The organism is Undibacterium sp. GrIS 1.2, assembly GCF_040544435.1.
Classification (GTDB): Bacteria; Pseudomonadota; Gammaproteobacteria; order Burkholderiales; family Burkholderiaceae_D; genus Undibacterium.
Genome location: NZ_JBEONP010000003.1, coordinates 115,344 through 165,359 on the forward strand (window position 1 = coordinate 115,344; position 50,016 = coordinate 165,359).

General features: G+C 47.9%; 45 protein-coding genes and 1 pseudogene (1 of these 46 cut by a window edge). 18 read left to right on the forward strand and 28 right to left on the reverse strand.

The window, feature by feature from the left end:
• From creC to AAKU61_RS02275, 4 genes are all read left to right on the forward strand, one after another.
• Positions 1-516, forward strand: partial view of a two-component system sensor histidine kinase CreC gene (gene creC, locus AAKU61_RS02260; RefSeq protein WP_354329289.1) — the end only. 915 nt of this gene lie to the left of the window's left edge; only the last 516 of its 1,431 coding nucleotides appear in the window; its start codon lies beyond the left edge, outside the window; its stop codon occupies positions 514-516.
• 183 nt (positions 517-699) lie between these two features.
• On the forward strand, positions 700-2,091 hold the full coding sequence (gene creD, locus AAKU61_RS02265) for a cell envelope integrity protein CreD (RefSeq protein WP_354329291.1): 1,392 nt from the start codon (positions 700-702) through the stop codon (positions 2,089-2,091).
• Positions 2,092-2,235: 144 nt separating this feature from the next.
• Positions 2,236-2,655, forward strand: coding sequence for a DUF2238 domain-containing protein (locus AAKU61_RS02270; RefSeq protein WP_354329293.1), 420 nt, complete (start codon positions 2,236-2,238; stop codon positions 2,653-2,655).
• A 221-nt stretch (positions 2,656-2,876) separates the two neighbouring features.
• Positions 2,877-3,089 (forward strand): cold-shock protein, encoded by a 213-nt coding sequence (locus tag AAKU61_RS02275; RefSeq protein WP_322120747.1) that lies wholly within the window; start codon positions 2,877-2,879, stop codon positions 3,087-3,089.
• Here the strand turns inward: AAKU61_RS02275 and AAKU61_RS02280 are convergent.
• The 4 genes from AAKU61_RS02280 to AAKU61_RS02295 form a co-directional block, all read right to left on the reverse strand.
• Positions 3,086-3,439, reverse strand: a complete 354-nt coding sequence (locus AAKU61_RS02280) for a hypothetical protein (protein ID WP_354329295.1) — start codon at positions 3,437-3,439, stop codon at positions 3,086-3,088. The two genes, AAKU61_RS02275 and AAKU61_RS02280, sit on opposite strands and share 4 nt — an antisense overlap.
• 336 nt (positions 3,440-3,775) lie before the next feature.
• Positions 3,776-4,729 carry an alpha/beta fold hydrolase gene (locus tag AAKU61_RS02285; protein ID WP_354329297.1) on the reverse strand — a complete coding sequence of 318 codons (954 nt, stop codon included), beginning with the start codon at positions 4,727-4,729 and terminating at the stop codon, positions 3,776-3,778.
• A gap of 113 nt (positions 4,730-4,842) precedes the next feature.
• Positions 4,843-5,406 carry a GNAT family N-acetyltransferase gene (locus AAKU61_RS02290; RefSeq protein ID WP_354329299.1) on the reverse strand — a complete coding sequence of 188 codons (564 nt, stop codon included), beginning with the start codon at positions 5,404-5,406 and terminating at the stop codon, positions 4,843-4,845.
• 130 nt (positions 5,407-5,536) lie between these two features.
• Complete coding sequence (locus AAKU61_RS02295; RefSeq protein WP_354329301.1) at positions 5,537-7,195, reverse strand: long-chain fatty acid--CoA ligase; 1,659 nt, start codon at positions 7,193-7,195, stop codon at positions 5,537-5,539.
• 380 nt (positions 7,196-7,575) lie between these two features.
• Here AAKU61_RS02295 and AAKU61_RS02300 point away from each other — a divergent pair, with 380 nt between their 5' ends.
• A complete protein-coding gene (locus AAKU61_RS02300; protein ID WP_354329303.1) occupies positions 7,576-8,955 on the forward strand; it encodes a hypothetical protein in 1,380 nt (459 codons plus the stop codon).
• A 149-nt stretch (positions 8,956-9,104) separates the two neighbouring features.
• Here the strand turns inward: AAKU61_RS02300 and AAKU61_RS02305 are convergent, their stop codons facing one another.
• Entirely contained in the window at positions 9,105-9,557 is a 453-nt protein-coding gene (locus AAKU61_RS02305) for a DUF2721 domain-containing protein (RefSeq protein WP_354329363.1), read from the reverse strand.
• A 263-nt stretch (positions 9,558-9,820) separates the two neighbouring features.
• Positions 9,821-10,351 (reverse strand): annotated as a pseudogene (locus AAKU61_RS02310) (outer membrane beta-barrel protein); the annotation flags it as partial.
• A gap of 489 nt (positions 10,352-10,840) precedes the next feature.
• Here AAKU61_RS02310 and AAKU61_RS02315 point away from each other — a divergent pair.
• Together AAKU61_RS02315 and ygiD are read left to right on the forward strand one after the other, a co-directional pair.
• Positions 10,841-12,829 carry an acid phosphatase gene (locus tag AAKU61_RS02315; RefSeq protein ID WP_354329305.1) on the forward strand — a complete coding sequence of 663 codons (1,989 nt, stop codon included), beginning with the start codon at positions 10,841-10,843 and terminating at the stop codon, positions 12,827-12,829.
• Positions 12,830-13,041: 212 nt separating this feature from the next.
• Positions 13,042-13,818 carry a 4,5-DOPA-extradiol-dioxygenase gene (gene ygiD / locus AAKU61_RS02320; RefSeq protein ID WP_354329307.1) on the forward strand — a complete coding sequence of 259 codons (777 nt, stop codon included), beginning with the start codon at positions 13,042-13,044 and terminating at the stop codon, positions 13,816-13,818.
• Between the two features lie 374 nt (positions 13,819-14,192).
• Here ygiD and AAKU61_RS02325 read toward each other — a convergent pair whose 3' ends face one another.
• Positions 14,193-15,539, reverse strand: coding sequence for an ATP-binding protein (locus AAKU61_RS02325; protein ID WP_354329309.1), 1,347 nt, complete (start codon positions 15,537-15,539; stop codon positions 14,193-14,195).
• Entirely contained in the window at positions 15,536-16,264 is a 729-nt protein-coding gene (locus AAKU61_RS02330) for a response regulator (RefSeq protein ID WP_354329311.1), read from the reverse strand. The genes AAKU61_RS02325 and AAKU61_RS02330 overlap by 4 nt, the downstream gene beginning before the upstream one ends.
• Positions 16,265-16,573: 309 nt before the next feature.
• On the opposite strand from AAKU61_RS02330, the gene AAKU61_RS02335 reads away from it, so the two are divergent.
• Together AAKU61_RS02335 and AAKU61_RS02340 are read left to right on the forward strand one after the other, a co-directional pair.
• Positions 16,574-16,900, forward strand: coding sequence for a Spy/CpxP family protein refolding chaperone (locus AAKU61_RS02335; RefSeq protein ID WP_354329313.1), 327 nt, complete (start codon positions 16,574-16,576; stop codon positions 16,898-16,900).
• 14 nt (positions 16,901-16,914) lie between these two features.
• Entirely contained in the window at positions 16,915-17,169 is a 255-nt protein-coding gene (locus tag AAKU61_RS02340; protein WP_354329315.1) for a Spy/CpxP family protein refolding chaperone, read from the forward strand.
• Positions 17,170-17,357: 188 nt separating this feature from the next.
• Here AAKU61_RS02340 and AAKU61_RS02345 read toward each other — a convergent pair whose 3' ends face one another.
• Together AAKU61_RS02345 and paeA are read right to left on the reverse strand one after the other, a co-directional pair.
• A complete protein-coding gene (locus AAKU61_RS02345) occupies positions 17,358-18,671 on the reverse strand; it encodes an Hsp70 family protein (protein WP_354329317.1) in 1,314 nt (437 codons plus the stop codon).
• A gap of 200 nt (positions 18,672-18,871) precedes the next feature.
• Positions 18,872-20,179, reverse strand: a complete 1,308-nt coding sequence (gene paeA / locus AAKU61_RS02350) for a polyamine export protein PaeA (RefSeq protein WP_354329319.1) — start codon at positions 20,177-20,179, stop codon at positions 18,872-18,874.
• Positions 20,180-20,268: 89 nt separating this feature from the next.
• Between paeA and AAKU61_RS02355 the strand changes: the two genes are divergently transcribed.
• A complete protein-coding gene (locus AAKU61_RS02355) occupies positions 20,269-21,558 on the forward strand; it encodes a TCR/Tet family MFS transporter (protein ID WP_354329321.1) in 1,290 nt (429 codons plus the stop codon).
• Positions 21,559-21,879: 321 nt separating this feature from the next.
• Positions 21,880-23,055 (forward strand): GGDEF domain-containing protein, encoded by a 1,176-nt coding sequence (locus tag AAKU61_RS02360; RefSeq protein WP_322120762.1) that lies wholly within the window; start codon positions 21,880-21,882, stop codon positions 23,053-23,055.
• 111 nt (positions 23,056-23,166) lie between these two features.
• Here the strand turns inward: AAKU61_RS02360 and AAKU61_RS02365 are convergent, their stop codons facing one another.
• Positions 23,167-24,504, reverse strand: coding sequence for a dicarboxylate/amino acid:cation symporter (locus tag AAKU61_RS02365; RefSeq protein WP_354329365.1), 1,338 nt, complete (start codon positions 24,502-24,504; stop codon positions 23,167-23,169).
• Positions 24,505-24,697: 193 nt separating this feature from the next.
• Positions 24,698-26,224, reverse strand: coding sequence for an aminotransferase-like domain-containing protein (locus AAKU61_RS02370; RefSeq protein ID WP_354329322.1), 1,527 nt, complete (start codon positions 26,222-26,224; stop codon positions 24,698-24,700).
• Positions 26,225-26,410: 186 nt separating this feature from the next.
• Here AAKU61_RS02370 and AAKU61_RS02375 point away from each other — a divergent pair, with 186 nt between their 5' ends.
• A complete protein-coding gene (locus AAKU61_RS02375; protein WP_354329324.1) occupies positions 26,411-26,737 on the forward strand; it encodes a hypothetical protein in 327 nt (108 codons plus the stop codon).
• Positions 26,738-26,858: 121 nt separating this feature from the next.
• A complete protein-coding gene (locus AAKU61_RS02380) occupies positions 26,859-27,128 on the forward strand; it encodes a DUF2164 domain-containing protein (protein WP_322120765.1) in 270 nt (89 codons plus the stop codon).
• Positions 27,129-27,144: 16 nt separating this feature from the next.
• Here AAKU61_RS02380 and AAKU61_RS02385 read toward each other — a convergent pair whose 3' ends face one another.
• From AAKU61_RS02385 to AAKU61_RS02405, 5 genes are all read right to left on the reverse strand, one after another.
• Positions 27,145-28,104 (reverse strand): AraC family transcriptional regulator, encoded by a 960-nt coding sequence (locus tag AAKU61_RS02385; protein ID WP_322120766.1) that lies wholly within the window; start codon positions 28,102-28,104, stop codon positions 27,145-27,147.
• 63 nt (positions 28,105-28,167) lie between these two features.
• Entirely contained in the window at positions 28,168-29,043 is an 876-nt protein-coding gene (locus AAKU61_RS02390) for a hypothetical protein (protein WP_322120767.1), read from the reverse strand.
• A 129-nt stretch (positions 29,044-29,172) separates the two neighbouring features.
• Positions 29,173-29,754 (reverse strand): chromate transporter, encoded by a 582-nt coding sequence (locus tag AAKU61_RS02395; protein WP_354329367.1) that lies wholly within the window; start codon positions 29,752-29,754, stop codon positions 29,173-29,175.
• A gap of 71 nt (positions 29,755-29,825) precedes the next feature.
• Complete coding sequence (locus tag AAKU61_RS02400) at positions 29,826-30,401, reverse strand: chromate transporter (protein WP_354329327.1); 576 nt, start codon at positions 30,399-30,401, stop codon at positions 29,826-29,828.
• Between the two features lie 319 nt (positions 30,402-30,720).
• Positions 30,721-31,245 carry a phage regulatory CII family protein gene (locus tag AAKU61_RS02405; protein ID WP_322120769.1) on the reverse strand — a complete coding sequence of 175 codons (525 nt, stop codon included), beginning with the start codon at positions 31,243-31,245 and terminating at the stop codon, positions 30,721-30,723.
• A gap of 132 nt (positions 31,246-31,377) precedes the next feature.
• Here AAKU61_RS02405 and AAKU61_RS02410 point away from each other — a divergent pair, with 132 nt between their 5' ends.
• The 3 genes from AAKU61_RS02410 to AAKU61_RS02420 all read left to right on the forward strand — a co-directional run bounded on the left by AAKU61_RS02410 (position 31,378) and on the right by AAKU61_RS02420 (position 34,107).
• Positions 31,378-32,334 (forward strand): hypothetical protein, encoded by a 957-nt coding sequence (locus AAKU61_RS02410; protein ID WP_354329329.1) that lies wholly within the window; start codon positions 31,378-31,380, stop codon positions 32,332-32,334.
• A gap of 8 nt (positions 32,335-32,342) precedes the next feature.
• Entirely contained in the window at positions 32,343-33,200 is an 858-nt protein-coding gene (locus AAKU61_RS02415; RefSeq protein ID WP_354329331.1) for a hypothetical protein, read from the forward strand.
• Between the two features lie 127 nt (positions 33,201-33,327).
• On the forward strand, positions 33,328-34,107 hold the full coding sequence (locus tag AAKU61_RS02420; RefSeq protein WP_354329333.1) for a hypothetical protein: 780 nt from the start codon (positions 33,328-33,330) through the stop codon (positions 34,105-34,107).
• A gap of 100 nt (positions 34,108-34,207) precedes the next feature.
• Here AAKU61_RS02420 and AAKU61_RS02425 read toward each other — a convergent pair whose 3' ends face one another.
• The 10 genes from AAKU61_RS02425 to AAKU61_RS02470 form a co-directional block, all read right to left on the reverse strand.
• Positions 34,208-35,122: a DMT family transporter gene (locus AAKU61_RS02425; protein WP_354329335.1), complete on the reverse strand. Its 915-nt coding sequence runs from the start codon at positions 35,120-35,122 to the stop codon at positions 34,208-34,210.
• 183 nt (positions 35,123-35,305) lie between these two features.
• On the reverse strand, positions 35,306-36,112 hold the full coding sequence (locus AAKU61_RS02430; RefSeq protein WP_354329337.1) for a gluzincin family metallopeptidase: 807 nt from the start codon (positions 36,110-36,112) through the stop codon (positions 35,306-35,308).
• 429 nt (positions 36,113-36,541) lie between these two features.
• A complete protein-coding gene (locus tag AAKU61_RS02435; RefSeq protein ID WP_354329339.1) occupies positions 36,542-37,261 on the reverse strand; it encodes a LytR/AlgR family response regulator transcription factor in 720 nt (239 codons plus the stop codon).
• Complete coding sequence (locus tag AAKU61_RS02440) at positions 37,258-38,400, reverse strand: sensor histidine kinase (protein WP_354329340.1); 1,143 nt, start codon at positions 38,398-38,400, stop codon at positions 37,258-37,260. Before AAKU61_RS02440 ends, AAKU61_RS02435 begins: the two co-directional genes overlap by 4 nt.
• Positions 38,397-39,395, reverse strand: a complete 999-nt coding sequence (locus AAKU61_RS02445; RefSeq protein ID WP_354329342.1) for an alpha/beta fold hydrolase — start codon at positions 39,393-39,395, stop codon at positions 38,397-38,399. The genes AAKU61_RS02440 and AAKU61_RS02445 overlap by 4 nt, the downstream gene beginning before the upstream one ends.
• A 70-nt stretch (positions 39,396-39,465) precedes the next feature.
• On the reverse strand, positions 39,466-40,395 hold the full coding sequence (locus tag AAKU61_RS02450; RefSeq protein ID WP_503012568.1) for a methylglyoxal synthase: 930 nt from the start codon (positions 40,393-40,395) through the stop codon (positions 39,466-39,468).
• A gap of 222 nt (positions 40,396-40,617) precedes the next feature.
• Positions 40,618-41,955, reverse strand: a complete 1,338-nt coding sequence (locus tag AAKU61_RS02455) for a bifunctional diguanylate cyclase/phosphodiesterase (protein WP_354329343.1) — start codon at positions 41,953-41,955, stop codon at positions 40,618-40,620.
• Positions 41,956-42,066: 111 nt separating this feature from the next.
• Positions 42,067-43,830 (reverse strand): cyclic di-GMP phosphodiesterase, encoded by a 1,764-nt coding sequence (locus tag AAKU61_RS02460; RefSeq protein WP_354329345.1) that lies wholly within the window; start codon positions 43,828-43,830, stop codon positions 42,067-42,069.
• A 265-nt stretch (positions 43,831-44,095) separates the two neighbouring features.
• Complete coding sequence (locus AAKU61_RS02465) at positions 44,096-46,159, reverse strand: CocE/NonD family hydrolase (RefSeq protein WP_354329347.1); 2,064 nt, start codon at positions 46,157-46,159, stop codon at positions 44,096-44,098.
• A 140-nt stretch (positions 46,160-46,299) separates the two neighbouring features.
• Complete coding sequence (locus tag AAKU61_RS02470) at positions 46,300-46,956, reverse strand: GGDEF domain-containing protein (protein ID WP_354329349.1); 657 nt, start codon at positions 46,954-46,956, stop codon at positions 46,300-46,302.
• A gap of 111 nt (positions 46,957-47,067) precedes the next feature.
• On the opposite strand from AAKU61_RS02470, the gene AAKU61_RS02475 reads away from it, so the two are divergent.
• Positions 47,068-47,739, forward strand: coding sequence for a 1-aminocyclopropane-1-carboxylate deaminase/D-cysteine desulfhydrase (locus AAKU61_RS02475; protein WP_354329350.1), 672 nt, complete (start codon positions 47,068-47,070; stop codon positions 47,737-47,739).
• Between the two features lie 433 nt (positions 47,740-48,172).
• Here the strand turns inward: AAKU61_RS02475 and AAKU61_RS02480 are convergent, their stop codons facing one another.
• Positions 48,173-48,784, reverse strand: coding sequence for a peptidoglycan recognition protein family protein (locus AAKU61_RS02480; RefSeq protein WP_354329352.1), 612 nt, complete (start codon positions 48,782-48,784; stop codon positions 48,173-48,175).
• Between the two features lie 164 nt (positions 48,785-48,948).
• On the opposite strand from AAKU61_RS02480, the gene AAKU61_RS02485 reads away from it, so the two are divergent.
• Positions 48,949-49,869 carry a 1-aminocyclopropane-1-carboxylate deaminase/D-cysteine desulfhydrase gene (locus tag AAKU61_RS02485; protein ID WP_354329354.1) on the forward strand — a complete coding sequence of 307 codons (921 nt, stop codon included), beginning with the start codon at positions 48,949-48,951 and terminating at the stop codon, positions 49,867-49,869.
• The last annotated feature ends 147 nt before the right edge of the window (positions 49,870-50,016 follow it).

The window sequence follows — 50,016 nt, forward strand, 5'->3', positions numbered from 1 at the left end:
CAACTGATCGACAAACTATTAGCCCTGATCAAAATTGAAAAACAGCAGATACTCGATAGTGTCAGCAAGATTGATTTACCCGATCTGATAACACAAGTGCAGGCGGATGCCAGCACCCGTCTTACCGAAAAATTACTGCAATTGCGATTAGATGTGCCCGCGATCACCGTGACGGGCGATGCCCTACTATTGCGCCAGGCTATCGGTAATTTGCTCGATAACGCCATCGCTTTTTCTCCTTCTGGTAGCACTATCATTATTGATGTCAGCCAACAAAAAGAGACGATACAAATCCAAGTAAAAGATCATGGTGCAGGCATACCTGACTACGCTATAGCACGCATTTATGAGCGATTTTATTCATTGGAAAGACCAGATGCAGCCAAGAGTACAGGCTTAGGTTTACCGTTTGTACGCGAGGTTGCCTTATTACATGGCGGGAGCGTGACTGTCAGCAATCGTACTGATGGTGGGGTTTGTGCTTGTTTGAGTTTTCCAGATCAATACTTGCATTAATTTTGTAATAGCAATACATCGCTTTAGATATCACATTAGCTAATTACCGAAAGTCCGCACTTAGGCATTAATTATCTAATTGAATGAAAAGATATAGAGAATTCATTTTTCACTTCACACAAAACGCATCAATAACGCACACAAGTTTTTTACAGTAGCAACTCCCTCAACCCGGAGTCTTCTATGCAAAAAACTTTACTCTTCAAGGCCATCATCATCGGTGTTTTGATGCTCTTGATCGGCGTACCCCTCATGATGATTGAATCGACCATTTCTGAACGGATGCGCTTTCGTGATGAAGCAGTCAGAAGTATTGCAGCCGATTCTGTCGGTGAACAAACCTTATTGGGGCCAGTACTGACATTGCCTTATAGCGAAATATATGAGGAAGAAGAGATTGATGCGACGACTAAAAAAGCGGCGATACGTAAATATTCGTTGGCTCATCAAGTATTTATCTATCCCAACACTCTGAGTATCAAAGGGCTGATCGACACAGATCGTCATTATCGTGGCATTCATAAAGTTCTAATCTACAGCGGACAGCACGCGATTTCTGGCGATTTTGTATTGCCCTTAATGGAGAATCTACCCAAAGATAAACTTGCGTCGCATATCAAAATGGGAACACCATACATCTCACTTGGTTTGAGCGATACACGCGGCTTACATAATTTCCCAAGGTTAAACTGGGGCGGAGCATCTTATGAATTTAAGCAAGAGAGCAAGCTCCGTTCTCTACAAACTGGTTTGCATGCGCCGCTCAATGTGATGGAGCTACAAACACCAGAGACAATCAAATTTAGTCTTGATCTGGCGATTGACGGTATTGAACGTATGAGCTTTGTCCCGATTGCGAAGAATAATCAAATCAGTATTGCGTCTAAATGGCCACATCCTCAATTTGGCGGTCGCTTTTTACCTTCTCCCAAAGATCGCAAGATAGATCAAAACGGATTTTCTGCTACCTGGAATATTTCTGCGCTATCCAGCAGTGCACAACAACAAATGAGTATGCGGGAAACAGGCACGGCGACCGGACAAAATACGGCCTCTGGCGATACAAGCCCTGCGACCATTTTAGATAACTTTAGCGTCGCTTTTATTGAGCCAGTTAATGTGTATTCTCAGGCAGACAGAGCGATCAAATACGGCATGCTGTTTGTGGCGCTGACGTTTGCAGCTTTCTTCTTGTTTGAAATGCTCAAGCAATTACCAATTCATCCGGTGCAATACACCTTGGTCGGTCTGGCACTCACGGTGTTCTTTTTATTGTTGGTGAGCCTGTCGGAGCATATTAGTTTTGTACATTCTTATTTGCTGGCGAGCGGTGCTTGCATCTTACTGATTGGCTTTTATCTGAGCCATGTATTACGTAGCTGGAAGCGCGGCATGGGATTTGGCAGCGGCTTGACCTTACTGTATGGCGTCTTATTTGGCCTACTGCAGTCAGAAAATAATGCGCTAATTATGGGAAGTATTTTACTGTTCAGCGTACTGTCAGCAACCATGGTGATTACTCGTAAAGTTGACTGGTATCAGTTGGGTAAATCGTCAACGCCAGCTCCGAACTGATCTCTTCAAACAGAGAAACTTAAGTAATACGATAACAATAAGTGCAATGATGATGAGGCTTGTAAGACAAATTGAGTCTAGCAAGTCCATCTTTATTGCAGTCCCGTCTAAGGGAGCTTCTAAATCATTTGGAATTTGCGCTCAATGAAAAACTGCTTAGCCAAATCGCTACGTCATGCAGCGTGGGCACCCTTATGTGTTTTTGCCTTTTACATTATTGCTGCAAAAGGTTTTAACGCCTACCTGATTTATCCTTGGCTAGATATACCAACACATTTTTTTGGTGGCATTGCCATCACCTATTTTTATCTGATTGCCACTCGCTATTCTCAAGTGATGATCGGTAATATTCCTGGCCTCATTCAGTGTCTGATGTGCTTAGGGCTCACCGCAACAACTGCTATTTTCTGGGAATTTTTAGAATTCGGATCCGATCTTTTGCTTGGTACCAAGATGAATCTCGGGGTGTCGGATACCTTGTCAGATTTATTTTTTGGTTTGGTGGGTGCTGGCGCGCTGATCGCAACGATCTCATTTTTCGAAGGTGTAAAATCTAAGACGTGATCTTAGATGAAGAGAAAACACTTACCGAAAAATTAAATTAGGTGATTTGGATATAAGCGTGTATATTCCGTACCGTACTTGCATCAAGTTGTTATATTGTTGGTCCCAAACCTGCATGGCTGTTGTTCCTCTAGTCGTTCTGTTTTAATTCCTCCGGTTTCATCTCTTGGTTTCAAGTGCCTATCAGGCAATGTCGCCTATTTACAATTGAAGGAAAAAACATGAGTACTCAAACAGGTATAGTCAAATGGTTCAACGATGCTAAAGGCTTCGGCTTTATCACTCCTGATGCTGGTGGTCCAGATTTATTCGCCCATTTCCAAGACATCCAATCTTCTGGATTTAAGAGTCTGACGGAAAATCAACGCGTTTCTTACGAAGCAGCTGTTGGTCCAAAAGGCGATAAAGCAGGCAATATCCAAATTCTCTCTTAATTGAGTAGATCGACGCTTAAGTATTGGTGAGTTGTCGATTCTGAATTAGCTTTATGTGTTGTGGTTTGATTTTTTCTTAAATACCGGCCGCTGGCACCACGCAGATAGCATGGGTTGGCGGTAAGAGAAAATATCATCAGCAAGACAAAAACTTCACAAGTCAGAAAATCACCATCAGGTTTATTTTTTGACGCATAGATGAATTCTGACCGGCCAGTGGCACCACGCAGATAGCATGGGTTGTTGGGAAATGGTCTAATACATTCGTGTTTATCACCGTAGCGAGAAGATTCACCAGGCATCTGCCAGTATCTTCTGCGGCGAGCATCAACTCTAACCGGCCAGCGCATTGTTTATTCAATGCACTTGGAAAATGGCTTAGTTGATTTGTGAAGAAAAAACATTCGTTCGACTTGAAAACATGTCCATCAGGAGATGTTGGAGCAGTAAAAACGACTCATCCCACCAGGGGCACCGCGCAGATAGCACGGGTTGTTGGTTTAGTCAGTGGCACCACGCAGATAGCATGGGTTATTGATGATGATATTGAGGATAGTGAGTCGCAGCAATGAATGGTAAGCCCGCTTTTGGCGGGCTTTTTGCGTTAACAACGAGGATAACATTAGCGCGATCGTCATCTTTAATAAACGAGATCATCAGCTACTGCAATCTTGCGCTCGGGTCGATTATTTCAAAAAGTCTTTGACTGCTGCAATGGTAATTGCCGGATCTTCTTCTTGTGGCACATGTCCTAATTGCTCAAACATGACCAGCTTGCTAGCGGTAATATCTTGATGGAATCGCTCCGCATTATCTGGTGGAATTAACTTATCTTTGCCGCCCCAAAGTATCAGCGTTGGCAGCTTAATGGTTTTAATTTTATCGGAAGTACGTCCCGCATCCAATTGTATAAAACGCAAACCTAGAGCATGGCGATTACCAGCCCGTAAAGTCATCGCCTCGTACCTATCTACCAACGCTGGCGTGACTTTATCTGGATTGCCATATACATTTTTGACGCTGCTTTCCATCAAATTCCGTGGCAAGGTATGTTGCATCACCCAAGCCATTTCTGGCATGCGCGCGATCTTAAAGCCTATCGGAATCGCCGCCGGTGTGAAGGGATATCCGGCAGCATCTACTAAGATGAGTTTATCAATCCGTGCTGGTGCAGCGACTGCAACTTGCCAGGCAATTTCACCGCCCAGAGAATTACCACCCAATACCACGCGTGACAATTGCAGCTTATCCATCAGGTTCAGAATAAATTGGGTATAAGCAGCATTGCTGTAATCATTTTGTGCATTTGGTCCCGTCAGACCAAAGCCGGGAATATCCATCGTAATGACGCGGTGCTGATCTTTTAATGCAGCAACCCAAGGCTCCCAGGTATGCAAGCTTGATGAGGTGCCATGAATCAGCATAATCGGTACCGGATCAGTCCTAAGTCCCTCATCCCGCAGATGTACCGACAAACCTTTGACATCGATAAATTGGGATGGCGCAGGTGCCCATTGTGTCGTCAACTCGCTTACAGGTTTGTCGGGCGCCCAGGTCAACACGATCATTAGGCAACTTGCGCCAATAACAAACAAGACCAGACATAAAAAGCTGAGAATGACACGTTTGCTGATACTCATATTGAGGTACTTTCTGTGATTTGAATATGACTACTGACCTTCAGTATTTACTCAAGTATTTACTCAAATATTTGCTGAAACAATTTACTGAAATAAGCTGCCTAATTCATTTTTTATACAATCTTTTTATACATACGTGCCAGCGGTGCATGAATACCACCAGGTAAATCTAAGCCAAAACGCTCTGTTACCTCAAAGCCTGAAGCGCGGTATAAAGGTTCACCTGGCATGGTGGACGCTAGTTCTAATGCGGTGAAACCTGCTGCGCGTGCTTGCTCTGTGCAATATCGCATCAGCATGCTGCCAAGGCCGCGACGGGCGGCAGATGGATCAACAAAAAAAGCACGGATGCGTGCCGGATCAATGGCAGGATCAAGCAAATTATCGACGCCTTGTTTGGCTTGATCACCGCCAAACAAGGTATTACGTTTGCTCCATCCGCCGCAGGCCAGTAGCCTCGGCCTTATATCATGCTGATTTATATTCACTACCTCGTCCTCAATGGCAAAATAGGTTTGATCTGCGATCAATTGCGTATCCACGCCGAACACATATTGCAACAAGGCCTGTGCTTGTTCCGGTGTATAAAAAGAGACACTTAAATCAATCGCAGAACGTGCGATCAGTGCCTGCATAGCAGGAATATCGGCATAACTGGCAAGGCGCAATCTAGGCATGATGATCTCGTCGTGGGGACAATGGCATAATTGATTTTAACAATAAAATAGCGGCACAAAATCACCTTACAATAAAAAATGCCGCAATCATTGCGGCGTTTTTTACGTATAAATTAGCTGAGTTCGAAGCTTACTTTGCAGCTTCTTTTTCCTGCAATGCGCGCCACATGACTTTGCCGGTTCCCGACTTTGGCAAGCTATCTACAAATTCGACAAACTTCGGTACTTTATAGGCAGCCATTTTTTCATGCGCCCACGCCATGATGTCTTCACCAGTCACATCCGTGCCCGGTTTTTTGACGACGATCGCTTTAACGGTTTCGCCACGATATGCATCACGCGCAGCAATAATGCAGCATTCTTGAATGGCGGGATGTTGATACATCATCGACTCGACTTCTGCAGGCCAGACTTTAAAACCGCTGGCGTTAATCATGCGTTTTAGACGATCAGTGAAAAAGAAAAATCCTTCATCGTCCATATAACCCAAGTCGCCGCTACGGAAGAAACGTACTCCATCCAGCTCGGCAAACGAATCGGCAGTTTTTTGCGGATCGTTCCAATAGCCTTGGAATACGTGCGGACCGTTAATCCAGATCTCGCCGGTTTCCCCCTGTTTAACTTCTTTCAAAGTGGTTGGGTCAACGATGCGCGAATCGGTGCTGAAATGCGGAATTCCCAGACATTGCTGCTTCATCCGTTGTGGTGGATTGAGGTGCGATGGCGCCATGGTTTCCGACAAGCCATAACCTTCCATATATACCTGACCGGATAATTCCAGCAGCTTTTGCGCAATCGCCGCTGGCATTGCAGCACCACCGCCAGAGACGCGGTTTAACCCGGAGATATCGTATTCCGCCAGACGAGGATTAGATAAAAAATCGATCATCATCGACGGCACTACCGTCCAGTTAGTGACTTTGTAGCGGGTGATTAATTGACCTGCAACATCTTTGTCCCAGCGTGGCAAAATCACCAGACTACCGCCACAAAAAATCATGCTGTTCATGACTGACTGCATACCTGTCACATGGAAAAACGGCAGTACCGCCAGGGCCACATGGTTTGGCAACACGGAGCCTGACCATACCGGACTGGCAGCCGCATTAAACATCACCGAGCGATGGGTGTGAATACAGCCTTTAGGTTTACCGGTTGTACCTGAGGTGTACGGCATACATGCCAGATCGTCAGAGCTAGCCAGATGAGCGCCAGGTTGTTGTTGGGCAGCGACAGCGTCTTTCCACGTCACTACACCCGCTTGCACCGGCACGTCGCGTGGTGCGCGCACAAAATCTGGCACGCTCAAGCTGGTTTCCTTGGTCAGATGATCAGAGTAAGTTGCCACAATAGCGTGCTGCAAACCCGTAGTGCCAACCAGTGGCAACATACGAGAGAAAATTTCTTGTGATGCCAACGCGACTTTTGCACCACTATCCGCAATGTAATGCGATAACTCGTCGGTCATCAGCATAGGATTGACTGGCACCACCATCGCATCGGCGCGCATGATGGCGTAATAGGCAATAATAAATTGTGGCGAATTCTGCATATCCAGCAATACCCGGTCGCCGCGCTGCACGCCACATACTTGCTGCAAATAACCTGCCAGCGCCAAGACTTCCGCATGCAACTCGGCATACGTCAAGACACTGTCATAGAAAATAATTGCTGGCTTATTCGGATAACGCTGCGCCGAGATTTGCAGGTTGGCATAGACGCTGGTCTCTGGTGCCGTTAAAAAATGCGGCAAGCCAGTCGGCCAATGGGCGTAGTGAGTCGTGTTCATACCTTGTCTCCGGTGTGATTGCTAATATGAGGATATGCAAATGGAATAATTATTATTTCATTAGAGTGCCACACCTAATTGATTTTTGCACGGTCGTTCGTAAATTTTTACAGGCAACTCTGTTCATTGCCTTCAGATTGTTAATTTTTGTATAAGCGCGCAAAGAAGTACCAAGCTGTTTTTAATTTGTGACTGCTAAAGTTACAATGAGGTATGCGCTTTGCTTGTATTTGTATGTTTTAGGACTGATCCAAAATCGCCTCAGTTGCGTTGCAACGCCTGTCCTTACTAAAGCATCTCTGCGCTTATTTGTATTTAACAAAGCGATATCAAGCTTACTTTCGAGCGTCCTTTCGAACTTCCTTTTACACGGAGTTAATGTGTCTTCATTTTTTTACCGGTTTTCCCCATTCCTGCTTTGCGCTGTGTTTTGCGCAGTCTTATCGGCGTGCGGTGGTGGTTCTTCCACCACGGCTTCAGGTAGTTCTCCGGTTACGATTAGCGTGGCCGGCCCTGCCAAAGTGATTACTGGTGATCCAATCACGTTTACTGCTCAAACCAATAGCAGTGCAGCTCCTATCAGTGCCATGTCCTGGCGTATCACCCCGCTGACTCTCGGTGCGAGCGCGCTTGCTGCCACTGGCAATACCGATTGTAAAACCGTCACCAAGAGTGCTTCTGGAAACGACTGGACCTGTGTATTACAGATCACGCCACCCGCCAAATTGACCGCTGATTACACGTATCAACTGACGGTAACGGTGGTCGATTCAAAAAATAATACTACCAGTAGCAGCGCAAATTTAGTCGTCGGGCAAGAAGCCTCCGTCACACTCAATCCGGTTGCCACCGTAGGCGGTGCGTCTAATGTGACATCGGGGAGTAAAGCAAGTTTAAGCTGCACAGGTAGCGGCGGCACCTCCAACACTGGCTCATACGCTTATCAATGGGTAGTAAATGACGCGGCAGGGCTCAGCCTCAACATCACCGCCCCGTCCAATGCAACGACAGATTTCACTGCACCCATCGTCACCACTGCCACCGCAGTAACACTGCAATGCCGGGTGACCGATGACAAACAAAAAACTGGAACTGCGTTACAGACCGTCACCATCAATCCCGTGGTCAAGCCAACGATTGTCCCTATTTCATACAGCGGTGGCCTGGTACAAGCTGGTGCGGTAGTGAATTTAGATGGTAGCAAAACAACGCGCTATGATGTCAACGGTAACCAAGTCACCACAGGTACGATTTATTTTTTATGGAAGCAAAAATCTGGTCCGACTGTAACCATTAGTAATCCCAACAGTAGTATTGTCACGATCGCACTACCAAGTGATATTGTGAGCAGAACAGCCTTCTTGTTCACCCTCAACGCATCAAACGCACCAATAGATTCCAATGGCAATTCCAGCGAGCCCGTACAACAAGTAGATGTCGCTTATTTTGTGGATAGTCTGACACCTATTGCATTGACGTCCTATGTACCTACCCAAACAATATCGTCTGGATACAGCGCCGTTCTATCCGTGTCAGCTACCTCAGCAGCATCAGGGCATAACGTGTATTTTAGCTGGACGCAAATATCCGGGCCAAGTGTCGTACTGGCAAGTGCCAACTCCAGCAACGCGGGTTTTATCGCACCGACGGTCACAGCTAAGACAATATTAGTTTTCAGAGTTAGTGCCGGCTATCAACCAATTACCATCGACAACCCTGGCACGGCATCGATTGATTTGATCGTACAAGTAACGCCCTAAAGTTTTTTTACCAATAGCACGTAACGGCAGTTGTTACTGCTGCCGTTACCACTAAAACAGACTATTGTTTTTTTATGGACTACGGATTGAAAACAGTCGCTGTATCTGTACACAACTGAAATAACTGAAGTAAAAAATGTATTTAAAGCTCAGTCCTTCAAGCCATGCTCACGCTGCCTGGTCAGGGTTTTAGTCGCGACAAAAATCTCTCGCAGAAAATAAATAAAACTACCGACTAAAGACAAAATACCACACACAAATAAGACAGCAATCAGTGTATCCAGGCGTAAATCGGTGGCATCGCCTGCGAACAAAGCAGCGATCACCAGACAAACCAGCAGCGCACAAGAAGTGCTGAGAGTGATCGCCCGGTTGATCAGATGCGAGCGCTCATATAACTCGTTGAGCTCCTCGCGCAAACCTGGTTTTTGAGTGACGTTACCCCTTACCTGCAGCAAGTCTTCCAGCACACGGGATCGGTCAATAATCCGCGCCAGACGGTTAGTAAGTACGGTCAGATTAGTACCAACGCCTGTCAGTAAAAAGACCGGGGCAATAGCAAGTTGAATGATATGGCTGACATCGCCTAGTTGCAGATTAATCAAGTTAGCTCCTTAGTTTTTATTGTGCTGGAATTTTAGCAGCCTAAAATGTGCAAAGGAACATATTAAAAATCGCAAAAAGAAAATGCAGGAGACTCTTGCTGATTAAACACCCGGTCAGACGTTTGACAAATAGTTAGCTACCTTTTGTTAAGAACCGATATTCGCAAAATTAAATCCCCCGCGAATCGGGGAGTTTAACCAACTAGGATTCATTAATTGTGAATTTACTTCTTGTGCAATACAAGCAAAAACACACGATATCAAAAGTAGAAATGAACATTTAACGAAAGTAAATTCGCATGGCTGGAGAAAGGTAAAATCCTGTTAAAGTTAGTATACTCAGCGCCAACAGCTGTATTTTCCGTTATTTTATACTCGGCACCAAAGGCAGAAAAAACCCCTGTTGTATGGCATGTTGAACTGTAAACTAGGGTTGTGGCAACATTTGCTTGCATTGGCAAATCAACACTCTTAAAACAACTCGTGCTATTTCTTGACACCCCTAACTTTCCGTAGATGGAAAATAATTCGTTTATCTTTAGCTTAGCTTTGGCGGAGGCGTAGAGTGCTGTGGTTTCACCTTTGTATGGTCCCACTGAAAATCTCCCATCAGCAGAGGCACTAAGTACATTTTTAATGAGAGTGGCGTTGCCTAGCTTGCCATAGCCACCTTCAATAGCGAAGTAAGGGTTAAATTCAACTCCAGCAAAGAAAATTGCTCCTGTCGACTTTTCATTTTTTGTTTCATCTATACCGTAGCCATAGTCAACGCTATAGGATGATTGACCTAAACCAACTCCGACCTAATGATTAGTGTCTTCCGCATTTGCAACCATTGAAATCATGGCACATGGAATGCTCATCAAAGTAAATACTATGTGTTTCATTTAGTCCTTTAATTTTAATAATTTTCTTAAGTTCAGCCATACGCGAAATTAGGTTACTGCTAAGAAGCACTTGCAAGCTGTAAATTTGCTAAACCAAGTTATTTAATGCCACCTAAAAACGTAGCCGTGTATTATCCAACATTATCAAATTATTATCAATGCTTGATATGTTTCGGCGCATCTAAGCTATTCTCGATGCCACATTCGAGTAATGCAAAATGCGGTTTAAATTTGTGTTCTTATCTTTAGCTTTGATCAATATGTGTTTAATAAGAAAAGTAAAATTCTACGCAATCGACAATCTCAAACGCCACCCCCTTAGGTCATCAATAGGTCATAACTACGAATTACCATGACGCGTTTTTAACCTGTCATTTTATTCAAGGCCTTGTCATGCAAAACCCTGATCTTGTTCGTCGCTTCCCACGTCAACTTCCGCTAGTGTTGGCGATTAGTGCGGCGCTTGCGCTGGTTGCTTGTGGTGGTAGCAATAGCGATAGCACTAGCAATTCTGCCCAGCCGGATGTTGCTTTGGTAGTGCCGTCGGCACCTGCTGATTTAGGTTTTGTTGATACTGCGCCGGTAGTAGCTTCGGTGCCGGCGTTTGTTGATAATGCGGCGAGCAATCAGCGTGGTGATGCGCGCTATGCGACCTTGGATACCAATGCGGGTGTGCGCGTGCTGGCAGGTTTTAAAACCATCTGGCAACCGCTGACGGACATTGTGGATGCGGGTGTTTCTGCTCCGGCAGTTGGTAATTTCCCTGCTGTGATTCCCTCGGTCTGGACCGGTCTGCCAAATGATGGCACAGCGGGTGGTACGATTTTGAACAGTGCCGTACACAATGCCAATATCCAATATGTGGTGACGGCGACAACGGCACGCACACCAGCGCAAGAGTTGGCAGCGTATCTGGATGATCGACGTGGCAAGGGTTATAGCGTCAGTGACGGTATGGGGCCGCTGACGACGGCCTGGCGTGCAGCGGCGCAGCAAACGACCAGTATTACTGCAATTGCAGCGGATGCGACAACGGTTTTGTATAACGATACCGGGAATAATATCGGCGTCGGTGGCAGTGCCAATGTCGCATTTGGTAGCGTGGTCGATTTCATCAGTGCGATGAGTAATAATGGCTCTACCGAACCGGCCAAGCGCTTTTATAAATATGCCCGGCCTTACCGCTGGAGCAGTAGCGTCGTCGTTGTGCCCGCATTAGTTCCAGCAAAAAGCAACACGCCGCCGACTGATGGCGGTTTTACCAGTGGTCATTCAGCCGAGGCAACGCGTGATACCGTGGCGATGGCATACGCCGTCCCGGAACGTTTTCAAGAGATTCTGACGCGCGGTCTGGAATTGGGCGAAAACCGGATTCTCGCTGGTATGCACTCGCCGCTGGACGTCATCAGCGGTCGCATGCAAGGCCAGGCAGTGGTCGCTGCCAATTTAGTTGACCCCGCCAACGCGACTAAAAAAGCCGCCGCCGTCACGCAGGCGCATGCCACGTTGATGACGCAAACCAGCACCAGCAGCGATACCTTTAATGCCTTTGCCCATTCTGGTACCGTTGCCACCGATCGCTTTGCCGATTACGCGACGAACAAGACAAATTACCTGCGCCGCATGACTTACAGCTTTTCACCAATTGCTGCAACCACTGCGCCTGCCGTAGTACCAAAAGGTGCAGAGGCTTTGCTGGAAACCCGCTTGCCGTACCTGAGCGATGTGCAACGCCGCGTCGTCTTAAAAACCACTGCGATTGCATCCGGCTACCCTGTGATGGACGATGCAGAAGGTTGGGGGCGCTTGAATTTGTTCGCGGCAGCAGATGGTTATGGCGTATTTACCGGCAATGTGGTGGTTGTGATGGACGCCAGCCAGGGTGGCTTCAGCGCAATGGATAGCTGGCGCAACGATATCTCCGGCGCGGGTAAATTACTCAAGCAAGGCAGCGGCACTTTAAAACTGACAGGCAACAATAGCTGGACTGGCGGCACAGAAGTGAACGCAGGCGTATTAGAAGCGGACTCGGTATCTGCTTTGGGCAAAGGCGATGTGTATGTCAGCGGCGGCACATTTGTGAGCAACGCCACAGGTGCAACTACCGTCTCTGGAAAATATACGCAGTTGGCTAACACCACTCTGGAGCTGGATTTGGGCAGCGGCCAGCAAGGCCGGTTTACCGCCACTGGCGTCATCACTATTGCTGGCGGCACCCTGCGTATTAAATTTCAAAACGGCTATAAACCAGCCGTCGGCGACACGCTGAACATCATCACCGCGGCAAGCTTTAAAGGTAAATTTACCAGCATCGTCGTCGATGGTTTTAGCGCCACACCGATTTATACCGACACGGGTTTGCAGTTACGCTTGGGTGCATAGTTGAGCGTTTAATTGCTTAAGAAAATAGCTGGGTGGCAGGTGCGGGTAGGTGCGATTAGCGGAACGTAATCGCATGATTACTGAGCTACAAAAAGTGAAGTGGTACGCGCCTACTCGATGATCATGCACACCGCCATCAGTCTACCCCGCACACGGACTTGTTCAAAATCCGACATACTCCTAAAAATCAGTCAACACTCAGGAGAATAAGGATGTCCGTAAGCACTCGTATGCCAGCAATTTTTTTCGGCCACGGCAGCCCGATGAATGCATTGGAAGATAATCGTTATACCAAGGAGTGGTACGCGCTTGCTCAGCGTTTTCCGCGTCCTAAGGCCATTTTATCAGTGTCGGCGCATTGGACTACACGTGGCACGGCGGTGACGGCGATGGCTGCGCCGCAGACTATCCATGACTTTGGCGGATTTCCGCAAGCCTTGTTTGATGTGCGTTATCCCGCGCCTGGTGATCCGGCATTGGCTGCGCGGGTTGCGGCTTTATTGGCACCGCTGCCGGTGTTTTTAGATCGGCAATGGGGGCTCGATCATGGCACCTGGTCTGTGTTGATCAAAGCTTATCCCGCTGCCGATATTCCGGTGCTGCAATTGAGTTTGGATGTGACCCAGCCAGCGGCTTTCCATTTTGAACTGGGACGCAAATTAGCTGCCTTGCGTGAACAGGGCGTGATGGTGATCGGTAGCGGCAATGTGGTACATAATCTGCGCCGCATGGACCCGCAGTCGCCCGGTTACGACTGGGCAGTGCGCTTTAATCAAGCGATGAAGCAAGCCATGCTGGACGACGATTTTGATACGGTGGTGAACTACACCGCCTTGGGACAAGACGCCAGTTTGTCGGTACCAACCTCAGAACACTTTTTGCCCTTGTTGTATGTGCTGGGGGCAAAAACGGCAGAAGATCAATTGGAAATTACGACCGAGGGAATGGAGCTGGGCGCGATTAGTATGATGTCGGTGGTAGTGGCTTGATTTAACGAGGAGATCTATATACTCCCCATTATTTTTAGTCAATATGGCTAATTGTCCAGGTTTTATCTGGACAATTAAAATATACCCAGTGGGAGTAATCTTAATTCGTGCTTGTGTTCGGATTGAATTTTGATGATTTTTGCTGAAAGCTTAATTCTTTCGAATGTCATTCCAGCGTGGGTTTAGCTGGAATACCGTGTCGTTATTCTGAGAATGGGGTCGCAACTTGGAGGCCAAGTGGTCGCACCACAAACGTCACGTCACTGGATTCCGGCTAAACCCATGCCGGAATGACGCACTAATGAGTGCTTACGCGGGCTAGTTTAGATGGCTAATTGAGCTGACTACTTAAACCAGACACTTCAGCCAGATCCTTAAGCTGGTTTAGCCGGCAGTGTCAGCTTCACTTCTAATCCACCTTCGCTTAAATTAGCTAACTGCACACTGCCGCCATGTTGCTGGGCGATGTTTTGGGCGATAGTTAAACCTAATCCGGTACCGCCGGTATCGCGTGAACGTGATGTCTCTGTGCGGTAAAACGGCTCAAACACTTTTTGTAATTGATCTGCCGGAATGCCAGCGCCACCATCGCGGATGAAGACGTGCATCAATTTGATGCCGGTATCGCTGCTGGTTTCTAAGGTGACTTTGGCGTGATGACCATATTTGACTGCGTTATCAATCAGGTTGGTCAGACAACGACGCAATGCCTGTGGTCTGGCCATGACGGTGATACCAGATTTGCCGTTGAAACTGACTTCCTGTCCGGCATCGGCGGCATCGGCACAGACACTATCAAGCAGCGAATCCAGATCAAGAGGGCGCAGCGATTCATTGTTGTCCATACTGCGCGCCAGATCCAGACCTTCTTTGACCATAGTTTGCATCGCCGACAAATCACCGATCAGCTTATCGCGCAACTCGGTATCGCCGACTTTTTCCAAACGCAAACGCAAACGTGTCAACGGTGTTTGCAGATCATGGGTAATTGCTGCCAGCATGTGAGTGCGTTGCTGGATGTGTTGGCGTATGCGACCTTGCATAGAGTTAAAAGCTTTGGTCGCTTGCAGGATTTCTGTCGTGCCGACCTCAGGCAAAGCCGGGCGATTAATATCTTTACCAAGATCGGTCGCGGCTTGTGCCAATTGGCGCAATGGTTTTACTGTCATGCGCGATACCAAAAACGCCAGTACCGCGATACTGCTCAAGAATAAAAATAAATAAAAGATGAAGTCAGGACGCAAAGGAGGCAGTGGTCCACGCGGAGGCAGTACCGTCAAACGCAGTGTTGTACTGTCATGCAGCTTGATAATCAACTCTTCACACGTGCCTTTTAACGCGGTTGTTTCTGCCGGAAGACTCAGACATCCCTCCGACTCTGGCGGTAAAGAAAAAACCTGAAATGTCTTACCTAAACGTTCACTCAAGGCCGCGGCATACGCAGAGCGCGGACCTTCATTAGAGACTTCTGCGGGTAGTGTAGTTACCCGCAAACCCAGGCGTGGCGCAGTCGCTAAAAAAGCATCGCGATTGGCTGCTGGCAGCGCATCCATCGCTAGCAGCAATTGCTCGGCGCGCTCTACTGCACGTGAATCACGAAATTGCTCTATGGTTTTTTGACGTTCGCCAAACGCCAGCCACCAGGTCAGCGCAGTAGAACTCACTACACCCAGCAACAGGATGCCAAAAATCCTGCCTGACATCGACTTGATAATGGTCATGCTCCATGCTCCATCGTGACGTTGACCGATAGCACATAGCCGCCGTTGCGTACGGTTTTAATAATTTGTGGCGAGCGTGCGTCTTCCCGCAGTTTTTGCCTCAAGCGGCTGATCTGAATATCGATAGAACGATCAAACGGATCAGCGTCACGGCCATGCGTCATGTTTAACAACTGATCACGATTAAGGATGCGGTTAGGATGATCTAAAAATATATTCAGCATGCGGAATTCTGCGCCGGACAAAGCGATCACCATGCCCTCCGGGCTGACCAGATGGCGCGCCGTCAGATCAAGTGTCCAGTCAGAAAATTTTAAGCGCTGCACTTGCTCGCCATTGCTACCCAATGTCATAGACTGAGTGCGACGCAGCACGCTGCGTATGCGTGCTAACAGTTCGCGTGGCTCAAACGGTTTTGGCAAATAATCATCTGCCCCCATCTCCAGGCCGAGTATACGATCCAGCGGCTCACTTCTGGCCGTCAGCATAATGACGGGCATCATAGATTTAGCACGTAAGTTACGGCACAAGGTCAAGCCATCATCGCCAGGCAGATTTAAATCCAGTACCACCAGATCAACCTGATTGCTATCCAAGGCCGCCCACATTGCATTGCCATCAGCAGCCATTAAAGTGGAGTAACCATGACCATCCAGATAGTCGGCCAACAGGCTACGAATGTCGCGATCGTCATCAACGATCAATATTTTGCTTGGAGTATCCATGGTTCGTATTATGAAGTCCTGACTGCAAAGAAGGCATGTGATTTTGTATCGTCTTGTTATGATAAACCGAGAACGACACAATGCGACACACCCGATCACATTCTCGCCACTGATTGTTACACAGCGATACAAAGCAGATTGCCGCCGACACTTGCCAGTTACATCACTGCGCCAACATAAGCCGCATGTGCAAGTCACATAGGCAAGTCAAATGCACAAATCACATGTGGAATTCACATGTTGAAGTCACAACGAGCGACTTATCAAAAACGTATTCAACTACTTGGTAGTAATCTAAAGAGGAACATCATGGCACCAATAAAAAATCCGATCGCCATCGCGCTTGCCGCTATCAGCATGTGTATTGCCATCGGCGTATCTGCCCAAACATCACCAGCAGCACCAACATCGGCTGCTGTACCACCGCCGCCGCATCAAAAAGCGGGTATGGATCAGGCTAAATGGGCTGAAAAAATGCAAGAGCGTATGGCAAAACATATCGCAGAATTGCATGACAAGCTTAAGATCACTGCAGCCCAGGAGCCTGCCTGGAAAACCTTCATTGAGTCGACGAAACCAAGCATGCCGCCGGGTGCGCAAGCGATGCGACCAGATCATAAAGAAATGGATAAATAAGCACTCCTGCCCGTATGGAAAAAATGCTGGAGAAACTGAAAGAACATGAGGCGATGATGCAAACGCGTCTGACATCACTCAAAACTTTTTATGCGGTCTTGACACCAGAACAGCAAAAAATATTTGATGATAGCCATCGCCAAATGATGCATCGCTGGAGTAAAGGCGGTCATGGAATGCAGCACGGTATGGGTGATATGGGAGGTATGCACCGTCCGCCTATGCCAGACGGCGCGATGCCTGATCATCCACCGATGCCAGCAAAGTAAGATTTATATCGAACGGTTTATGCTCACTATTTTTGTGGAGACTAAAATTAGTTAGTACGTAAAAAAGGCTACGCGGATGCATATCTGCGTAGCCTTTTTTTATTCATATTCTGGAATATTTTATTTTGTTAATTTGCTGCCTTCATACTTAATCATCAATCCGTAACCCTTGTTCATGAATCTAAAATTTAAGCAAAACGGCGCGATGCATCCAAGGCCAAACCAGAGCCAATGCTGCCAAACAAATCTCCCTCGACTTTTTTAGCGCCCGGCACTATCGCTGCGATCCGGTCACGCAGCCCGCGCACACCGCTGGAACCACCGGTAAAAAATACCGTGTCCACATCCGCCGCAGCCACACCCGCATCGGCTAGTACCTGACTGACCGTCGCACCAATTTGCGTCATCAAATGAGAAATCGCTTGTTGAAACCCATGCTGCTCCAGCGTTAATATGCAGGGTGCAGACGAAGGTAATTTTGTGCGTAAGCGTTCCAGCGCTAATTCAATTTTATCGTTATCCGACAGCAGGATTTTAGCTTCCTCTGACTTGATCGCCAGCCAGTGACCATCACGCTCTTCTACCAGATTGAGCAAACGCTCGAACCGTATCCGCAAGTCTGCATCACCGATCTCGCGGTACACGTCTTGCAGTTCACGGCTGACTTTTTGGGTATAGACCAAATTAATCGTGTGCCAAGTTGCCAGATTAAAATAGTAGCCCGACGGAATATCACTATTCCCCAAGCGGCCACCCAAACCGAGTAAAGGCATCACGTAAGCCAGACTCAGGTATTTATCAAAATCGGTACCGCCAATATGCACACCGCCGTTACCTAAAATATCGTCCAGCCGATCAATCCGGCTGCTGCGTTCCGGTGACAAACGTACCAAAGAAAAATCTGAGGTACCGCCACCAATGTCGGCGATTAAAACTAACTCTTCTTTATCAATACGCGACTCGTAATCAAACGCTGCTGCGATCGGTTCGTACTGGAATTGAATGTCCTTAAACCCGGCAGTCCTTGCGATATCTTCCAGCGTGTTTTGTGCGATCCGATCGGCTGCTTTATCATCATCAATAAAATGGACTGGACGTCCCATCACGACCTGACTAAAAGACTGCCCTGCAGATTTTTCGGCACGTCGTTTTAGCTCACCGATAAATTGCGCCAGCAGTTGGCGGAACGGCAAAGCCCGTCCCTGCACTTCGGTCTGACCTTCCATCAGGCTGGTGCCCAACAAGCTTTTCATCGATCGCATCAGGCGACCTTCGTAACCAGACAAGTAGGTAGAAAGTGCAGCGCGACCATAGCTGACTTCGTCTTCATCCGCGTTAAAAAACACGACGGAGGGCAAGGTCACTTTATCGTCTTCTAGCGACAGCAACGAGGGTAAATTTGCTGATGAACTCGGCAGACCAGCGTGTTGAGTCTGACCGGCGCGGTGCCAACCTACGGTTGAATTGGATGTGCCGAAATCGACTCCACAAGCATGCAACATGTAAATCCTGAATAAAAAACGGGGAAATAAATTAAAGCGAATCAATGCAAGCAATCACCACTTTCAAGAGCATTCAACACAGAGATCATCATGAAAAACTAACTAGTTCTATAGCTGCTCACTAGTTGTAAGACTGTCGTTGATGGTACTGCTATCGCGGTTTTCTGAACCTCTTGAGGCTGCTATGGCTGCTAAGGCTGCTATGGCGTGCTGGCATCTTCTTTAATGCGTACTACTAATAACTGGTCGATACGATAATGATCAATATCGACTACCTCAAATTTGTATCCGCTCACCATCACGCTATCGGTCCGTTTGGGGATTTTTTTGAGCATCGTCATCATGAAGCCTGCAATAGTCTCATAGCTACCCTGCTCTGGTAAAGTGTCGATTTGCAGTGCCCGGCAGACATCCTCTATCGTCGTGGCGCCATCAATCAGCCAGGAGTTGGCATCGCGCTGGACGATCTGATCTTCCATAAACGGGTGTACCAGATTACCCATCAAGGTGCTGAGTACATCGTTTAAAGTAATCACGCCAACGACCAGCGCATATTCATTCAAAATCACGGCAAAGTCTTCCCGCGTGCCTTTAAATTGCTCCAGCATGTCCGATAAGGTGAGCGAGTCCGGTACCACCAATGCTGTACGTAACGACAATTCTTGTACTTTAGAAAATGCCTGATTGGTCAGCACACGTTTCAGAATGTCTTTCGATTCAACATAGCCGACTACATGATCAATCTGGCCGTCACAGACCAAAAACTTGGTGTGCGGATGTTCTGCAATTTTCTGGCGTATCACGACATCACTGTCTTGCAAACTGAAATACACAATACTGTCGCGCTGGGTCATGGCGGACGGTACGGTACGACTTTCCAGCTCAAATACATTGCCGATCATATGATGCTCGCGCGCCTGCAATACGCCAGCCTCGGCACCGGCATCAACCATGGCATAAATCTCATCGGAGGTAATCTGATCGTCACGCGTGGTGGAGACATTAAACAGATTAAAAAATAAAATCGACAAGCCATTAAATAACCAGACCAGCGGTTTGAATAAGCGCACGCACCATAACATCGGGACAACGACGGCCATGGCGACAGTTTCTGGCGCGGTCATCGCTAACCGTTTGGGCATTAAATCGGCGAACAAAATAAACAAGGAGGTCACAAAGATAAAGGAGGTTAAAAAACTCGCGGTGTCGACCCAGCTGTTTAATCCAAATACTGAATGAAACACACTGGCAAAATACGGCGTCAAGGCTTGTTCACCCAAAATACCGCCCAAGATAGCGACCGCGTTCAGACCAATTTGTACGACCGTAAAAAAATGCCCCGGATGTCGTTGTAATTCGAGCACACGACCGGCACGTAATTCGCCCTCGCTTTCTAATATCTGCAACTTGACTCTACGCGCCGCCGCGAGAGAAATTTCTGACATAGAAAAAAAAGCACTGATAGCGACCAACAAGACAATGATCAAAAAGTGGTCAAACAAAGCCATATTTACTCCAAAACTGGTTCGATACTGAAATTTCCAGCGACAATCATATACTATTGTTCCTCTGTAAAATCGTTAGAAAGCCCGACTGCATGAGTACCGAATCCACTTCCTCCACCCAATCTACATCACCACAGCAACCGCAGCCGCCAACTTCTGCTGCGCCGTCCTTTTTGCCGACGAATATCCGCTTTGTCCTGATTACGGTATTTTTGGATATTTTAGGTATCGGCCTGATCATTCCGGTGCTGCCGCGACTGGTCGCCAGTTTTACAACGCAACCCGATATGCAAGCCTATTGGTATGGCTTGATCGTGGCGATTTATGGCGTGATGCAGTTTTTTTGCGCCCCGATTATCGGCGCGCTGAGTGATCGTTTTGGTCGTCGCCCGGTGTTACTGATTTGTGTGTTCGGTCTGGGTTTGAATTTTCTCTTGATGACCCTGGCGACTTCTATTTTCTGGTTGCTGTTTGTGCGTGCCTTGGGTGGTGTCACGGCAGGCAATCTGTCGGTTGCCAGCGCTTATATTGCAGATTCTTCTGCCCCGTCGGAACGCAGTAAAGCCTTAGGTAAAATTGGTGCCATGTTTGGACTGGGATTTATTTGCGGGCCAGTACTAGGCGGCGTGTTAGGGGAAGCCAGCATTCACTATCCGTTTTATCTGGCAGCAATCGTCTCGCTGGCGAACGTGGTGTATGGCTACTTCTCTTTGCCAGAATCCTTGTCGCCGGCTAATCGCAAACCTTTTTCTTTAAAATCCGCTAATCCGTTTTCTGGCTTGTCGGGTCTGGCACATTTACGCGGCGTGGGGCCTTTGGTATGGGTGTATGCGCTAACCATGTTTGCTCAGTTTACTTTGCAAACTACCTGGGTGCTTTCGACCGAATTGCGGTTTGGCTGGTCGCCAATGCAAAATGGCTTTTCTTTATTTTGCGTCGGAATTTCCAGCGTGATTATGCAAGGTGTCTTTTTGGGACGCTATATCAAACGGGTCGGTGATGCTAACGCGGTGATGTTTGGACTGACATCGTCCTGCCTGTCGCTGAGTTTGTATGGTTTGGTGACGCAGGGTTGGATGATGTATGTGCTGATTTTGTGTAACGTGCTGGCGTTTGCGACTGGTCCGGCATTGCAAGCGATGTTCTCACGTGCGGTTGATGCGCGTTCGCAAGGCACGGCGATGGGCTCGCTAACCGCGCTGGCCAGCATCATGAGTGTCTGCGCAACGCTGGCCGGTACTTCGCTACTTGGACAGGTCAGCCATCAGGCCAAAGGCAGTATTTTGCTGGGAGCGCCGTTTTTTATGGCGGCAGTGGTACAGGCAATTGCGCTGGTTTTAGCAACACGGTATTTATCTAAATCCAAAGTAGTTTCACCTTAATGTTGAATTAAGCTTAAGGCTTAAGATTTAATATACTCCCCCTCATTTTTATCAATAATGGCTGATTGTCCAATGATTCTCTGGACAATTTAATATACATAATGGGAGTATATTAAATATCACTCTGCTGAAACGTTAGCGTTTACTGCTCCTACAGGTGTGGTATCGCAATTGGTTTTGCGTAAGTTTGAGTAACTTCGGCTAAGTTCTATTGTAATAATGTATTGCTTGATGAATACTTTAAAATAAATTGATGTAGGCAAACCAGGTTAAATATAGACTCGATGTAAACGCAATGTAGACCCACGCAGGCGATATTCCATGATCCAAACTGAAACTCTGGTGTTATGTATTCTGATCCTGCAAACCTTGCTGCTGGTCATGCGGGTGGTTGTCTTTTTCGGTCGCTTCCGTGATGGCATCGCACAATGGACCGTGGCTGGCACGATTGAGGTTGCGATGTGGGTCATTATTATTGCCCTTGGCAAGCTCAGTCCGGCGCTGGTCGGACATATCGCACTTTGTGGTTTCGTCATTGGCATCAGCTGCCTTTTGCTTAGCTTGTGTAAATTTTTTTCCGCGCCTGATAATCCCACTCTGACTTACGCCCCAGTAGCAATCGCGCTGGTGGCTGTCGCGCTAGGTTATTACGAAGCTGATCTGGCATCGCTATTACTAAACCTCATGCTGGCGGTGCAATCAGCACGCTGCGTGCTCATCATCTTGAGCAACCCGCAGGAAGGTATTCACCGTTCTTGTTATCTGTTGATGCTCGGCTTTGCGATATTTTCGTTGACGGCTATCGGACGTGCCGGCCGCATCTGGATACCTGATGGTGCCGCTGGCGATAGCCTCAGACAAGCGTCGGTCATGCTGAGTCTGATGTCGGCTTTTATCACCGGTATCTTGATTAATATTGGTCTCTTGCTGTTGCATCAGGATCGTGCCTGGCACGAACATCGCCGTCTAGCAATGTCTGATCCTCTCACGGGCTTACTAAACCGACGTGCGCTTGAACTAGCCGCCGAGCGCGAAGTTGACCGCGCCCGGCGTCAGAAATCGCCGCTCTTTGTCGCCATGTTAGACATCGATTATTTTAAAAAATTGAATGACACTCTCGGGCATCAGCAAGGCGATCAGGCGTTGAAATTATTTGCCCAAGTAGTCCAGAGTCAGATCCGCAAAACCGATGTGCTTGCGCGCTATGGCGGCGAGGAATTTTGCCTGATCTTGCCAGCCGGTAGCGAAGACAGCACGCTAAAAATCCTGCAACGAGTCCGTGATGAGCTGGAATCCACACCGCTAGAACCGTATAACGCCGTGTTGCGATTTAGTGCCGGTGTCAGCGTCTGGTACCCCGGAGAATCGAATATCGATCTGGCAATTGCGCGCTCTGACGCGGCGCTGTATCAGGCTAAACAACAGGGACGTAATCAAACTGCTGTGGCACTATCGGCATTAAATATTGCGTCGACTTTCAAGACCGCCACGATGTAAAACAGACGTAGCTGCCGTGAATAAAAAAGGGATGAGCAAACGTCGCTCATCCCTTTTTATCTTAATACGCTGATCGTTGCCAGCAAGCTGGCAAACATGAGAATCAGGTTTTTAGCGACCGGTCGTCATATGCAAATTCACAGGCTTGCTGTTATGCTCTTCAACATCGTTATAAGTATCAACATCATCGCTCATATCGTTGTTTAAACGCTTTTGCATTTTGACGTTGTCGACATCATTACCCCATTTTGCAACTACGATCGTTGCCACGCCGTTGCCGACCAGATTAGTTAATGCGCGGGCTTCTGACATAAAGCGATCAATACCCAAAATCAGCGCCAGACCTTCGACCGGAATCGTGCCTGTCGATGACAGCGTTGCCGCCAGGACGATAAATCCACTGCCAGTGATGCCCGCAGCACCTTTAGAGGCGACTAACAAAAATATCAGCAGAGATATCTGGTGACCGATGGTCAGCGGCGTGTTGGTCGCCTGCGCAATAAAGACCGCGGCCATTGTCAGATAAATCGCCGTACCGTCCAGATTAAATGAGTAACCGGTAGGGATCACCAGGCCGACTACGGATTTTTTAACGCCGAGTTTTTCTAACTTAGCAATCATGCCAGGCAAAGCGGATTCTGATGAAGAAGTGCCGAGTACGATCAGCAATTCTTCTTTGATGTACTTCACAAATTTCCAGATACTAAATCCGTGGAAATAAGCGACGGTACCTAACACGCCAAAGATAAAGATTAGGCAAGTGATATAGAACGATGCCATCAGATAACCCAGCGACAGCAATGAGCCGACACCGTATTTACCGATGGTGAATGCCATTGCACCGAAAGCGCCGATTGGTGCTGCCTTCATGATGTAACCAACAATCACGAACAAGACATGGGAAGTCTTTTCGACCATATCAAACACCAGAGTACCGCGACCGCCAAAGCGATGCAAAGCAAAACCAAACAGTACCGCAACGACTAAAATTTGCAGAATATCGCCCTTGGCGAAGGCATCAAAAATCGTGCTCGGGATCATCGCCATCAGGTATTCAACGATGCCTTGTAACTTACCTGGGCCGGCATAGGCCAAGGCTTCTTTGGCGTTGAGCTTGCTCAGATCGACGTTCATACCTGCGCCCGGCTGCAAGACGTTGACGACGACTAAGCCGATGATCAATGCGAGCGTACTGACGACTTCAAAATACAACAAGGCCATGCCGCCGGTCTTGCCGACTTTTTTCATGTCTTCCATGCCAGCGATACCAACGACCACGGTGCAGAAAATAATCGGTGCAATCATCATTTTGATGAGCTTGATAAAACCATCGCCAAGTGGCTTCATGGCAGCGCCGGATTCCGGGTAGTAATGACCTAGTAAAACACCGAGAATAATCGCGGTGATCACTTGAAAATAGAGTGACCGGTAGAGCGGTGGCTTCTTCATCTGCTGTCTCCAATAATTGTTATAGTAAGTCGATGGCGTGGATGATTTTGCCATGACAATGATGAGGATTTTTATCCTTACTCATAACATTATCAAAAATCGCAGAGGGCGTGGCAATTGTGGGTTTCCACAAAATTGCAAGATGAACAAGTATTTACATCTTTGAGGTTGATTACTTAACGACAAATCGCCTCTAAGCGGCAGCATGTTGCTGCTGGCGATCCTTACTCTGCTGTCGCTGTGCCAGCGTCGTGATGATTTGCCCTAGCTGGCGCAGCGCATTATCTAATTCCTGCGTGAAATGCATGCCGCAATTTAAGCGTAAAAAATGGTTGAAACGATTTGAGTTGGAATACAACAAACCAGGCGAAACCAATATCCCTTGTTCCAATGCCGCCTCAAATACCGCCTGTGACGACAGTTGATGCGGCATTTCTACCCAAACAGAGATACCGCCATCCGGTACCGTCAGGCGCGTGCCTTCAGGAAAGTACGCAGCAATAGCTTCTGCGGTACGCTCGCGTTGCTGACTCAGAATTTGACGCAAACGGCGTAAGTGGCGGTCATAGGCGCTGGAGTTAATAAACTCCGCCAATACAATTTGCGACCATTCTTCGTTGTAACGGGTATGAGCATATTTCAGCATGCTAACCCGCGCATGCCAGCGTCCTGCCACCATCCAGCCCACCCGCAAACCCGGTGCCAGAATTTTATGCAGGGATGCACAATAAATGACGTTGCCGGTTTTATCCCAATGCTTGGCGCTGGTCGGTGCAGCGTCAGCATTGACCAAGGCACTGTAAGAATCATCTTCAATCAGCGGGATTTGCTGCTCTTCGCATAAGGCGACCAACCGCTGTTTATGACTGTCCGGCATGATGCTACCTAAAGGATTTTGCAAATGCGGCACCACCACCACGGCCTTGATATTGTCGTAAGTTTGCATTGCCAGTTCTAGCGCTTCAATCGAGATACCAGTCTGCGGACTGGTTGGAATCTCCAGCGCCTTCATACCCAGACTCTCCAACACTTGCAGCAGACCGTAAAACGTGGGCGACTCCACCGCAATGATGTCACCCGCCTGTGCCACAGCTCGTAGCGCTAGATTTAAGGCCTCGATGCAGCCCAACGTTACCACTACATCATCCGGCTTGATACTCATGCCTATGCCTAGCGCACGCTTCGCCAAAGCCGCTTTCAGTTCTTTGTTGCCGCCGGGTGAGATCGCCTTGGTCAATAATTGTGGACGATGGCGTAGCAAACGTATCGCCAGATTTTTTAACTCTTCTTGCGGATATAAGTCAGGTGCACCTGTCGCTCTGGCAAGATTGATTTTAATTGGCCGCTGACCTTGCGAGATGATGGCAGATACACGCTCGTGGATGCCGACAAACTGTGCCGGATCGATGGGCGCATTGATTGCAGGTTCTGTCGCTGGCACCAGATTAATACGTCTTGGCTGCCGTACAAAGTAACCAGAACGCGGGCGCGCCTCCAGCCAACCTTCCGTTTCTAGCTGACGACACATTTGCAAGGCCGTCGACAAGCTGACCGTATGTAATTGCATCAGCTTACGTACCGATGGCATACGGTCGCCGATGGCCAGGGTGCCCGCCTTGATCGCCGATAAATAATGCGCTGCCAATCGCCGGTATAAAGGCAATGGTAAGTCGTCGCCCTGATCCGATGTGTGTGTTTGAAATGTGCTGTGTTTTTGCATACAACGATGATCCTCTCAGCCATGCAGACTGAACAGATACAGTTAGTGTAAATAGATACAATAACAGATACCAAAAACCTGGCTTGTACCGATGCAGTCTGTACTTTCTTGTGTCTGTTATGTGTGCTTGCTGTGGCCTATCCTGATGTTACTCACCCGATCAGAATTGATAGATAAGGAAACACCATGCATATCACCACCTTACAGTCCAAACAGACTCACCAGGTTTATGTCGCAGCTGGTACGTTGCTACATTTAAGTCTTGGTCAGATCGCCATTCAAACTGCCCCATCAGGCATAGACGCTTACGCATATTCAACACAAATCAGTCTGCCGGAAGGCCGCGTATATACCGTAGAGCGCAGCGGCTGGATACAAATCCATGCACAACAACGTAGTGAGATTTTGATGCAACTGCCGGAGCCCAACATAGCCGTCAGGTTCTGGCGAACATTAAGAGCAATTGCAATCCGCCGCATACAAAATAGCACCGGCGGGCATCGTCTGAATTGATTATTCAGAAGTAAAAATTTTAAATGTTGTGTTGAATTGAAGGTGCAAATCAAGCTTGATCGAATTAAAATTTGGATTGAATCATTTCAGTTCAATTCGTTTCAATTTATCACGCCATTACATGACCATCAAACTCAAAACAGAAGTACAAGAACGCCTGATCGGCTCCATCCGTCGCTATGCCTCAGAGAATTTGGAAGAAGACATGGGCGATCTCAAAGCCAAACTATTTCTGGATTTTTGTCTGCAAGAAATCGGCCCCAGTATCTACAATCAGGCGATTGCCGATGCCCAAAATTACCTGCAAGAAAAGACGACCGAGATGGATGGCACTTGCTATGAAGCTGAGTTTAGTTACTGGACTAAATCAGCCGGACGCGGTCGCTCCTAGTGTCTTCCAGCAGACCTTATAACGGTCGCACCGGGATGCATAACTCGCAATCAAATACGCCAGTGACTTCATCGAAACTGGAGCCAACCGGATAGTATTCAAAACAGGGGCGGTCATCACACTGTAGCCCGCTGGAGGGCAACCAGCCTCTGAATAACGTTATCCATACGTCGCTGATCTCGTCAACAGTACCGACAAATTTGCTCACCGCATAACGACCACCTGGTAAGGTCGTCAACATGGCGTGTCCTGTAGCGACATAGTCTGCCCCTACCTCCACTCCGGCGTCATAACGGCATTTGTCTGCCGGAGTAACGCTAGGGTCGTCAAGCCCGATGCCATAAATAGGTTGAGGGCCAAGATTTTGTGCAAGTAACCAGGGGTAAAAACTGGTTCTCCAAAACTCACTGACGGCGATACCGTAAGGTCCGATTTTGCGTAAATAGGCAATCTTTGCCGCTGGTAGTTCAACTAATTTGACGTCCATGTGGTTCTCCTTTGTTGATAGTTTGGAGATACCATCTTGGTCGAATTGATGTTGCAAGGCCTGATCAGGATTGCGGTCGACCTGACTCAAATTGCGGTTCTGGTTTTTTATACTGGCTAATTCGGTAGCCCATCGTTGAGTAGTGTCACGTTGCCATGCGCTGGGTGAGCAAGAAAATTGTAGTTTGAAGGCGCGGGCAAAGGCTTCGCCTGAGCTAAAACCGATGGATAAAGCCACGCTTAAGATAGACAAGCGCGGCTGAGAAGCCAGCTTTACGGCAGCAGACTCTAGACGCCGGCGGCGCAAATAATCGCCCAAGGTCTCGCCCATCCAGGCGGAAAAAATACGGTGAAAGTGAAATGGTGAAAAATGCGCGACTTCAGCCAACGTATTCAGGTCCAACGGCGCATCAAGGTGTGCATCAATATAATTGAGCACCTTGTTCATGCGCTTAGAATATTCTGCGAGGCTGGTTTGTGGCGATGACATGGGTGACTGTCACATTCAAAATAAAATAAAAATGCTCGTCAATTTGTAGGCCGCAACGAGTAACTAGCGGTTATCCTCGAAAAACTCTTTCATCATAAAGTTCTCTAACTCCGCCGTATCTTGTGGACGTGCAGAGAGATTGACGATCCGTCCTAAGCGACGTGATTCCCAGCTGAAATCGCCCTGGTATTCTTCGCGGATCAGCACGATCATGCGACGAATGATGGCTATGTTGATATCGCCGCCCAATCCTGCATCGACCTCGATGGTTTTTTTGAAGCTGTTTTGTCTGCTTGGCTTCCATCCGCGGAAGGTGAACGTCGCCATGCGTACACTTTTATGCGTGATCTCGAATACGCCGCTGGTGCCTTCACGTCCGTTCGCCCGTTGCATGCTGCGCCGGACATTGGCTTCGGCAACTTCTTGCGGACTCATGCCTTTATTGCCTTGCTTGACGGCATCGGCATTTTCTTGCGCGGCGGCTTCTTCTGTCGCACGACGACGCTCACGAGCCGCGTTGAGCATGCTCATCATATCTTGTTGCGGGGCGGCGTCTGGCGGCGGTGTTACCGGGTTGGGTGTTGGCGTATCCGCAGCAACTACGGGTGTTTCTTTGGGCTGCGTGATGGCCTTATTGGGGCGATTAGGTTGCGCCTGCTTTGGTTTAGGCGGGGCTTTTTTCGGGACTTTTTGCTTTTCGCCCTCAGCCATTTTGGCTACGGTGGCTTTATCCAGTATCAAATTGATGGCGGCGGGTGTTTCTGTCTCGCCTTGCTTCTGAATAACGGTCTTATGCGTGAGAATAAAATAAAGCAACAGGGCGTGAATCAAGAGTGCCAGCAGGATTGCTAAGCCATTTCTTGGACGAAAGCGAATATGCAAATCAATTTCGCCCGGTACCGCCAATTCATCTTGATTGTGCTCTAAGTAAAACTTCATTTATAGATAAGGCCAGACTGTAAAAACGAAAAATTCTGAATCGGCAAGGATAACCGAAAGGTGACTAAACACTTGTAACAAATTTTGTTTCTGAATTGTGTCAAAAGCGACTTTAGAAACTTGAAGCATTTACAAATATCCAAACCAGCCCAAACCAGCACCGATCGCTAATAACCAAAGCAAATGTAATCTGGTGCGCCATACCACTAAGGCGCAAACGGCTGTCATGATCCAAAGTGGCCAGGCAGGGTGGGCTAATGCGGAAGAAGATGACGACGAGCTTGATCCGCTCGCCATAATCCAGCCTGTTGCCAGCAATAATCCGATTACGATAGGCGCTAAGCCTAGCTTAAACGCCCGTACCGCTCGCAAATTACGGTTTTTGTGCCCCCAACGGGCCGCGTTGTACGTCAGCGTTGCGCTAGGCAACATGATTCCCAGCATGGTAATCAAGGTACCGAGCGGGGCATACCAGCCGTTGCCGGTATTCATCCCGATATTCCAGCCCATTAAGGCAATAAACAGTACATTGGGGCCAGGCGCGGCTTGGGCAAGCGCCACCGAGGAATTAAATTGCGCTTCGCTCAACCAGTGATTTTGAATCACCAGATAACGATGCATTTCAGGCAAGGTAGAAATCGCGCCGCCGACCGACAACAATGACAACATCAGATAATGCAACAGCAAATGCAACCAATCGCTAGCTTGCATGGTGATGCCGTTAAGGTGATTAGCGACATCAGCACCAGCAACACCAGCAACAACGGTGGTCAATACAGCACTCATTTGCCGAGCTTTCTATACGCGGTGACGCAGGCAATCGAGCCTAGTCCAAGCAAAATATAAGCAAGTGGCAGGTGCAATAAGGCAATGCCAACAAAACATAAGACACAAAGTGCACCGCATAAGCGCAAACCCAGTGGATTACTTTTTAGCGCTGGCAGCAAGCGTAAGGCGGAGGCAATAATCAGACCTGCCGTGACCGCACTCATACCGCGCAAGGCACCCGCAACACCGGGGTGGTCTGCGATCCGGGCGTACACCAGTGCGAGTAGCAAAATGATGATTAAAGGTACGGTCAGCATGCCTGCCAATGCTGCCAGTGCACCTGGCAGACCAAAAGAACGGCTGCCGATCATCAAGGACAAATTAACCACATTAAGGCCCGGCATAATCTGCGCTACGGCCCAGTCTTCAATATATTCTTCCCGCGTCAGCCAGCGCTTACGTTCGACCAACTCCATCTGCACGATGGCTTGTACGCCCCCAAAACCTTGCAGCGCCAACCAGGTGAAGGAAAAGAAAAGATCCGCAACAGAGCGGGGTTGCGGGCGAGGTTCGATCTGGTCTGTGCTCATAAAATACGATCAAGGGTCGATTGTGATGGAAGTCTTCGACGCGGGTTTCTGACAAGAGTTTTCTAGGCAAAAAAGAATATACTCCCCTATTTTTCTCAATAAATATGCCAATTGTCCAGACTTTAATTGGACACCTAAAAAGTACTGGTGGGGAGTACAGTCATTGGCTGAAGTGGCAATCAGAACCGCGTTTTCAACTACCAAGGGCAAAGAATGATGCTTAATTTGTCCGGTGTGGTTGCGCATTATCCCCGCCAACACGGGTTCGATAGCGCAAACAGTGAAACGTTCCTTCGCATTTAATTTAAAAAATCACGCATTATTTTTTAATCAATTCGCGCTTTTCGCTGTTCAGTTTATCCTCGCGCCGGTGATGCGCCCGCAATCTGGCGCGCCATTCGCCCAACGCTGTTAGCGCCCCCTGGAATTCACGCTCTATCAAATCCGCTTCATCATTGGTAATCACACCATCCAACAGTGCTGCGGATACTGCCTCGGCAACGCCGCCGACCTGGCTCATGACGCGACACACGGTTTGCGACAAATCATCGTCGCTGATGTGATCTGGCTCCGGCACGATAAACGCTGCCATCCCATGCCGCCCCAACAACGCATGCAGCGGCAGTAGCGCATCTTTTACGCCGGCCTCGCGGCACAACTCCACAATTTGCGACAACTCCTCAAACGACGGGTAATGCGACTCGATGCCAGGTGCCAGCTTGTTACGCAACACATTTACCGATACCTGCATGCGAGCCGCCAACGCATCTAAGCCACCGGGATAAGCGCGCGCCACTTTATACAGGGCGTCGTGCTGATTCATATTCGAGTATTTGCGCGTCATGGTGATTTTCCCTTTTTATTACCGATGCGTTTTGTATTTTTGATCACTATGCTTCCGTTCACAAGATCAGCGCGCATAAAAATGACGTGCAGATTGTACAGAGATGTTACTCACTTCACTACGGATCGGCACATGAAGTCAATCGCAAAAAGAATTATCCATAACTTAGTTGTCGGGATTACGACAGTTGCCTTGTGTATGCCGATGTTGGACATAGCCAGCGCCAGTACATCCGGATCGTCAGGCGCACGATCCTCCGGCGGTTCCTCACGTAGTTTTAAATCTGGATTTTCTTCCCAGCGCAACAGCAATAGCAATAGCAATAGCGCGAATAACAACATCGGCAACACCAGTAAAACCAACACGGGCTTTGGTAGCTTTTCGTCCTCATCATCGTCTAGCAACGCTCCAGCGAATGCGGCGAATGCAGCAACGACAAACACTACCGTCAACAACAATGCGGGCAAATCCAACTCTGCGCTGAATCGCGATCTGGACACCAGCCGCTCGCAAAACACTGCGTTAAAAAATTTGGATGCACGGACTGCACCATCCGCTACGCCAAATACGAGCAATCAACCTGGCAGTGTCAGCGTGACCGGCAAGCCGTTGGGTGCTTCGTCCAATGCGTTTGGCAACACTGCTCAAGGTTCGACCGCGCAAGGTTCAACCGCAGCACCAGCTTATGGTCAGCCTATGCAGCAAGCACCATCGACCATCATTGTGCAACGAGAAAGTAGCGGCATGAGCGGCGCATTCTGGGGCTTTATGCTAGGTCAATCGATGAGCCATCACAGTTATGGCGGCGGCTATGGAGGGAATTACGGATCTGGTTATGACAATCGGCCTCGTGATGTTGGCAATGCTGGCGATGCTAGCAGCGCCACAAACCCAGCGACAACGGTGTCAAGCGTTGATAAAGCTCAAGAATCAGAATCCTGGTTTTGGCGCCTTCTGCGGCTGATGTTGTGGACAGCGATCTTGTCCAGTATCGCCTGGGTTGGCTACAAATTACTGCAGCTTCGTAAAGCTCGCAATCAGGCACGCACCCAAGCAAGCACTCAAAACTATTCATTAGGAAAGGTTTAATCCGCATCATGGCCTGGACAGACGCTTATCAATACGCTGGAAAAATATTCGGCAAACACAGCACGGCGGTAAATGGATCGGCTACGCAAAATCAAGGCACCAATCAAGCCGATGCCAATTTGCCGTTAAAGGCACGCATAGGTGGCGTACTGCAATTACAGAAAACGCCCTTCATCCGCGCCATCAGCCAAGGATCGCTGATCGTTATGCCAGACGACGGCAATTGCCTGATCCGTGCCATCAGCCGGGTACGGCTAGAGATTGCCGGTAGCTTGTATCGCTATTACCTCAATACGGGCGATCAGGATGCAAATGAGAGCTTTGTGCAGCTGTACCAAAACGAACAAGGCGACATCTCAGAAGTCATGTATTACCAACGCCTGACCCGTTTTATTCCAGAAACGATCGAAGATCAGCAAGCGTTTTCGGGCGAAGCTGGAGCGGGGCTGGGCGACCGTACTTACACGCTGTGGCGTGCTCAGTTAGAAACGCAATTGGTTGACAACGGACTCGATGCAGCGACGTCAGCTAGCAATTCAGCTGGCAACTTAGTTAGCAACTTAGACAGCGTCTTCGGCGACGGCGACCAGATCGACTATAGCCGCGACGCTGGTGACCCGGATAAGGAATTCGTCGCCCCGTTTAAAGCGCAGGAAAGCCGTATCGACGACGCCATCGGTCAGCACGGCTTGTTGCAAGACATCGTATTCATGCCGTATAGCCGCGCGCTGGATAGCCTGCGTGAGAGTCTTTTAATCTGTACAGAAATCGTCAGAAGCCGCGACGGCGACACCAGCCGGCGCGAGATTCATGTCGATTTTATGGTAGGAATTCCAGTGGAACTGGATAGGTTGCTGATCCAATGATGCGTCTTCAAAAACCACATCAGCAGCAGAGTAGTAAAGCAGTTGATCGTTTGTAAGTGCTTCACATAATTTGTCATCACCACTTTGTATTTATCGCAGCACCTTTAACTCCTTGAGAGGAAGCAAAATGAGCAATTTGAATGGTTGGGGCCTAACCGCACACTTGATCTCCAAACACTTTGGCGTACTCGGCGACAAAGTCTCCGAAGCGATTGCCAATTTCGACCCGGAAACCGCAACCGAGGCCGACCGTGATCGTCTGGCCGCCACGCTAAGAGACAGTGCGCAAAAACTAGCGACCGCCCGCGCCTCTTTCGACAAAGAACATAATGACGTCATCAAGCTGCGCGAACTCATCGCCAATGATGAAAAAGCATCCAGCACACTCGCCGACCGGCTTGCCTCGGGCAAAATATCAGAAGCTACAGTCAGTCTGTTTTGTGATGAGCTGGAAGCCAACAAAGCCCGCTTACCCTTGGAGTTACAAGAAGAAGCCGACGCGCAACAATATATGAACGAGCTACAAACCATCGTCGATGCCTTCTCTAAACAACTGGCCGAGTTTGATGCCGCCGCCAAAAAAGCGATGCAAAATCTGGCCAGCGCAAAAGCGCAAAAAGATTTGCAAACCATGCGGATAGAACGCCAAAGCCAGCTCAGTAGTTTGTCCGGCATGCAAGGCCAGTCCAGCGCGCTCAACGCCTTAACCAAGCGTGCTCAAACGGTGAGCAACGAGGCAGCGGGCATGCGCATCGTCGCCGACATCGGACAAAAACCGTTGGATCAGGCAGCAGAGATTGACGCAATCAGAAAATCAGTCGGTCAGGCAGACACCGCAGGTGAAACGACACTGCAACGCTTGCAGCGGTTATCAGGCAAAGCTACGGAAACGAGTGTCGCTGCATAAATAGTTTAATGCTTAGGTAGTCCGAGATTAACTATTACGGGATCGTGTCGTCAGTGCTGACGATACGATTTTTTTCTATGTAAGAAGAAGGAAATTCTGATCAAGCCACGACAGATTTTTTAACTTGAACCGCAGGTTTTAACACTGCCCAAACCGCCAGTCCAATTAATGTACCACCCGCAATATGTCCCCAGGTAATTTGCTCACCCAAAAAGATGGCGCCCCACAATACGCCAAACGGCGGTATCAAAAACGTGACCGTCAGAGATTTCATCGGGCCAATATCCGCAATCAGACGGAAATATAAAATGTAGGCAAACGCGGTGCAGACCAAGCCAAGCCCTGCCATCGCCAGCCACAATCCGGTACCACCCCAATTGGTCAAAGGCTGACCAATAACACTACTGGTACTAGCAATAAAAAGCGGCATGATAAAGACGGCGGCACCTAGCTGACTGGCAAATGCGAGTAATTTACTATCGAGCCCACCTTTTTCTGATATCCAGCGCCGTGTCATAAAACTCGCAACGCCATAACATGCGGTAGCGATTAAACATGCCCCGGCACCCATCATCACCTCCGTCGTCAGTTCGACCGGACCGGCTTTTGTCAACACTACGACACCGATCAAACCCAGCAATACGCCCACGAATTTTGCCAGGCTTAATTTCTCTGAGAAAAACAGAGTTCCGACAATCACACCCATCAATGGCGTAGTCGCGTTGAAGATGGCGGAATAACCGGCCGGTAATATTTTTGCGGCAAAGCTGTACATCGCAAACGGGATACCGGAATTGATGACACCTAATGCCATCGCCGCACCGATTTTCCCTTTAAAATCCCATTTAGTCCGCATCAACGCCAATATCAACAGCAATCCGATCGCGCCAAATACAACGCGAAAAAAAGCCGTTGGCAAAGCCCCAAGAACCGGCGCGATAATCCGCATAAATAAAAAACTCGCACCCCAAATCGCCGATAACACAATTAACCGTACGGTATCGCTCAATCTCATTCCGCTATTCCTCTTTTTTATGTTGCCCAGATTTGGCTGTTTTAGAAGCCATACAGCCTGCCGGTCACCAGTAGTTTGCTCAGTGTGTCTATACAGGACTCGTATCCCTTTGGTGGCTTTTGCGGTTAAGGTAGATGTCCACCATCATCCGAGATATTGAGTATGGTACTGACCATACCTTAGTCAAATCTTCACCAAGAAGCCGCGCCACAAGGTATCAACATCTTCGCCGTACGCGCCCCTAAGCCCTTGCGAAAAGCTTTGTCCATGCTCAATTGATAGTAGAAGCTGCTTAAATGCTGCAGGGTTGCTGTTGTGCAGATATTCAACAAAAATAGCGGCCTGCCGATAATACATGTGAGGCTTGAGATCATATGAGGCAGCGCTCTTAGGTGCTAGCGGCGAGCCATAATCCTCTGGTGAAAAGCTGTGGCCTGCCTTGATGCTCTTCAAAGCCTCCTCGTTTGTAACTGTCTCCGCTCCGCCTCCGGCTGATACCCAAGTCGCCAAACCTTCATGAAACCATCCTGGGATACTAGCCCATGACCATGTGCCCATTATCAACGCAAGATTCAAGTGGGAAAGCTCATGTGTAACGATTCCGGGAATACGCTCAGGTGTTGCCAATAGCTTGGGCGATAAGTGGAGGACGCCGAAGGATACAGCACCCTCAGCGTATCCTACCGAGCCGCTGAATCGAGAGAAATCTTCGCGTGAGGCATATGTGCGTATGATCATTGGTTTTGTAAATACACAGTACTGCCCTTCCTCGACAGTCCGTTGTGCTTGTTTGATAGCAGGGAGAATAACTTGAGCCAACTTTTCAGATCCCGGTTGGCATTCAATTCTTAGATCCTCAGTGCATTTATAAAATGAGGATGTTGGGAGTAAATAAGCGCGAGTAACTTTCGCGACAGTACATCCACTCATACAATAAAAGCTGCAGGCAAGAGCCAAAAGATAGACAGCGACGCGACGCGCTTCGCTCATGCCGACACCTCCCATGAGAGAACTCGACCGCGTAGGGAATCTGGCAAGACCTTGGGTGTCAACACATCAACCCCCACATCCAGAAGGCGTTGAAAGTTCACTTGAACTGCAACTAAGTCCATCCGCGTCTTTTCCTGTGTCGGGTTGATGAGGATATCAAAGTAGCTTCCGTCCGTGTCTTGATTGTGGAAGACAGAGCAAAACACCCTCGGATTCCAGAAATGACGAGACCCTACCACGCTTCGAATCGTGGCTCGGTTCAAGTGCAATATATTTGAAGGCTTCAAGCTTTTTCTCCCGCAAGTAAGTCCAATTTAATGATCATTAAATTGGCGCAATATCAAAATTCTGTTTTACTCCACGACGACAAGGACTTGTCGACCAGCCGGAAACTCTCAAATCTGGATATTTTTTCTAAAACTGATTATTTTAAAATCGATTGGCTTGCTTAAATTCCGTCGCACGTCGACGCGACATTTCTATTTTTTGACCATTCTTTAACAACATTTCTAATCCGCCTGAAGCAGTTGTAGACATCTGTTTTACAAACTGTAAATTAACGATATGTTGTCTGCTGCTTCTGATAAAAATCGATGAATCCAGTTTTTGCTCTAGCTGGTTTAGTGACTTTAAAAACAGAGGCCGTTGGTCTTCAAAATATACACGCGTGTAATTACCTTCAGACTCAAACAAAGCGATATCTGCAATCGCGACAAACCAGCAGCGTTCGCCATCCTTGATAAATAATTTCTCTTCTTGTCCAGCGGTACTTTGACTCCTCTGCACATCTGCGATGAGATCTCTTTTGGAGTGTACTCTTTGTAATGCATGCGCCAACCGGTTTGCTTCTATCGGCTTTAATAAGTAATCCAGCGCATTGACCTCAAACGCTCGCATGGCATAAGTATCGTAGGCGGTAGTAAAGATAATTTGAGGTATATGATCCAAGTTGCTCAAAAGGTCAAAGCCGGTTCCGCCTGGCATCTGTATATCCAGAAAAACTAGCTCTGGCTTTTCTACTTCTATCAGTTGTTGTGCCTCTATGATATTGGCGGCTTCACCGATGATACGAATATGAGGATGTGCGATCAATATACGGCGTAATTCTGATCTGGCCAGTCGCTCGTCGTCAACAATCACGGCGTTCATGCAGTGGCTTTCAATAGTTGATAGGGCAAGGTCAGCGTCGCATGTACCCAATTTTCGGGTGTAATGGAGTCATTTGTGATTTGTCCGGTGTGCTCAGTGAGGGCGATATTGGCGGCAGCACCAAAAATTAATTTTAACCGTTGCTCTGTGTTTTTTAAGCCAAGTTGTGTTGATTTTCCGGGCAACATCAACTTGCCCTGATTGGCAACGACAATGCATATGCTGTCGCTTTTTATTGAGGTAATGCGCTGCACGGTCAGAGTTATCTGGCATGGCTGGATGCTAGGCTCTACCCCATATTTGATCGCGTTTTCTATCAGGGTTTGTAATAGCATTGCAGGCACAGCGCAGTCATCTACACCCGTTTGAATTTCTTCTGTAAATAATAAGCGCTCCTCAAAGCGAATTTTTTCTATCGCCAGATAAATACGCACAGCCTCTAACTCTTGCGCCAAACGCACCGTATCTTGCTGGCCAGCCCGCAAACTATAACGCATCATGCCAGCTAATTTATCAACCATACTGGCAGCAGCAATCTGGTCTTCAAAAATTAAACCGCGCAAACTATTTAAACTATTAAAGAAAAAATGCGGATTAATTTGTGCCTGTAGTGCGCGTAATTCCGCATCTTTGACATTGACTTCGAGTTGCAGTTTTTCCAGTTCAAAACGACGGGCACGCCTACCGGAATGTACCGCAACATAAATTGTGGTCCAGATTAAAAATACCGTCATCCAGACTGGCAAGTAATTCAGCGCGCTGCTCCAGCTTCCGCTAAATAATGCAGGGCGCAAGATAAAAAAAGCCGCGACGATGAGTAGTGTCTGCACAGTACCCAGTAAGGCGATACCGGCAGTCAGGCGAAATAAAGGTATCTTGCTACTCTGACCAATACCTAAGATATGACATAAATAATGTCGCCATAAATGGGATAGTGCTATCCCTAAGATGGAACTCCATCCCCAAATCAAAGTAAAAGCGGTGAGATCTTTTACCTCACTTTGCCGTGAGAAATTCCAATTCACTAAAAAAAGCAAACCCCAGCCACTGATCTGGCATAGCCAATAGCCGTAAGGGCGCTTACCAGAATGGGGAATGCCGGAGCCAGGCTCCGGCATGAGGATCGATTTGTTCTTCACTTCAAAAAACTATCCATGCGATCAAACATCCATTGTGGGTCGTCAAACATGATGAAGTGGCGGGCATTATCAGCCAGTTCAATCTTTGCCTGTGGTAACTGTGCATACTGGGTTTTAAACGTGTTTTCAATTGCAGAGCGCGGTGCATAAGCGCGATACGCAATCCACGTACCAAGTACCAGCGTTGGTGCTTTAATTTTACTGATATCTTGCCGCATATCTTGCGACATCATTTCATACATGGCGCTTGCAACTGATGTTTGATCTGATTTTTCGCTCCAGCTGATGACTCGCTCCACGTCCACTGGTTTACTCACCATACTGACCGCAGCTTGCCGCCGCATTGCAGCCCGGCTAGCATCGTCACTGTGCAGCATACTATTGCGCATATTACTGGCCATTTCTTCTAACTGTGGTGCAGTGACGCTTGGCATTTGTGTGGCGCCGAGTGCTGGCAGAGCGTCCACAATCACGACCTTACCAACCGCAGCCGGATAATCACTAGCTAATTTTAAGGCTAAAAATCCCCCCAAACTATGTCCCACAATCACTGGCTGCTGTAACTTATTAGTGATGATGTAATTAGCGAGCTGCTCTTCGGCTTGTTTGATCAATGGACCATCGGTTGCTGGTGCGCCGGCAAAGCCTGACAGTGTCAGTACGATGCAACGATATTGGCCAGAGTAATGCGCGACCGTATCGTCCCAAACTGCACCTGAAGAGGCTAGTCCGGGAATCAAAATCATTGGTTTGCCCTGACCAGTGATATTGACTTGAAACGCGGATTTACTTGCTTGCTGCGTGCTTGTCTTGCTATCTGCCTGATCGGCATATACCGGACTGATCGCGAGCGTACTTGTGCATAAACTGATGAGCGCGACACCAGCGAGTTTGGCTGTAAGACTGGCTATAATTTTTGCCTTAGGTGTGGTGTTCAGTGGTGTAGTAAGTGTTGTAGCAGCTACTATTGCAGATGATGTCAAAGTGGTTTTCATAATTTGTTTCCTCCAGTGACATCATCCTAGTTTGATCGCAAGGCCGATTCCAGCGATTTGGGATGAGTGGTCAGCTTTGAGGATGAATGGCGCGATTTGTTAGCAAACTCAGCCAACGGTCGCTGCCATCGACGTCGCTGATGACGCTGGCGAAATCGGTGACGGTACGGGCGGCACGTTCTAACAATTGGATATCAGCTTCGTGCTGACGGGCGACGTGAGGATCTTCTAAAAATAAAATACGCCGGATTTGTTTATCTAAAACCAGTTCGGCGATTTGTGCATCGCCACCCAATGGGCCGGATAAAAAGGGTTTGACCCAGTTTTCACCGGCTTCTTTGCCTTTGATTTTTTGCGCTAATTGATTCAGTAAGCCGCCTGTAGTGCCGGTGGCATAACGATAGCTAAACTGGTCTAACAAGGCGAAATGTTTTTCGGCCAAAGTCAGCATACGATTTTTCATCGCGTCATGGGCGATCAGAGCAATCCCTTCGCCGTCAAACTTAAAACTGGCATTAAGCGAGGTATCAATCGGTTTACCAGTAGCACAGGCTTCTAACTCCAGCCACTCCCGAGCCGCGGCCAGGGTCGCTAAAAAAGGTTTGCCTTGGATGACGCATTGACGTTTTAGCGCCAATGCTTCCGGAAAAATAGAGGATGGATCTACCGGATCAATCAGATAAATGACAGCGTCCACCGTACGTGCCGGATCACGATCAACCACGCGCGATACCAGCTTCATCAAACCGCCTTCACGTCCGTAGGGGAAGCGTTCGTATTGTGGGCAAGAGTCAATCAAACCATGCGTCAGGATGGCATCCAGAGTGCGGCCAACGACAATCATTTCTGGCTGGAGTTGGTGTAGCGCGGACCGTGCGCCGCGCAATAATTGCACCAAAGCGGAATCAGCGGCGTCTTGATGGCTGCGGTTAGCGATCAAGCCGATACGCATGGGTTTTGCTGAAGTGTTCAGGGTGTTGAATGTACTAAATGTACTCATGAAGTAGTCCGAGAAATACGTTTAATCTGGATGAAGAACTAGCTTGATTTAAATATACTCCCCATTATTTATTATGAAATAGCCGTATTGCCCAATAATATTATGGACGATTAAAAAATACATACCAGGAGTATATTTTAGTTCGTTTTTAAAATGACGCTGTGATCGACGGCAAAACCATAGACAAAAGCGATCGCCTACAAGCAGAATTACTTTTTAGTTTTACTTTTCTTTAGCGTGATGAAAATGATCTTGCCAGGACAATAGCTGTTCAGCTGGCATAGGCTTGGCGAAGAAATATCCTTGCACCTGATCGCAGCCCAGCGCCTCTAGTTCAGCCAGCGTTTCTGGTGTCTCTACTCCCTCAGCAACGACGGGCAGACCAAAGTTATGCGCTAGGTCAATGATGCTTTGTACGATCTGTTTGTCTTGTATGGAATTGCTCATGCCATGCACAAACATGCGATCAATTTTTAACTCATCAATGGGAAAGCGGCGCAAATACGCGAGCGAAGAATAGCCAGTGCCAAAGTCATCTATCGACAAATGGAAGCCGAGTTTTTTCAGCTCAAACAGCAAGTCGGTGCTGTGTTCAATATCATGAATAAATGCGCTCTCGGTAATCTCTAAACCAATCGCAGAGGCAGGCACATCCCAGACACTTAATACGCGCTGCAAAATTTGTGGCAACTGCTCCAGCTCAAGCAGACGTGTGGATAAATTCACCCAAATTAAAATCTCATGGCCGGCGGCTTTCCAATTACAGTACTCACGCATGACCGTATTTAATACCTGCAAGGTCAGTGCTTCTATCATGCCGTTGCGCTCTGCCGCATCAATCAAAATATTAGTGGGAACACTACGGGGATGATCGTAAGGCCAACGCACTAAAGCCTCGATAGACACCATGCGGCGAGTGACTAAATCGACCTTAGGCTGGTACACCACCATTAAGCTGTTAGCGTTCAACACTTCGCCTAGTATTTTAGGCAAGTCGGCAGCGATGACATCATTGTTATCTTCCGTCGCCGCCATCAAAAATTTGAGATTGGCCGCGTGCGCATGTTTTTGTGCATTGTCTGCTGTACGCAGCAAAGCCAGCGCAGAGAGGGTGTGCATGGGTGCGCAGGCAATACCAATGCTGGGCATCAAAAATACGGTGTGCTCATTAACCCGCAATGGAGTACTGAGTTCACCTAACAAACGATGCACCGCAAGGATGGCGAGCGCTTCGGATGAAAGTTGCGGCAGAATAAACCAGCATTCGTTTTCATTGACGAAGACGAATTTATCTTTGCTACGTAAAACCGGATGTACACGAACCAGAAATTGGCGCTTTACCTCATCCGCGTATTCATCCAGTAGCAGCGCAGCAATCCGCTCTGAACGTTGTAGCGACATGACTAAGACAGCGACCGAAGAGGTCTCGCTAGCGGAGGCGATCACCGTTTGCAATTCTGAGAAGAAGGCACCGACCGACAGCAACTCCGATGAAGATGGAGACTGGGGTTGAGGCTGCGGTTGAGATGAGACTGGTGGTGTAACAGCTGGCGGCAACATGGATGTACTCTAAAAATTGGGGGCAAACTACTGATGAACTGTCAATATGCTGCCCATCTACGACCTTTAAACTCATGCTAAGACGACGACTATCTTATGACGTTCTTCGTCTCACCCCTGATAAAAATCTCTGCAAGCCAGACCATACGCACCGTCTGGCAAACCGCGCAAGATCTTCATTCTCTCATTTTCTTCCGTATATTCTTGTAACATCAAATCGAGTAAGTTTGGTTTTGCCAACAAACTTTTATCAGCAGCCGTAAGTAGCAACACTTTTGGCTCTAGTCTGCGAATTTTATTATGCTCCAGCACAATCCCGACCTCACCTGTCGATAGTTCTATCATGCTGCCGACCGGAAAAATCCCCACAGCCTGAACAAACTCCTCAACTAACGGTGCATGTAATTGCACTCCCGCCTGTTTGAATAATTCTTTCATTGCATCAAAAGACGAGCGGGTAATGTCGTAAGGACGTGAGGAAGTCATTGCGGCAAAACTATCTGCAATCGCGGCCATACGCCCAAAAATACTGATCCCGCCACCAGACAAGCCATATGGATAACCGCTGCCGTCCAGACGTTCATGATGCTCGCTGATCCCTAGCATGACGTTAGGTGTTAGCGGTTCTTTGCTGACAAGGATATCAATACTGGCGGCAACGTGAGTACGCATTAATATGTTTTCATCGTCGGATAATTTGTCTGGTTTTTTCAACAAAGTATCGGGTAATTCCAGCTTGCCGATATCAAGCAATAAGCCAATCAAACCTAGCTCGGTTAACTGCTGGCGAGAAAACCCTAAATGACGACCCAGCGTCATCATATAGATAGCGACTTTTAAACTGTGTGTGTAGGTGCTGGTATCTTCTGCATGCATGCGCACCAGCCACATCAATGCAGATGGATTAGCAATCACGCTTTCGCTCAATAACTGCACCGTAGGCTGAATCTCTTCTAACGCAATGCTGTGATCGTTTTGGATATCGGAGGATAATTTTTTTAATACATCGTCAGCTTGCCTGATACCAGAGCGAGCATAACTAAGTTCCTCCTGAATCGGTATTTCACTCTGATACACAACCAGCGGAATTGAGCTTGGCAAATAATCGCGTTTGCGTTTGCGCGCGGGTAATTTACGAAAATTTTTACCGCGCTCATGGGTTTTATTCTGCTGTTGCTGCAAACGCCAGTTTTGCCAGCGTTCAAGCCAGCTCAGCGGAGCAAAGACGACGTCACGCGGATATAAATTAGCGATTAACTGGGTAAACTGGGGAGTTGAACTTGGGGTTAATTTGCTAGTCCGATCAGCCCGTCCGTTTGAGGTATTTTTACCACCTGATTTTTGTGAATTACTACGCTCTTTGGAGGCATAGCGTAAGTAGTATGGCTTCGGTTGCTTGCTGCTGCCCGACCGTTTTTTGGAGCCACCTCTTACGCTGATAGACTTATCAGGACGTTTGAATATCGCATCCAGCCAACTCCAGAAAGATTCCAACATACCAGGAGACTCAGAAAGGTCATTTTTGCTGTCTGATGCACTGTTTGTTTTTACGTTCGATTTGCCCGCACTATTGCTTGCGGCGGCTTTATCACCTGCAATTAATTTGGCAGCGTCGGATTGTGTTGGCAACTCATGCAGGCTATCCCAAGGCAAATGCAATAGAGATGAGGGACTACTGCGTCTGGGATCGATCACGACCTCACGTACCAGTGATTGCAGTGTCGTTAAATCCAGCATTTCTGTGAGCAAAAAACCTTGCAACATGAAAGGTGAATTGACCCAAGGCCGATCTAACTCAGAGATAAACATCCCTAAACGCAGATCGTCAATACTGACTCGCAGTGACTGGCTTAATTTTTTTTGCTGTTGGGTCACGAAACAGTATTGAGCTAAGTAAGTAGAGTAAATTAAATAAGATTTTATTAAGCCCATCGAAGATGTGAACTTCTTTTTGCCCATCATAGCGGGACTTAGTTAAAAAAACTACCGTTGCAAGGTGTAAATAAAAATCCCACAACAAAGTGGGATTTTATTCACAAAAAAAACCTGTTTTAGCCTAAAAAGAGACGCTTTATCTATTTATAAATCACCCAGCCTAAGTCGATGTCAATAATCACATCAGTCCTAGCGCGGTTAATAATTACTCATCCATCGCAGGCAATATCTGCACCTGCAAGGCGCTGGCTTCTACTTTTGTATGATAAATATTATGGGTGGCTTTGATAAAGTCACTATCTTTCGCTTCAAAAATATTCGGTACATACGTCTGCGGATTACGATCTACAAACGGGAACCAGCTTGACTGTACTTGCACCATGATGCGATGACCGCGCTGGAAAGTATGGAGCACGTCATTAATACCAAATTTTACTTTGGTGACCTCATTTGGCACAAACGGTTTGGGACTGGAAAAACCATCCCGGAAGCGCGCCCGGAATGGTTCGCCCCGCACCAGAGTTTGTTGCCCGCCACGATTAATATCGCCCTCTGCTGTCGGCATCTCAGCGGGATTGACATCAATCAGCTTGACCACAAAATCAGCATCGGTACCGGTGGTACTGACAAACAAATCTGCCGTCAATGGTCCGGCAATCGTGACATCACGTTCCAGCACATCAGTCTGATACGTCACCACGTCTGGACGACGGGAGGCAAAACGCTGATCCGCCGCCACATATTGATTGCTCCAATTGGTAGAAATCTCGGTGGTATAAGGCACTGGTTTGGCGGGATCACTGACGTACTCATCAAACTTGGTGTTAGTACTGCTGCTGGCGTTTGAAGTTGATGTAGAGCTAGAAGCGGACATCGCCTCGTCAGCAGGTGCTTTAAAACTGAGCTTGCCGTTGGATTGGAAATACAGCGACTTGCTTTCTGTATTTTTAGGTGGCCATGCGTCAAAACTACGCCAGCGGTTGGCACCGGTTTCAAACATCCATGCTTCGGACAAATTAGGCTTGTCGCCACCCTTTAAATGGTATTTAAAAAAAGCGAATTCAACCGGCTGATAACTCAGCGCGGTCTTAAAACCAAAGTTAGCGTCACCCACTTTATCGCCATCACCGCGGGTCCAGCCGCCATGTGTCCATGGACCAATCACGATGCTATTACTGATGCCGGGATTTTGTTTTTCGATGGCTTTATAGGTTTGTAAGGGACCATATAAATCCTCGGTGTCGTACCAGCCACCGACCGTCAGTACCGCAGCTTTAATATTTTTTAAATGCGGTAATAAATTACGGTTTTGCCAGTAGGCATCGTAATTAGGGTGTTGAATAATCTCATTCCAATATGGGATTTCGTTTTTAAAATATTTAGGATTAGCGTTGGACAGCGCACCTAAGTCGATAAAAAACTGGTAGCCGTCTGGGGTGCCATAAGGGAATGGTCTGGACTTATTCAGGTCTGTTGGCACAGGCCGTGGTTTGCCAAAACCACTAAAAAATCCAAATGCCATCTGTAAGTTGAAAGCGCCGTTACGATGCATATCATCGCCACGGAACCAGTCTGCAATCGGTGCTTGTGGTGATACTGCTTTTAAGGCCGGGTGCGAGTCAATCGCACCTGCCGAGGTATAAAAACCCGGGTAAGAAATACCCCATTGACCAACCTTGCCATTGTTGTTGGGGATGTGTTTGATCAGCCAGTCAATGCTGTCATATGTGTCGGTGCTCTCATCAAAATCGGTCTTGGTTTTATTCTCTATGTGTGGCCGCATATTGACATAGTCGCCTTCTGACATCGTGCTGCCACGCACGTCCTGGAACACAAAAATAAAACCTTCTTTTTCATATTCTGCTGTGGAGCCTAGGGCTTTTTTATAATTCTCACTGCCATATGGCGCAACTGAATACGGCGTACGTTGCATCAACATAGGATAGCGCTTGCTGCTGCTGGCATCGTTGGGAATATATACCGCAGTAAACAGCCGTTTGCCATCACGCATAGGGATGCGATATTCAAATTTGCTATAGTTTTTTCGGATGTAATCGCTACGCTGCTTTAGCTGTTCTGCTTTGGTCTGCTCAGCCTTATTGTCAGCTCTGTTATCGGCGTCACCAGGCGCTTGTTCGTTTGTATTTGATGCGTAACTACTGGCGTTGGCGGTAGTTGCATAACTGCTGATATGCGCAGTGCCGATAGTCACAACAGCGCCTATCACAGCGCTCCTCATCAAAAGCGATACCAATGGTGATTTGCTCATAGTCTTTTCTTTATTGTGAGTTTTGAGAACAGTTCAGGCAGACTGAATGGACAAGCTGAACAACCACAAGTTCCCGTGTGCCAAACCAATTGCAGCATAGTGTTGTTGAATAGTGCGGAGTCAGAATCGGGATGTGCAACCTACAGCTTGTCAGGATCAAAGTCCGGCAATCCTGGCTCGATCTGACTCAGACTATCCGTCCCTTTTGCCTGGGCTAACACCAAAGCCTGGCGTGCCCGTTCTAACATTACTTCGGCGCTGTCGCCTTGTGCATTGGTCGTAAGCCCTGTGCAAAACGTGATGTTGAGATCAGGCGCAATGCTGTTCCAGTCTACCGCTGCATAGGTTTTTTTTAAGCGGGTAATCGCTTTAACGCTTTGGTCTATCCAGGTGGTTGGCATGACGATCGCAAATTCATCTGCATTAGTACGACCAAAAGAATCCAGCGTGCGCAATAGTAACTGCGCCTCATCCGTTAATTTTCGCAATACCTGGACGGCGACACTACGACCTTGTTGGTCCATGATTGCTTGAAAATTATCCAGCTTGATCAGCGCTACGGTAAAAGTGTGGCCGGTACGATGCGATCTCGCCAGCTCGTCATTTAGGCGGTCAACCAGGGCTGAGCGTTTTAAGGCCCCCGTCAACGGGTCGTGCCGGGTCATGCGCTCCAGATGCGACAAAACGGTTTCCAGCACGGGCAACACATCTTCTGTTTCGGCACCGGTTTTCAGGCTATGGATCGCCTGGGACAATTTAAGTTGGGCATTGCGGTCGTTGGGGTTGTCAATAGCCATTGGCATTCCTGATCTTTACATCTAATTTGGTTTGATGATGTATTTGATTACATGAGTCAGACGATAATAACCTCACTCTACCATTTTGATATTTTCTGTCAGTAATTTTCTATGTCTGCTTTGCCTCTTTTTAATTTTCCGGCCTCGCCCTGTCAGCGACTGGAAAGCCGCTTCGTCGCCGATCTGGAGGTGTGGATAAAGCGCGATGATTTGCTACATCAGCAAGTCTCAGGCAATAAATTCCGTAAATTGAAGTATCCGCTACAAGCTTTAGCGGGGCGTTCGCCTTGCCTGGTAACGATGGGTGGCCCTTGGTCCAACCATCTGCACGCGACTGCCTACGCTGCTGCGTTGTTGGGCTGGCGTACGATTGGTTTAGTCCGTGGCGCCCCAGAAGTGCAGTCGGCAACGCTAGATGATTGTCGCCAACTGGGTATGCACATCGTCTCCGTGACGAGAGAGGAATATCGCCAGTTGCGCCAGCCAGACGATCGCTGGCGTCAGCATTTGCCAGCGCCATATTTTGCTGGGGCAGATTATGTCTGGCTGCCAGAAGGCGGCAGTAGCGCGGCAGCTTTGCATGGCGTAGCAGAATTGGTAGACGAGGCCATTGACCAGATCAGATTCATCCCGGACAGCATCGTACTCGCTTGCGTCGCGGGTGCAGCCATGTCCAGATATCTTGGCAAGATTGCGCGTGCCAATCCTACTATTATTTCTAGTTGTGGATATTTTACATACCGAGTTATACGCGTCTGTAAAATTTCTCTCGGTCACCATTGAAACGGAGAGAATTTGCAGGTGGGACAATATAAGGATATTTTTTTCCCATTCCTCATTAACAAAGAGCCAGACCGGAATTGATTCACGGTCCATTCAGCGGAGCTACCATCGGAGAAAAGTATTTCTCCACTTGCGTAACATGGCGACCAATCGAGAGTATGGTGAAGGTCATCTTCCCTGATTATTTTTGCCTGGCTCCAGTATTGCCGCAGTCTGGCCTGGCTTAGCAAGAAGTTATCGCAAACGACAGCGTTATCTTGCTCAACGGGTGATTTAGCAGCATTTTTTAGGATGCTTATTTTGCTAACTCTCCCCAATTTCAACGGACATAATGCTGGTTCAAACTCAGATCCTTTGGTGCATTGACCCGCTGCAGCGACAGGTTCTGTCGTAACATATGCAACGAAGAAAACAACAATCAAAAGTACACGTATTACCATTTGGCTGTGCTCGCTTCAGTTGGGTTTTTTCTAGAAACATCGGGATGTCTAAAAATTTCGCTGGTCTGTATTTCTAAAAGGGCGCTCAACTCACTCACTAACCATTGTAAAGAAGTATTTTGATCTTTATTTACTGTTCTATAGACTTGATTTTGCTCGTTTACTTTACCTCCCGCCGGAGACGTTGCCTCACCGACTATCTCTATCCCTATGCTGTCTTGGTTTGATGGAAACCTATTAGGAAAATCCTTTGCCATTTCACGTTTGTTTTCACCGCTTGGACTAAAATGTTGTAGCTGTTTCAACTCAATAGGTGTGCAGCGCTTTTCCCATATGCATCGTGATTTTAATTTTCCGACGTGCCAAGTTTGTTGATAAATTGACGCGGTTTGATAAATGCGTCCATCAATATCGATCAAAAAATGTGCGCCATTTGCAGAGGGGTTTTTATAGCTATCGATTGACGATTGCGCTGTAGCGCCACCAGTCTGATGCACAATGATGCCGTTTATCGTCTTTAATTTCCCTCGCTCAATACTTTTACTTCTGGCTTTTGTGACGCGACGATCAACAACCATGCCATCTAAATCAATCAATAAATGCATTTCTCACCTCTTTGAGGATAATGAATTTGACTAAGCAAACCTGCCGTTTATCGAGCGTAAAGCAAACGACAAATAAGTCAATTAAAAATATAGCAATAAAGATAATTATGTCATTTATACTGGTTCGAGTTATATATATCTGAATCACCACTCTGCAATTTTCTATGTCTGCTTTGCCTCTTTTTAATTTTCCGGTCTCGCCCTGTCAGCGACTGGAAAGCCGCTTCTTCGCCGGTCTGGAGGTGTGGATAAAGCGCGATGATTTGCTACATCAGCAAGTCTCAGGCAATAAATTCCGTAAATTGAAGTATCCGCTACAAGCTTTAGCGGGGCGTTCGCCTTGCCTGGTAACGATGGGTGGCCCTTGGTCCAACCATCTGCACGCGACTGCCCACGCCGCTGCGTTGTTGGGCTGGCGTGCGATTGGTTTAGTCCGTGGTGCCCCTGAGGTGCAGTCGGCAACGCTAGATGATTGTCGCCAACTGGGTATGCACATCGTCTGCGTGACGAGAGAGGAATATCGCCAGTTGCGCCAGCCAGACGATCGCTGGCGTCAGCATTTGCCAGCGCCATATTTTGCCGGGGCAGATTATGTCTGGCTGCCAGAAGGCGGCAGTAGCGCGGCAGCTTTGCATGGCGTAGCAGAATTGGTGGACGAGGCCATTGACCAGATCAGATTCATCCCGGACAGCATCGTACTCGCCTGCGGTACAGGCGCAACCCTGGCGGGCGTATTGGCAGGGTTGCGCGGACGCAGTCAGGCTGTGGGGATTGCGGTTTTAAAGAACGCCGACTACCTGTATGCCGATATCTCTCGCCTTCTACAACAGGCAAGCTATCCGGCCCACACCAATTACCAATTACTTACCGATTACCATCAAGGCGGCTACGGCAAAGCACCGCCAGCGCTGCGCCAGTTTTGTAGCGAATTTTCGCAAGAAACCGGCATCGCTATCGAACCGGTTTACACCGGAAAAGTATTTTACGCGCTGATGCAAATGGCACAGTCAGGTGAGTGGCGAGGCGGTCGCCGGGTCTTGGTATTGCATACAGGCGGCTTGCAAGGCGCCCGTGGTTTTGCGTAAGTCCTGCAAGTTGTATTTTTATATACTAGATAGGTGTATGAGTTAAAAAATGGGCGGATTCAAGTACGAAGAGCAACATTGAATAAAAAGTCAAAGGGTCAGATGCGATAGCATTCTGCCTTTTGACCAGCCAGTCGAAAGTTGCCG

Excerpts from the sequence above, each read along its gene's own strand:
- AAKU61_RS02390 (WP_322120767.1), bottom strand. The coding sequence starts at position 29,043 with ATGAAGTTTTACTTAGAGCACAATCAAGATGAATTGGCGGTACCGGGC.
- AAKU61_RS02385 (WP_322120766.1), bottom strand. The coding sequence starts at position 28,104 with ATGTCATCGCCACAAACCAGCCTCGCAGAATATTCTAAGCGCATGAAC.
- AAKU61_RS02455 (WP_354329343.1), bottom strand. The coding sequence starts at position 41,955 with ATGTTGCCGCCAGCTGTTACACCACCAGTCTCATCTCAACCGCAGCCT.
- AAKU61_RS02450 (WP_503012568.1), bottom strand. The coding sequence starts at position 40,395 with ATGAGTACATTTAGTACATTCAACACCCTGAACACTTCAGCAAAACCC.
- AAKU61_RS02465 (WP_354329347.1), bottom strand. The coding sequence starts at position 46,159 with ATGAGCAAATCACCATTGGTATCGCTTTTGATGAGGAGCGCTGTGATA.
- AAKU61_RS02290 (WP_354329299.1), bottom strand. The coding sequence starts at position 5,406 with ATGCCTAGATTGCGCCTTGCCAGTTATGCCGATATTCCTGCTATGCAG.
- ygiD (WP_354329307.1), top strand. The coding sequence starts at position 13,042 with ATGTCCGTAAGCACTCGTATGCCAGCAATTTTTTTCGGCCACGGCAGC.
- AAKU61_RS02280 (WP_354329295.1), bottom strand. The coding sequence starts at position 3,439 with ATGCGCTGGCCGGTTAGAGTTGATGCTCGCCGCAGAAGATACTGGCAG.
- AAKU61_RS02420 (WP_354329333.1), top strand. The coding sequence starts at position 33,328 with ATGAGCAATTTGAATGGTTGGGGCCTAACCGCACACTTGATCTCCAAA.
- AAKU61_RS02365 (WP_354329365.1), bottom strand. The coding sequence starts at position 24,504 with ATGAAGAAGCCACCGCTCTACCGGTCACTCTATTTTCAAGTGATCACC.
- AAKU61_RS02415 (WP_354329331.1), top strand. The coding sequence starts at position 32,343 with ATGGCCTGGACAGACGCTTATCAATACGCTGGAAAAATATTCGGCAAA.
- AAKU61_RS02345 (WP_354329317.1), bottom strand. The coding sequence starts at position 18,671 with ATGTTGCATGCTTGTGGAGTCGATTTCGGCACATCCAATTCAACCGTA.
- creD (WP_354329291.1), top strand. The coding sequence starts at position 700 with ATGCAAAAAACTTTACTCTTCAAGGCCATCATCATCGGTGTTTTGATG.
- AAKU61_RS02410 (WP_354329329.1), top strand. The coding sequence starts at position 31,378 with ATGAAGTCAATCGCAAAAAGAATTATCCATAACTTAGTTGTCGGGATT.
- AAKU61_RS02315 (WP_354329305.1), top strand. The coding sequence starts at position 10,841 with ATGCAAAACCCTGATCTTGTTCGTCGCTTCCCACGTCAACTTCCGCTA.
- AAKU61_RS02470 (WP_354329349.1), bottom strand. The coding sequence starts at position 46,956 with ATGGCTATTGACAACCCCAACGACCGCAATGCCCAACTTAAATTGTCC.
- AAKU61_RS02275 (WP_322120747.1), top strand. The coding sequence starts at position 2,877 with ATGAGTACTCAAACAGGTATAGTCAAATGGTTCAACGATGCTAAAGGC.
- AAKU61_RS02295 (WP_354329301.1), bottom strand. The coding sequence starts at position 7,195 with ATGAACACGACTCACTACGCCCATTGGCCGACTGGCTTGCCGCATTTT.
- AAKU61_RS02485 (WP_354329354.1), top strand. The coding sequence starts at position 48,949 with ATGTCTGCTTTGCCTCTTTTTAATTTTCCGGTCTCGCCCTGTCAGCGA.
- AAKU61_RS02480 (WP_354329352.1), bottom strand. The coding sequence starts at position 48,784 with ATGCATTTATTGATTGATTTAGATGGCATGGTTGTTGATCGTCGCGTC.
- AAKU61_RS02395 (WP_354329367.1), bottom strand. The coding sequence starts at position 29,754 with ATGCAAGCTAGCGATTGGTTGCATTTGCTGTTGCATTATCTGATGTTG.
- AAKU61_RS02430 (WP_354329337.1), bottom strand. The coding sequence starts at position 36,112 with ATGAGCGAAGCGCGTCGCGTCGCTGTCTATCTTTTGGCTCTTGCCTGC.
- AAKU61_RS02400 (WP_354329327.1), bottom strand. The coding sequence starts at position 30,401 with ATGAGCACAGACCAGATCGAACCTCGCCCGCAACCCCGCTCTGTTGCG.
- paeA (WP_354329319.1), bottom strand. The coding sequence starts at position 20,179 with ATGGCTTTGTTTGACCACTTTTTGATCATTGTCTTGTTGGTCGCTATC.
- AAKU61_RS02340 (WP_354329315.1), top strand. The coding sequence starts at position 16,915 with ATGGAAAAAATGCTGGAGAAACTGAAAGAACATGAGGCGATGATGCAA.
- AAKU61_RS02355 (WP_354329321.1), top strand. The coding sequence starts at position 20,269 with ATGAGTACCGAATCCACTTCCTCCACCCAATCTACATCACCACAGCAA.
- AAKU61_RS02405 (WP_322120769.1), bottom strand. The coding sequence starts at position 31,245 with ATGACGCGCAAATACTCGAATATGAATCAGCACGACGCCCTGTATAAA.
- AAKU61_RS02475 (WP_354329350.1), top strand. The coding sequence starts at position 47,068 with ATGTCTGCTTTGCCTCTTTTTAATTTTCCGGCCTCGCCCTGTCAGCGA.
- AAKU61_RS02360 (WP_322120762.1), top strand. The coding sequence starts at position 21,880 with ATGATCCAAACTGAAACTCTGGTGTTATGTATTCTGATCCTGCAAACC.
- AAKU61_RS02330 (WP_354329311.1), bottom strand. The coding sequence starts at position 16,264 with ATGGATACTCCAAGCAAAATATTGATCGTTGATGACGATCGCGACATT.
- AAKU61_RS02375 (WP_354329324.1), top strand. The coding sequence starts at position 26,411 with ATGCATATCACCACCTTACAGTCCAAACAGACTCACCAGGTTTATGTC.
- AAKU61_RS02370 (WP_354329322.1), bottom strand. The coding sequence starts at position 26,224 with ATGCAAAAACACAGCACATTTCAAACACACACATCGGATCAGGGCGAC.
- AAKU61_RS02335 (WP_354329313.1), top strand. The coding sequence starts at position 16,574 with ATGGCACCAATAAAAAATCCGATCGCCATCGCGCTTGCCGCTATCAGC.
- AAKU61_RS02425 (WP_354329335.1), bottom strand. The coding sequence starts at position 35,122 with ATGAGATTGAGCGATACCGTACGGTTAATTGTGTTATCGGCGATTTGG.
- AAKU61_RS02380 (WP_322120765.1), top strand. The coding sequence starts at position 26,859 with ATGACCATCAAACTCAAAACAGAAGTACAAGAACGCCTGATCGGCTCC.
- AAKU61_RS02325 (WP_354329309.1), bottom strand. The coding sequence starts at position 15,539 with ATGACCATTATCAAGTCGATGTCAGGCAGGATTTTTGGCATCCTGTTG.
- AAKU61_RS02285 (WP_354329297.1), bottom strand. The coding sequence starts at position 4,729 with ATGAGTATCAGCAAACGTGTCATTCTCAGCTTTTTATGTCTGGTCTTG.
- AAKU61_RS02270 (WP_354329293.1), top strand. The coding sequence starts at position 2,236 with ATGAAAAACTGCTTAGCCAAATCGCTACGTCATGCAGCGTGGGCACCC.
- AAKU61_RS02445 (WP_354329342.1), bottom strand. The coding sequence starts at position 39,395 with ATGAAAACCACTTTGACATCATCTGCAATAGTAGCTGCTACAACACTT.
- AAKU61_RS02435 (WP_354329339.1), bottom strand. The coding sequence starts at position 37,261 with ATGAACGCCGTGATTGTTGACGACGAGCGACTGGCCAGATCAGAATTA.